Consider the following 51,463-nt stretch of genomic DNA (forward strand, 5'->3'; position numbering starts at 1 on the left):
CGGCGGACGTGCGGGCGGCCGCGGGTGCGGCGCTCGCGGCGGGGTCGGTGCTGACGGGGGTGGCGGTCACAGGAGTGCCTCCGCGACGGGGCCCAGCGCGAGCGCCGGGACGAACGTGAGGGCCGTGACGACGACGGTCACGACCGCGAGCAGGCCCGCGAACAGCGGGCCGTGGGTGGGCAGCGTGCCCGCGGTGACGGGCACGCGGCGCTGCCGCGCGAGCGTGCCGGCGAGCGCGAGCACGAGCACGACCGGCACGAACCGGCCGAGCAGCATGACGACCCCGAGCGTGACGTCCTGGTAGGGGGTCGCGGCGCCGAACCCGGCGAACGCGGACCCGTTGTTGTTGGCGGCCGACGCGTACGCGTAGAGGATCTCGGTGAGGCCGTGCGCACCCGGGTCCTGCACCGACGCGGCGACGCGCGCGGGCACGCCCGCCGTGAGCGCGGCGCCCACCAGCACGAGCGCGGGCATGGTCAGCACCGACAGCGCGACGAGCGTGACCTCGCGCTGCCCGATCTTCTTGCCGAGGTACTCGGGCGTGCGGCCCACCATGAGCCCCGCGAGGAACACCGTGAGGACGGCGAGCACGAGGATGCCGTAGAGCCCCGACCCGACGCCGCCCGGGGCGACCTCGCCCAGCACCATGTTGAGCAGCGCGGTCCCGCCGCCCAGCGCGGTGAGCGAGTCGTGCGACGCGTTGACCGCGCCCGTGGACGTCGCGGTCGTCGAGGCCGCGAACAGCGCGGACGCCGCGGGCCCGAACCGCACCTCCTTGCCCTCCAGCGCGGCCCCGGCCAGCGCGGGCACGGCGCCGTACCCGCGGGTCTCGGCCCACGTCAGCACGGCCGTGGTCGCGGCCCACAGGCCGCCGGTCGTCGCGAGCACCGCCCAGCCCTGGCGCAGGTCGCCGACCATGCGGCCGAACGCGCGCGGCAGGCTGAACGGGACCGCGAGCAGCAGGAACACCTCGAGCAGGTTGGTCCACGGCGCGGGGTTCTCGAACGGGTGCGCGCTGTTGGCGTTGAAGAAGCCGCCGCCGTTGGTGCCCAGCAGCTTGATCGCCTCCTGCGACGCGACCGGCCCCGTGAGGAGGGTCTGCGTGCCGCCGTCGAGCGTCGTGACGGTCTGCGGGCCCGTGAACGTCTGCACGACGCCGCCCAGCAGCAGCGCGACGGCCGCGACCGCGGCCAGCGGCAGCAGCACGCGCACGGTGCCGCGCACGAGGTCCACCCAGAACGACCCGAGCCGGTCGGTGCCCGACCGCGCGAACCCCCGCACGAGCGCGACCGCGACGGCCATGCCGACGGCCGCGGACACGAAGTTCTGCACCGTGAGCCCGGCGGCCTGCGCGAGGTGCCCGAGGGCCTGCTCGCCCGAGTACGACTGCCAGTTCGTGTTGGTGACGAACGAGACCGCGGTGTCCCACGCGGTCGTCGGGGCGAGCCCGGCGCGGCCCAGCGAGAGCGGCAGCCACGCCTGCAGGCGCAGCAGCGCGTACAGCAGCACCACGGACACGAGCGAGAACGCGAGCACCGACCGCGCGTACACCGACCACCGCTGGTCGGCGTCGGGGTCGATGCCGCCCAGCCGGTACAGCGCGCGCTCGACGCGCAGGTGCCGGGGCGAGGTGAACGTGCGCGCCAGGTGCTCGCCGAGCGGCACGTGCACGGCCGCGAGCAGCGCGACCAGCAGGCCGACCTGGAGCCAGGCCGCGACCGCGGCGCTCACCGTCGCTCCGGGTGCAGCAGCGCGCGCAGCAGGTACGCCGCGAGGCCCACGGCCACGACGAGGGCGGCGACGGTCTCGCCGCTCACGGCCGGTCCACCCGGTGCGCGAGCCCGCGCACGAGCGCGGCGAGCAGCCCGAACAGGCCGCCGGTGAGGACGAGCAGGACGAGGTCGGCCACGGGTGCTCCTCGTGGTCACCGCCGCGGGGGCGGGGCGACCGCCGTGGTCACCGCGACGAGCGTGCTCCGCGGCGGGTGTGCCGGGACCGCGTCCTGACGGTTCCCTGACGCCCGCTGACCGGGCCCGTACGTGCGCCCGTACTCGTACCCGGTCCCGGACCCGGGCCGCGCCCCCACGCCGGGGCGCCCGCGCCGGACGACGGCCGAGGGGTCGGTCGGCGTCCGGCGCGGCGGCGGCCCGGGCCCGGGGTCAGGAGGCCGCGCGCAGCGCGTCGCGCAGCTCGGCGCCCGCGCCGTCGCGGCCGAACAGCGGCAGCACGGCCAGCGGCGCCTCGACGTCCACCCGCGTGCCGCCCGCGTGCACCTCGCCCGTGCGGACGTCGGTCCACGACGCACCCGCGGGCAGGTGCACGGTGCGGGACGTCGCGCCGGGGTGCACGACGGGTGCGACGAGCAGGTCGGGGCCGAACAGGTACTGGTCGGTGACCTGCCACGCGTGCGGGTCGTCGGGGAACTCGTGGAACAGGCCGCGCAGCAGCGGCTGCCCGTCCTCGTGCGCGGCGCGCATGAGGCGGCGCACGTACGGGCGCAGCGCCTCGCGCACGCGCAGGTAGCCGGTGAGCACGCGCTCGACGTCGGGCCCGTAGCTCCACAGCTCGTTGGGGCCGCCGGACGCCATGCGCGACGACCCGTCGGCCGCGGTGACGGGACGGCTGGGCTGCCGGTCGCCGTGCATGCGCAGCACGGGGCTGAACGTGCTCATCTGGAACCAGCGCACCAGCAGCTCGTGGAACGCGGGGTCGCGCACGTCGCCGCCGTGGAACCCGCCGATGTCGGTGGTGAACCACGGGATGCCCGCGACGCCCATGTGCACGCCCGCGACGACCTGGCGGCGCAGCGCCTCCCACGAGCACGCGATGTCGCCCGACCACACGAGCGCGCCGTACCGCTGGCTGCCCGCCCACGCGCACCGCACGAGGTTGACGACCTCGGTCTCGCCCGCGGCGCGCAGCCCGTCGTGGAACGTGCGCGAGAACAGCTGCGGGTACACGTTGCTCACCTGCGCGCCCGGGCCCGCGTGGAACCGGTAGTTGTCGAGGTCGTAGCGCCCGTACTCGGGCTCGGCCTCGTCGAGCCAGAAGATCCGCACGCCGTGCTCGTGGTAGCTGCGCCGGCACAGCTCCCACAGCGCCGCGCGGGCGCCCGGGTGGGTGACGTCGACGAACATGCTGGGCCCGCCGAACGCCATCTGGACCTCGAGCCCGCGGTCGGCGCGCACCAGGTGGTTGGCGCGCGACAGGTCGGCGAAGTTCTCGGAGTCGACCGACACCTGCGGCCACACCGAGACCATGAGCTCCATGCCGAGGTCGCGCAGCTCGGCGGTCATCGCGGCCGGGTCCGGCCAGAACTCCTCCTCGAACCGCTCGTCGCCCATGTGCGGCCAGTGGAAGAAGTCGGCCACGACCACGTCGACGGGCAGGTCGCGGCGGTGGTGCTCGCGCGCGACCTCGAGCAGCTCGTCCTGCGACGCGTAGCGCAGCTTGCTCTGCCACAGGCCGAGCGCGTGCTCGGGCATCATCGGCGCGTGGCCGGTCGCGTCGGCGTACGCGGACGCGATCTGCGCGGGGGTGCCGCCCGCGGTGACCCAGTAGTCGAGCTGGCGCGTGCTCTCGGCGACCCACTCGGTGCGGTTGCGCCCGAACGTCGCGCGCCCCACGGCCGGGTTGTGCCAGAGCATTCCGTACCCCGCGCTGGAGACGACGAACGGCACGGACGCCTGCGAGTTGCGGTGGACGAGCTCGAACGTGCTGCCCTTGAGGTCGATGAGGTCCTGCTGGTAGAGCCCCATGCCGGCCAGGTGCTCGTCGGGGTCGGACGTGAAGCTCGCGACGAGCCGGTGGTCGCCGCCGACGTGCGCGCGGAAGTCCCGCGCGCGCAGCTTGAGCGCGCCGCCGGTGCCGTGCTCCTCGAGCAGCACGCGGCCGTCCGCGTCGAGGAACCGCACGCGGCACCACGCGACCTGGTAGCCGACCTGCCAGTCGAGGTGCTGCCCGGCGGTGAGCTCGACGATCAACCGGCCCTGCACGAGGCGGGCGGTGGTGCCGTCGACCTCGATCGCGGGCGGCGGGCCGTCGGGTGCGGGCAGCAGCGCCCAGTCGGTGTCGAGCACGTCGCCCGTGACGGACGCGCGCACGCGCACGGCGTCGGCGCCCCAGGGGTCGACGACGAGCGTCTCGCCGTCGCCGGTCCAGGTGAGCCGACGGCCGTCGGTCCGGAAGTGCTGCACGTGGGTCTCCCGCGGTCGGTGGGTCCGGTCCCGCTCCTGTGGAGAACCGGTTCACCACGCCGAGCACGCTAACCCGCTCGCGGGTGGGGAGGCAACGGGTCGATCGAGGGGCCGGTCACGGATGGTCGCGCGCGGGGCGGCGGGGGCGGGCGGGGTGGTCGGCCGCACGTCGCGCGCCCCGCCGCCCGGTCGCGGTGGTCAGTCGCGCAGACCCCGCCCGGGCGCGGCCGTCGTGGCGCCCGGGTGCAGGACGGCGGGCAGCAGGTCGACCGCACCCGCGGCGGCGCCCGCGAGCTCGTCGAGCGCGCGCTCGACCGCCCGCGCGACCATCGCCCGCCCGGGCAGGTCGACGAGCGTGAGGTCCGGGTGCCCGGCCACGGGCTGCTCGACGGGGGAGAGCGCGACCAGGGAGACGTCGCCCGGCACCGAGCGGCCGCGCCGGTGCAGCTCGGTCACGAGCTCGTCGACCGCCGCGACGTCGAGCACGAGCACCGCCGTCAGCCCGTGCAGGTCCGCGAGCGTCGCGTCCAGCCACGCGGCGACGTCGCCCCGCGCGCACGCGCCGAACCGGCCGCGCACGCCCCGGTCGTCGCACGCGCGGGCGAACCCGGTGCGGAACCGGTGCCGGAACGACAGCTCGTCGGCGTCCGGGTCGGCGGGGTCCTCCGGGCCCGCGAGCACGGCCACCTCGCGGTGCCCCAGGTCCGCGACGTGCCCGAGCATCGTGCGCGCGGCGTCGGCGAAGTCCAGGTCGACCGCGCTCAGGCCGTGCGTCTGCGCCGGCCAGCCGACGAGCACGACCGGCTGCGGCAGCGCCGCGAGCACCGGCAGCCGCGCGTCGTGCAGCCGCACGTCCATGACGACGAGCGCGTCGGCCAGCACGTCGCCCGCGAGCTCGTCGTCGCCCCGGCCCATGAGCAGCACGTCGTACCCGCGCGGCTGCGCCGTGTACATCGCCGCGCGCACGAACCGCATGAACACGTCGACGTCGGCCTCGCGCGAGCCCGGCCGGTACGACGCGAGGAGCCCCAGCACGTTGGTCCGCCCCAGCGCCAGCGCGCGCGCCGCGGGGGACGGTCGGTAGCCCAGCCGCTCGACGCTCGCGAGCACGCGCGCCACCGTCGCGTCCGGGAACCGCTTGCGGCCCGACAGCACGTTCGACACCGTGCTCGGCGCGACGCCCGCGTCGGCCGCGACGTCCCGGATGGTGGCCATGCGGGTCAGGGTATGCGGGTGGGCTGTCGACATGGCCTGTTCGCCGCGAGAGGTGTACCACCTGAGGTGGATGTATAGAGCAATTCGCTATACGGCTGTATGATCCCCTTCATGGATCGCGCGCTCAACCCCTACGCGCCCGGGTCGGGCCTGAGGCCGCCCGCGATGGTCGGGCGGGAAGCGCAGGTGGAGGCGTTCGACACGGTGGTGGCACGCACCGGCAACCACCTGCACAACCGAGGCATGGTGCTCTCGGGGCTGCGCGGCGTGGGCAAGACGGTCCTCCTCAACGAGCTCCGCGCCCACGCCGACTCCCACGGCTGGTTCACCGTGGCGATCGAGGCCGTTCCCGGCGACGCCGGGGCGCGTGCGGTGCGAGGAAAGCTCGCGCGCGAGCTCCTGGTGGCGGCTCGCCGCTACAACCGTCCGGGCGCGCGTGAGCGGCTGAAGGGCGTACTCGGCAGCATCGGGTCGTTCTCGGCGACCATCGGGGTCGCAGGCGTGTCCCTGGGGATCGAGACCACCGAGGGGCGTGCCGATACCGGCCAGGTCGACCTCGACCTCGAGGAGATGGTCGACGACGTCGCGACGGCGCTGCGGCCGGAGGGCAAGGGCTTCGCCATCTTCATCGACGAGATGCAGGACGTCGACGACGAGCTCCTGACGGCGCTGCTCGCCGTGCAGCACGCCGCAGGGCAGCGACAGTGGCCCTTCTACGTCATCGGCGCCGGTCTCCCGAGCCTCCCGTCCACACTCAGCGAGTCGCGTTCCTATGCCGAGCGCTTGTTCGACTACCACGAGATCGGGCCCCTGAGCCGCGACGCCGCCGGTGCTGCGCTGGCCACGCCAGCGGAGAAGGTCGGGGCGAGATACGGTGCGCAGGCGCTCGACCTCCTCGTCGAGGCGGCCGCGGGCTACCCCTACTTCCTCCAGGAGTACGGCAAGGCCATCTGGGACGTCGCTCCGGCGAAGGTGTTCACCGAGGCGGACGCCGAGCGCGCGCTCGAGCTCGGGCGCGCGCAGCTCGACCAGGGCTTCTTCCCGGCGCGGTGGGATCGAGCGACACCCGCCGAGCGCGCGTATCTGCGGGCGATGGCCGAGGACGGTGACGGGGGATCTCGGAGCGGCGAGGTCGCCCGTCGACTCGGCAAGCAGATCGGGAGCCTCGGGCCCACCCGGGCGCAGCTCATCGCGAAGGGTCTGGTGTACGCGCCCGAGCACGGCCGGATCGCCTTCACCGTCCCCGGCATGTCTGACTACATCGGGCGGCAGCGCACCGAGTAGGTCGGGGTGGGCGTGAGCTGGCACGGTGTGCCGAGAGCCACGGTGACGCGGTGCCCCGGCAGGTGGAGCGCCGTCCTGTCCCGGTGGTGCCCGGCCGTGCCGGGCGGGACGATGCGGGCATGGCCACGCAGACGTTCACCACGACCCTGCTCCTCGACGGCAACAACACCGGCGTCGAGGTGCCGCCCGCGGTCGTCGAGGCCCTCAGTGCGGGCAAGCGCGCCCCGGTCGTCGTCACCGTGAACGGGCACACGTACCGCTCGACGCTCGCCGTCATGGGCGGGCGTCACCTGATCCCGTTCTCGGCGGCGCACCGCCGAGAGACCGGCCTCGCGGGCGGCGACCCGATCGAGGTCACGCTCGAGCTCGACACGGCACCGCGGGTCGTCGAGGTGCCGGCCGATCTCGCCGCGGCGCTCGACGCGGCCCCCGGGGCGCGCGCCGCGTTCGACGCGCTCTCCCCGAGCGCCCGCAAGGCGCACGTCACGGCCGTCGAGGGGGCCAAGGCGGCCGAGACCCGCGCGCGGCGCGTGGCCGCGGTCGTCGAGAAGGTGCTCGCCTGAGCCTCGCGGCGCGGGGTCAGTTGCGCGCGCGGACGGCCGCGTCGAGCGCGCTCGTGAGCTCGGCCAGGCGGTGCCGCCCGGCGGGTGCGGGCGGGTAGCGGCGCAGGACCGCGGGCACGGGCGGTGCCGCGAGCCCCGCGAGCGTCGCGACGGCCTCGTCGGCCGCGCGACCGGCGTCGTCACCGGCGGCGACGGCACGGAGCTCCGCGACGCGCGCCACGCACGCCGCCGCACGCAGGATGTGGCCGACCTGCGTCGCGCGCGCGATCGGGTGCAGGTAGGCGGCCGCCGCCGCGTCGCCGCACGCGAGCGCGCCGAGCCGGGCGACCTCGTCGTCGACCGCGGCGGCGGCCCGGTGCGCGGCGACCGCGGCCGTGCGCTGCCGGTTGCTGCGCGCGGCGCCGTCGGTGAACGCGCGGGCGGCGGCGAGCGCCTCGCGGGGCCGCGGGTCGTCGGGGACGGCGGCCTCGAACGCGGGCAGCACCTGCGACGCGCAGTCCGCCGCGTACCGGGCCACGGCCCGCAGGTCGTCGGTGCTGAGCTCGACGTGGTCGGGTGCGGCGGTCACGTCGTCATCCTGCCGTGCCGCCGCGTCGTGCTCTCGGCGGCGCCGCGGCCGAGGCCCGCGTCGCTCTCCGATCGTCCGGCCCGGCTACGCGTCGAGCGCCGTGCTCCTGACGGGCCGGCGGCCCGTGCGCTCGGCGACGGCGGCGACCTCGTCGGACGTGTACGCGCTGCGCGTGCCCGAGATCGACATGCCGGCGGCCGCCGCGAGGGTCTTGAGCGGGTAGGGCTGCGGCGCCACGAACTCGCGGCCGTACGCGACGAGCATCCGCAGCCGGTCCTCGGCCTCGCGCATCTCGGTGCGGGCCCGCTCGATCTCGGCAAGCAGCACGTCCTGGCGCGTGGGTGACCGGTCGCCGTCGGCGACGCGCAGGTACCGCTCGAAGACCTCGCGCTGGCGCACCACCTCCTCGCGCACGGCCTCCAGCGGTGCCCGCGTCAGCTCGTCGGCGTCCGCGGGCGCCGGGGCGGGCACGGGCAGGACGATGTCGATGATGTCGTCGATCGCGTCGCGCTTCTCCATGCGTTCACCGTACGCAACGGGTTGCGATCATCGCAACGAATAGCGACGAGTGAAACACGAAGAGCGTCAGCCGTGACCCACGTCGGATCGGCGAGCAGCGCGGGTTCGTCCTCCGACGGAGGGTGGGAGCCCTGGCCGCCGCGCCGGGTAGGACCTCGGTCCCGGCTCCCGCGTAGCATGACCGCCGTGTCCGGGCCGGGTGACGTCGCGGCGCCACCTGATGGCGCCCGTCGACTGACCCGTGGGCTGGGTGCGGCGATCGCCTCGACGCTCGTCGCGCTGGTGTCGCACGTGACGGCGGGAGGCGCGCTGCCGGGCCCCCTCGGCGTCGTGGTCCCCCTGGTCTTCTCGTTCACCGTGTGCTCGGTGCTGGCCGGCGTACGGATGCGCTGGATGCGGTTGTCCGTGTCCGTCGCCGTGAGCCAGCTGATGTTCCACGTCCTGTTCGTCCTCGGTGCGACCACCCCCGGGACGACGTCGTCGTCCGCCGTCGGCCATGCCGGCCACCACGGCGCAGACGCGGCGGGCCTGCTGGCCGGCACCGCCGAGCCGGTCGCGCACCTCGCCCACGCGTCGGCGGGGATGTGGGTCGCGCACGCCCTGGCGGGCGTGGTGACGGTGCTGGCGCTGCGCCACGGCGAGGTCGTGGCGGCGCGCATCGCGGCCGTGCTGCTGCGGTTCGCGCGTCGGCTGCTCGTGCTGCTCCCGCGGCCCACGTCCGTGGTCGCGCGCCCTGCGGCCGCGGCGATCGTCGTCGCCGACGGTCCCGTCCGTCGTGTGCTCCTGCTCGCGCTGGGAGGCGTCACCCGTCGTGGCCCGCCGCTCGCCGGTCGTCCTGCCCTGACCTAGCCGGCGCGGCTGACGCGCTGGTCCGACGACCTGTCGGGGACACCTGCCCGGTGCGCGACTGCCGCGCCCCGGAGTCCCGTGGCGTGTGCCCGGCACCGCGTGAGGTGTTTCGACGTGACTTCGTCCTTCAGGCGCGCCCTGGGGCGGGCCGTGGCCGTGAGCTCGTTCGCCGGGCTCATGCTCCTCGGCTCGTCCACCGTGGCGTCCGCGCACGACCAGCTGATCGACAGCGACCCCGATGGTGACCAACGCCTCGAGCAGACGCCGGTCGAGATCCGTCTCGAGTTCTCGGCCGAGGTGATGGACGTCGGGGCTGCGGTGGTCGTGGCCGACGCCGCGGGCGAGGACCGGGCGGCCGGGGCCCCCGTCATCGACGGCCGGGTCGTGACGGTCCCGCTGGAGCCGGACCTGCCGGACGGCGGCTACACGGTGCGGTGGCGCGTGGTGTCCTCCGACGGGCACCCCATCGCCGGATCGATCCCCTTCGGTGTGCGGGACGACCCGCCGTCGGCGTCGCCGGCAGCACCGAGCGCGACGTCGTCGACCACCGCCGACCCCCAGGGCCCCCAAGCGGGGGCCGAGGGGTCCACGGCCGCGTCCGGTGACGGGCCGTTGCGGACCGTGCTGGTCGCGGCGGCCGGCGCCGGGATCGCGGCAGGGGTCTACGCGGTGGTCCTCGTCGTCCGCCGTCGGGCACTCACCCGGGCGCGCTGAGCGCGCCCCACCACCTGTCTTCCTTCCGAACGAATGAGAGCTGAGATCGTGATGTCTGTTCGACACACCCTGTCCACCCTTGCCGCGGCCGCCGCGGTGCTCGCCCTGGCCGCGTGCGGGACCGACGCCCAGAGCGCCGACACGAGCCCGACCGCCACCGGTGCGAGCAGCGCCGGTGAGTCGGTCGTCCTCGAGGACGGCTGGGTCAAGTCCGCCGACTCCGGCATGTCCGCGGCGTTCGGCGAGCTGGAGAACACCGGCGACTCCGACGTGACCGTCGTGTCGGTGACCAGCCCGGCCTCGACCGCGATGGAGCTGCACGAGACCGTCGAGAACGAGTCCGGGCAGATGGTGATGCGCGAGAAGGCCGACGGGTTCACCATCCCCGGCGGGACGTCGCTGAGCCTGGAGCCCGGCGGGAACCACCTGATGCTGATGGACCTCGTCGAGCCGCTGCACGCCGGCGACGAAGTCGCGTTCACCCTGACGTTCTCCGACGGCTCCACCTACGAGTTCACCGTCCCGGCCAAGGACTACTCCGGAGCCAACGAGACGTACGAGGGCGGCGAGCACATGGACATGGGCGAGCACGCGGACATGGGCGAGCACATGGACATGGGCGACGAGTGATGGCCCGCGACCGGACGCCTGAGGCCGGTCGCAGCGGACCCAGCCGGCGGCAGTTCCTCCTGGGAGGGGCTGTCGCCGGCGCCGGCGCGGTCGTCGCGGTCGGTGCCGATGCACTGACCCGGCGGTCGGCGAGGTCCGACGACGCGACGACGAGCCCGCCGGAGGTGGGCGAGGCGCTGCACGGCACCGAGACCGTCGACTTCCACGGCACGTACCAGGCCGGGATCGCCACGGCGCCGCCGCAGGCCTACGCCACGCTGGTGGCCCTGGACCTGCACACGCAGACCGACCGGGACGGTCTGCGGCGGATGATGCAGCTGCTCACCGACGACGCGGCCCGCCTCACCCAGGGGGTCGCCGCCCTGGCCGACTCGGAGCCGGAGCTCGCTCTGGTGCCCTCCCGGTTGACCGTGACGTTCGGGTTCGGCCCCGAGCTGGTGCGCCGCGCCGCGACGGTCGACGCCCCGTCGTGGCTGCGCCCGCTGCCCGCCTTCGGGATCGACCGGCTGCAGGACGCGTGGAGCGACGGCGACCTGCTGATCCAGGTCGCCGCCGACGACCGGATGACCGTCGCGCACACCGTGCGGATGCTGCTCAAGGACACCCGCAGCTTCGCCCGGCTGCGCTGGACCCAGCCCGGGTTTCGCCGAGCTCGCGGGTCGCAGGCCTCCGGCACCACGATGCGGAACCTGTTCGGACAGGTCGACGGCACCGTCAACCCCGCACCGGGGACCGCCGACTTCGACGAGCTGGTGTGGATCCGCGACGGCTGGCTGGCCGGCGGCACCGGGGTCGTCGTGCGTCGGATCGCGATGAACCTCGACAAGTGGGACGAGCTCGACCGCAGCGGCCGCGAGCAGTCCGTGGGGCGCTACCTGTCCAACGGGGCGCCGCTGACCGGTGCGCAGGAGCACGACGAACCCGACTTCGAGGCGACCACCGCGATCGGCTTCCCCGTCATCCCGGAGTTCTCGCACGTGCGCCGTGCACGCTCCGAGGACACCCGGCAGCGGATCTTCCGCCGCGCGTACAACTACGACGACGCACCCGTCGGCGAGCAGATCTCGAGCTCCGGGCTGCTGTTCGTCTCCTACCAGGCCGACGTCGACGCCCAGTTCGTCCCGCTGCAGCAACGGCTCGACGAGCTCGACCTGCTGAACGAGTGGACCACGCCGATCGGCTCCGCCGTCTTCGCGATCCCGCCCGGCTGCGCCGAAGGCGGCTTCATCGGAGAGACCTTGCTGACATGACCACGCCCACCGCACCGGGCCGCACGCTGCCCGCGGCCACCACGACGAGCCCACCGCGTGCCCGCAGGCGCTGGCTCGGCCCGCTCCTGCTGCGCCTGCACTTCTACGCCGGGGTGTTCGTCGGGCCGTTCATCGTCGTCGCGGCGATCAGCGGCGGGCTGTACGCCCTGACCCCGCAGATCGAACGGGTCGTCTACGCCCACGAGCTCACCGCAGCGTCACCCGACGCCGCCGCGCTGCCGCTGGCCGACCAGGTCGTCGCGGCCCGCGAGCACGTCGGCCAGGGCGAGACGCTCGTCGCGGTGCGACCCGCTCCCGAGCCGGGCGCCACGACCAGGGTCATGTTCGCCGGCACCGACCTCGGGCCCAGCGAGACCCGTGCGGTGTTCGTCGACCCCGGCACCGCCGAGGTCCGCGGCGAGCTGACGACCTACGGCACGAGCGGGGCGCTCCCGCTGCGTACCTGGATCGACCAGCTGCACCGCAGCCTGCACCTGGGTGACCCCGGCCGGCTCTACAGCGAGCTGGCAGCGTCCTGGCTGGGGATCATCGCCCTGTCCGGTCTGGCGATGTGGGTGGTGCAGTTCCGCCGCACCCGACGCCGCCGGGACATGCTGCGCCCCGGGACGGGCAGGACGCCCTACGCCCGCAGCCGCAGCCGCCACCTCGCCGTCGGCATCTGGGTCATGGCCGGGGCGCTGTTCCTGTCCGCGACCGGCATCACGTGGTCCCAGTACGGCGGCGCCAACGTCACCGACCTGCGTGGCGCGCTCGGATGGTCGACCCCGGCCGTCAGCACGGCGCTGGACGGAGGCGGCGACGGCGCAGGTGACGAGCACGCAGGTCACACCACAGCGGGCACCCCGAGCGTCAGCAGCGGGACGTACGCACCCGGCGCGTTCGACTCGGTCCTCTCCGTGGCGCAGGAGGTCAACGTCAACACCGGCCTGGTGGAGATCCGGCCACCGGCCGAACCCGGCACGGCATGGGTCGTGCAGGAGATCCAGCGGAGCTACCCCACCGAGGTCGACGCCGTCGCGATCGACGGCACGACCATGCAGGTCACCGACCGGGTCGACTTCGCCGAGTTCGGCCTGATCGCCAAGCTCGCACGGTGGGGCATCGACCTGCACATGGGGTCGATGTTCGGTCTGCCCCACCAGATCGTGCTGTTCGTGCTGGCCTCCGGCATCGTCTCGATGGTCGTCTGGGGCTACACGATGTGGTGGCAGCGCCGACCCACCCGCACGCAGCACCGGCCCGGCGCGCCTCCCGCGCGCGGCGTCCTGCGGCAGGTCCCGTGGTGGGGCGCCGTGGCCGTGATCGCGGTCGCCGCGGCCGTCGGGCTGTTCCTGCCGCTGCTCGGGGTCACCCTGGCTGCGTTCCTGCTCGTCGACCTGCTGCTGGCGTGGGTCGCTCGTCGTCGCGACTCGTCGCGACGACGAGCGAGCCCGGCGAGGGCCGACGCCCACGGCGCGTGAGCAGCGCCTGGGCGACCGCGGACAGCGCGGCCACCGCGAGCGGCGGGAGGCGCAGGTCGCGCCGGGCGGGCGTGCCGTCAGCCGGCCACCCACGACGGGTCGGCGAGCAGCGCCCGCAGCTCCTCCACGAGCCGCGCCGTGTGGAAGCCGTCCGCCGCCGCGTGGTGCACCTGCACCGCGAGCGGCAGCAGCACGCGCCCGTCGCGCTCGACGTACCGGCCGAGCGTGACGATCGGCGCGAGGTGCGTGCCCGGCGTCGCCGTGATCGTGAACCCCGTGAACGACGTCCACGGGATGCTCGACACGTCGAACGTGGCGGCCGGCCGCGGGCCCTGCGGGAACAGCTCGCCCGACCCCGCGTGCTCGGCCACCACGGCGGCGGCCGCGTCGTGGAACGCGGCGTAGTCCGGGTCGAACGGCACCCACAGGCTCGCGAACGTCTCGCTGCCGGGGTGCATCACCGTGAACGACGGGTGCACCACGGGCCACACGGCCGGCGCGCCGTCGGACGTGAGCGTCATGCGGAACTCGTCGTGCCGGTTCACCACCGACGCGATCGCCCACACCTGCGTGAGGTACGTGCGGCGCCCCGCCGCGCGGACCGCGGCGACGAACGCGGTGACGTCGACCTCGACCGTCATCGCGTACGTGCACGGCACGGCGCGCAGGTAGTGGGCGAAGTGCTGCCGCCGGGGCCAGGTGTCCAGGTCGATGAGGGCTGGAGCGTCCATGCGGCCCATCGTCGCAGGCCTGGCCCAGGGCCGGTCGCCGCTGCGCGCGTGGGGCGGCGCACAGGTGGCTGCGCGACGATCGGTGAGGACCGGTCGGGACCCGGCGACGGTCGTGAGCCGACCGGCGGGGAGGACGAGGAGGACGGGGAGCATGACGGCAGGAGCAGGGATCGCGGTCGAGCTCGTCGAGGCGCAGCCGGCGGACCTCGACGCGTTCGCGCGCCGCGTGCAGGCGGCGTTCGCGCTCGCGGTCCCGGCGGGAGCGGCGCCCGGCATGGCCGAGCCGATCCCGTCGGACGAGGACCTGCGGGAGTCGTTCGCCGCGCCCGGCGCCGAGGTGCTGCACGTCGTCGTCGGCGGGGAGCGTGTGGGCGGTGCGGTGGTGAGCGTCGACCGGGAGGCGGGGCGCGGCAGCCTCGACTTCTTCTTCGTCGACCCCGAGCACCACGGGCGGGGGGTCGGGCGTGCCGCCTGGCGCGCGATCGAGTGTCGCTACCCGCGCACGCGCGTGTGGGAGACCATGACGCCGCACTTCGAGGTGCGCAACATCCACTTCTACGTCAACGTGTGCGGCTTCCACGCCGTCGAGTTCTTCCACCCGGGTCACCCCGATCCGCACGCGCCGGGCGCGGGGTCGGGGCAGGGCCACGACGACGACCTGATGTTCCGCTTCGAGAAGCGGATGGCCTGACGGCGCCGCGCCCGCTCAGCCCGCCACGTGCGCCGTGAGAAACGTGCGGACGTCGGCCAGCTCGGCCGCGTCGATGCCGTGCGCGAGGCCCGGGTAGGTGCGGGCCGTCAGGGTGCTGTGCGCGGGCAGCCACGCGGCGGTGCGCTCGATCGCGTGCGGCGCGATGACGGTGTCGAGCTCGCCGCGGCCCCAGAAGACCGGGGGGCGCGTGCCGGCCAGCGTGGCGTCGCCGGGTCGCTCGCCGCCCGCGACGAAGCCGCCGAGCACGACGGTCGCGGCGACGCGCGCGGGTCGCGTGCGCAGCAGCTCGGTGGCCATGAGCCCGCCCTGCGAGAACCCGAGCGGCGCGACCGTCGCGTCCGGTCCGAGCTCGGCGTCGACCCACGCCCAGATCGCGTCGGCGGCCGCCGCGACCGGTGCCGGGTCGGGGGAGCCGGGCGTCGTGATCGGGAACCACGCGGCGCCGCCGTGCGGCAGGTCGAGCGGTGCGCGCAGCGCCGCCCACGGCAGGCCCGACGGCAGGTGCGGCGCGAGGCCCGCGAGGTCGTGCTCGTGCGAGCCGAACCCGTGCAGCAGCAGCACGGTCGGGGCGGCCGGGTCCGCGCCCGGCGCGGGGGAGCGGACGGCGCGCAGCGTGCTCACCGGGCCAGCAGCTCGTCGGTCGTCGTGCCCGGGACGGACACCGTGACCTGCGTGCCCCACGGGTCGCGCAGCTGCACCGCGCGGCCGTCGTCGGCGAACGCCAGGCCCGCCGCGCGCAGACGCCCGACGAGCGCGTCGAGGTCCGCGCGACCGGGCACCGTCACGGCGACGTCGCCCAGGCCGAGCGTCGAGGCGCGCGGCCCGGCGCCGCGGCTGTTCCACGTGTTCATCGCGACGTGGTGGTGGTACCCGCCGGCGGACGCGAACAGCGCGCCCGGGTAGCCGCGCGTGGTGGCCTCGAAGCCCAGGGCGTCGAGGTAGAAGGCCTCGGCGGTCGCGATGTCGCCGACCTGCAGGTGCACGTGGCCGACCTTGCCGGCCAGCTCGGGCCCGGCGTCGAGCGCCTCCTGCGTGAGGTGCTCGCGCAGGTAGCCGTTGGGGTCGAGGAACTCGGTGGACATGACGAGCTCGCCGTCGCGGTGCAGCCACAGGCTGCGGTCGCGGTCGGTGTACAGCTCGATGCCGTTGCCCTCGGGGTCGGTGAAGTAGAACGCCTCGGAGACGAGGTGGTCTGACGAGCCGACGAACCGGCTGCGCGGGTCCTGCGCGGCGCGGTAGACGGTCGCGGCGAGGCTCGCGGCGTCGTCGAACAGGAACGCGGTGTGGAACAGCCCGGCCTGGTGCGGGTCGACGGCGGGCAGGCCCGGGGTGTGCACGAGCCGGACCATCGGCGTCGTGCCGCGGCCCAGCACGCGGTGCACCTGCTGCCCGCGCACGCGCTCCTCGAGCGGCTCCATCGCGATCGCGTCGGCGTAGTAGGTGGTCATGGCCTCGAGGTCGCCGACGTGCAGCGTCACGGCGTCCATCGAGGTGGTGGCGGCCAGGACGCGCTCGTCGGCGGGTCCGGCGGACGTCGTGGTGCTCACGGTGACCTCCGAATAGTTGTTGATACAAGTAGAGAGTACGCCGAGAAGGTTGATGCTTCAAGTGGCGAGCGTCACGGCTTCCTGTGAGGGCGGATCGCTGCGCATCGTGTTTAGACTGACTAGTCAGTTCAAAAGATCCGAGGGTGCACCCGTGACCACCACCAGCCTCACCGCACCGGACGCCGCGTCCGACGCCCCCCGCCACGCCGCCGACCCCGCCACCACCGGTGCGCCGGACGTCGCGGCACCCGCCGACGCGCCCCGCGAGGATGCCGGCACCGCCCCCGGGGCACCCCCGCCGCCCGCCGTCCTCGACGCGCGCGCCGCGCACGTCCGCGGCGCCCGCGGCGCCGTCTTCGGCCCGCTCGACGCGACCTCCGCCCAGCCCGTCACCGTCGTGCTCGGCGACCGCGGCTCGGGCCGCACGTCCTTCCTGCTCGCGACGGCCGGGCGCATGCGCCTGACCTCCGGCCGCCTCACCGTCCTGGGTCGCGACACCTCCCGGGCCGCCGCGGCCGTGCGCCGGCGCGCCGGCATCGCGGGCTTCGACGGCATCGACGACCTCGAGCCCGTCGTCCCCGTCGGCGCCGTCGTGCGCGAGCGGCTGTCCTGGGAGAGCCCCTGGTACCGCCGCACGCCGCGCGTCACGGCCGCACGCCTCACCGCGCTGCTCGGCCCCGTGCTCGGCGACGTGCCCGTGCCGGAGCCCGGCCTCCTCGTGCGCGACCTCTCCGAGGCGCAGGACCTGCTCGTGCGCGTCGCGCTCGCGCTGCTCGCCCGCCCCGAGGTGCTCGTCGTCGACGACCTCGACGCCGTCAAGAACCCGCACGAGCGCGCCGTCGTCGCGCGCTGCCTCGAGGCTCTCACCCATCCGGCCCACCCGCAGCACGTGCGCGCCGTCGTCCTCGGCAGCGCCGACCCGCGCGACACCGACCTGCTCACCCCCGACCGCACCGCCGTCGTCACGCTCACCCGCTGAGCGACGACCCGCGAGAACGAGAGACCCATGTCCGTCCTGTCCACCGGCACCGAGCTGCGGCGCTTCCGCCGCGGCGTCCTGCCGAAGATCGCGCTCGCCGTGCTCTTCGTCATCCCCCTCATCTACGGCGCGCTGTACCTCTGGGCGTTCTGGGCGCCCACCGACCACCTCGACCAGCTGCCCGTCGCGCTCGTGGACGAGGACGTCGCCGTCACCCGGACCGACGGCACCGAGCTGCACGCCGGTGCCGACGTCACGCAGCGCCTGCTCGACGGCGGTGACCTCGGCTGGCGGCTCGTCGACGCGAAGACCGCCGCCGACGGCGTCGCCGACGGCAGCTACTACTTCTCCGTGACGATCCCCGCGGGCTTCTCCGCGAGCCTCGCGACCCTGTCCGAGGACGACCCGCAGCCCGGCACGATCGACGTCGTCTACGACGACGCGAACAGCTTCCTCGCCGACACGCTCGGCAAGACCGCGATGGTCCGGGTGCGCGACGCGGTCGCCGAGTCCGTCACGCGCGACGCCGCCGACACCATGCTCGTGGGCGTCTCGACGCTCGCGGACGGCGTGCGCGACGCCGCCGACGCCGCGACGCGCCTCGACGACGGCGCGCAGCAGCTCAACGGCGGCGCGGGCGCCCTCGTGGTCGGCCTCGGTCAGCTCGCCGACGGCTCCGCACGCCTCGGCGACGGCACCGCGCAGGTCAGCAGCGGCACGGCCCAGCTCGCGTCCGGCCTGCAGACCGCGCACGACGGCGCCGGGCGCCTCGTCGACGGCAGCGGTGCCCTCGCCGACGGCCTCGCGTCCGCCGACGCGGGTGCGCAGAAGCTCAGCGGCGGCGCCGGCACGCTGTCCACCGGCCTGGGCGACCTCGCGACCGGTGCGCACGACGCCGCGACCGGTGCCGCGACCCTCGACGGCGGCCTCCAGCGGCTCGCGCCCGGCGCGACGACCCTGCGCGACGGCCTCGCGTCCCTCGACGAGAAGGCGAAGGCGCTGCCCGCGTCCGCGACGGCGCTCGCCGACGGCGCGACGCGCGTCGCCGGCGGCGTCACCGCGCTGCAGCAGCTGCGCACCGCGAATCCCGACATGACGCTCGCGCAGCTCGACGCGGTCCTGCAGTCCAAGGGCTCGAGCATCGACGCGCTCGCGGCCGGTGCCGGTGCCGTCAGCACCGGCGCGGGCCAGCTCTCGGCGTCCGCGACCCCGCTCGCGAGCGGCGTCTCCCAGCTGCACGCGGGGGCCGACCGGCTCGCGTCGGGCCTCGGCGACGCGGCCACCGGCGCGACCACGCTGCACACCGGTCTCGCCCGGCTCGACCAGGGCGCCGCCTCGGCGGCCTCCGGAGCGCGCGACCTCGCGACCGGGGCGCAGAGCCTCGCGACGGGCGTCGCGCAGCTCGACACCGGTGCGCACACGCTCGCCGACGGCACGCAGACCCTCGCGTCGGGCCTCGGCACCGCCGCGGGCAAGGCCGGTCAGCTCGCCGACGGCGCCGCGCAGGTCGCCGACGGCGCCGCGACGCTCCGCACGGGCGCCTCCACGGCGGCGGCCGGCTCCACGACGCTCGCCGACGGCACGCGGACCCTCGCCGAGGGTGCCGGCACGTTCGCCTCGACCCTGCATGACGGGGCGGCGAAGGCCCCGTCGTTCACGCCCGACCGGGTCGAGCGCACGGCCGACGCCGTCGCGACGCCCGTCACGCTCGACGAGACCACGCACCACGAGGTGCAGGGCTTCGGCGAGGGCTTCGCGCCGTTCTTCATCGCCCTCGCGACGTTCGTCGGCGCGCTCATCACGTGGCTGATCCTGCGGCCGCTGCCGCGCCGCCCGCTCGCGTCCGGCGTCTCGGGCCTGCGCACCGTGCTGACCGGCTACCTGCCGGCCGCCGCGGTCGGCGTGGTGCAGGTCGTCGTCATGATGTTCGTGCTGGTGCTCGGCATCGGCATGCAGCCCGTGCACCTGATCGGCATGGCGGCGTTCATCCTGCTCACCACGCTCGCGTTCCTCGCGCTGCAGCAGATGTTCGTGGTGCTGCTCGGCACGGCCGCGGGCCGCGTCGTGGCCCTCGTGCTGCTCATGCTGCAGCTGTCGTCGTCGGGCGGCACGTACCCCGTCGAGACCACGCCCCGGTTCTTCCAGGCGCTGCACCCGTACATGCCGGCCACCTACGTGGTCGACGGCCTGCGCGAGCTCGTCGGCGGCGGCGTCGACCAGCGGCTGTGGGCGGCGGTGCTGGTCATGTCAGCATTGCTGATCGGCTCGCTCGCGGTGAGCGCGTGGTCCGCGCGCCGGCAGAAGGTGTGGACGATCGCCCGGCTCCACCCCGAGCTGAGCGTGTAGCGGACGACGGACCGACGGAGACGAGGAGGCACCGTGGCACGCCGACCCACCCGGCAGGCGATCCTGGACGCGGCGATCACCGTGGCGGCCCGCCGCGGCATCACCGGCGCGTCGATGGACGAGGTCGCGGAGGAGGCGCAGGTCGCCAAGGGCAGCCTCTACTACAACTTCGACTCCAAGGACGCGCTGTTCTCCGAGGTGCTGCGCACCGGGTTCACGCGGCTCGTCGACACGGTGTCCGCGGCGCGGACCGGCCTCACCGGCCGGGCCGCGCTGCGGTCCGTGGCCGTCGCGACCATGACCCTGCTGCAGACCAACCCCGAGCTCGCCAAGCTCATGGCCGCCGAGCTGTTCCGCACCGACCGCACGTGGGGCGACGCGCTCGCACCGATCCGGTCGGACGTCGCGGTGCACTTCCGCGACGTGCTGCGCGAGGTCCGCGCCGAGCAGGGTGCCGACCCCGCGACGGTCACCGGGATCTCGGGGGCCGCGCTGCTGGGCGCGCTCGCCGTCGCGAGCCTCGACTGGTTGCTCTTCCACCCCGACCTGGACGTGCAGGTGGCGGTCGACGAGGTGCTGGTCACCGTCGGGGCGTGAGCGTCCGCGCGGCGCTCGCCGCACCGGATCGCGGTCGCGGGACGCGCGCGCGGGGCAGGTCTGGTGCAATGGGTCGGTGCTGCTGCGGATCGAGTCCCGGCGCGGGTCGATCCCGAAGGCCCGTCACTGGGTCAACGAGCGGACCCGCGACCTCGGGATGTCGCCCGGCACCGTCGCGACCGTCGAGCTGCTGACGAGCGAGCTGGTGACCAACGCGGTGCGGCACGGGTCGGCCGAGGCGATCACGGTGCGGGTCGAGTCGACGCGCACGACGTGCACGGTCGCGGTGACGGACGCGGGCGACGCGCTGCCCGTGGTCCGGTCGAGCGGGCCGCACGTGCCGGGCGGGCACGGCATGCGTCTGGTCGAGCGGCTCGCGGCGCGCTGGGGCGTGCGCCCCGAGCGCGGCGGCGGCAAGACCGTGTGGTTCACGGTGCCGCTCGAGGGCTGACGCGCGACGGCGACGCCCGCGAGGCGGCCGGTCAGACCAGCTCGACCAGCGAGTCCAGGCCCGTGAGCGTGAGCACGTCGCTCACCTGACCGCTCGCGCCGCGCACCCGCACGCGGTCGGGCGCCGCCGCGGCGGCGAGCGACGCGACCAGGCCGATGAAGCCCGAGTCGATGTACTCGGCGCCCGCGACGTCGACCGTGCGGACGCCCTCGGCGGCGAGCCGCCGGCCCGTCTCGGTGCGGGGAGCGCCGACGTGCTCGGCGAGGCCCTCGACCACGAACACGTCGATCTCGCCCGTCGCGACGAGCGTCGTCGGGTCGGCGTCGTCGACGAGCAGCTGGCCGCCCGGGGAGTCGTCCAGGGTCTCGTCGTGCGCAGTCACGGCCTCAGTATGCCGGGCGTGCGCGCCGCCGCACGGCGAGATCAGGCGCGGCGGCCCGGCACGAGCTCGGGGCCCGCCTCGGGCGGGCGCGGGCGGTCCTGCGGGAACGCGCGGACCGCGAGCAGCGCGACGTCGTCGCCGCTCGACGCCGCGAGCGTCGCGACGAGCCGGTCGCAGAACTCGTCGAGCGGCAGGTCCGCCAGCTCCTCGGCCAGCGCGCGCAGCCGCTCGAGCCCCACCTCGAGGCGCTCGGTGCGCCGCTCGACCAGACCGTCGGTGTACAGCAGCACGGTCGACCCGGGCGCGAGCGCCACGGTGTGGTCGTGGCGGGCGTTGTGCGGACGCAGGCCCAGCAGCACGTCGTTGCGCCGACGCAGCAGCTCGGCCCGGCCGTCGGGGTGCAGGAGCAGCGGCGGCAGGTGGCCCGCGTTCGACCAGCGCAGCGTGCGCACGCCGCGCTCCGCCTGCTCGGGGGTCTGCTCGACGCGCGCGACGACCGCGGTGCTCATGGTCGTGATCCCCAGGTCGTGCATCGCCCAGTCGAGCGCCGCGAGCACGCCCGCCGGCGGCCGCGCGATGGCGTGCGCGCCGCCGCGCAGCACGTTGCGGGTCTGCGCCATCGACACCGCGGCGTGCAGGTCGTGCCCTGTGACGTCGCCGATGACGAGGCACGTGCTGCCGTCGCGCACGAGGAACGCGTCGTACCAGTCGCCGCCGATCTGCGTGCCCGTGGTCGCCGGCACGTAGCGCGCCACGAGCTGCAGGTGGTCGGGCTGCGGCAGCGCGGTGAGCAGGCTGCGCTGCAGCTCCTCGGCGAGGTCGCGGCGCACGGCCTGCAGGTGCGCGTTGTCGAGCGCGAGGCCGATCTGCGCCGTGACGTCGCGCAGCGTCGTGACGTCGGCGTCGACGAACTCGCCGCGCTCGGCGCACCGCGCGAGCGTGATGACCCCGCGCGTGTGGCCGCGCCCGCGCAGCGGCAGCACGACGAGCGTCTGCGGGGCGAGCCGCCGCAGCAGGTCCTGCGCCTGGCCCGGGCGGACGATCACCTCGGGGGCGGGGGAGCCCACGCGCAGCACGGGGCGCGACGTCGCGAGCACCTCGGCGATCACGGACGTGCCGGTCAGCGCGGGCACGCGCAGCGCGCGGTAGGCGTCCAGCACCGGCTGCAGGTCGGGGTCGGCGTGCAGCGCGGCGACGTCGTGCAGGCGCGTGCGCCACGACCCGCCGCCCTCGTCCAGCAGGCTCGCGATCGCGAAGTCCGCGAGGCCGGGCACGAGGTGCGGCAGCACGGCCTCGAGGGCCCGCACGGGGTCGGCCGCCTCGGCGAGCTCGGCCGCGACCGCAGCGAGCAGGTCGGAGCGCGCGCGGCCCTCCTCGGCGAGCGCGAGCGCGCGCCGCCGCTCGGTGATCTCGGTGAAGTACGCCGCGACGCCGCCGCGCTCGGCCACCGCGCGGACCTCGTACCAGCCGTCGAGCGGCGCCGGGTAGTAGGCGTCGAACGTGCGGGGCTCGCCCGTGCGCGCGACGGACCGGTAGGCGTCCTCGAAGTCGCTGCCGACGGCCGCGGGGAACAGCTCCCACACGTCGCCGCCCAGCAGCGTGTCGCGCGTCGTGCCGAGGATGAGCTCGGCCTCGGCGTTGACGTACCCGAAGCGCCAGTCCGCGTCGAGCCAGTAGTACCCGACCGACATCTGCTCGAGCACCTCGGTGACCCGCAGCTCGCCCTCGCGCAGGGCCGTCGTGTCGGTCGCGACGCCCACCACGTGCGTCGCCGCGCCGTCGGGGCCGGCCAGCGCGCGGCCGCGCGCCGTGAGCCAGCGGGTCGTGCCGTCGGGACGCCGCACGCGGAACTCGGCCTCGTAGACGCCGCGCGTCGCGATCGCGCGGTCGAGCGCCGCGGTCACCGGCGGCAGGTCGTCGGGGTGCAGGCGTGCGTCGAACGCCTCGATGGTGCCGCCGAACGTGCGCTCGTCGTACCCGAAGACCTCGAGCAGCGTGGCGTCCCACACCAGGCGGCCGGTCGTCAGGTCCCACTCGAACGTGCCGAGGCCCGCAGCCCGCGCCGCGGAGTCGAGCAGGGCGAGCCGTGCCGCGTGCGCGTCGACGGGGCCGTCCGCCCCGCCAGCGCCCTGCGCCGATCCCCGCACGTGCTCTCCCCGCCGCCGACGCATGCCCTCGGTGGAGCGTGCCACGCCCGGGGCGCCGCGTCGACACGACGCGGACCTCGCGCGGGAGCGGCCGCGCACGGCACGATCGGTCCGGGGCCCGGTGTCGGTGCCCGGCCCTACGCTGAGCCGCCCGCCCGTCCTGCTCGCGCCCGCGCACGCCCCCGGAGGACCGATGAGCACGCCGTCCGCAGCCCCCGCCTCCGCCTCCAGCACTGAGCCCGCGGTGCCCGCGCGCGCCGACAGCCACGACGTCATCCGCGTGCACGGCGCGCGCGAGAACAACCTGCAGGACGTGAGCGTCGAGCTGCCCAAGCGACGGCTCACGGTGTTCACGGGCGTCTCGGGCTCGGGCAAGAGCTCGCTCGTGTTCGGCACGGTCGCCGCCGAGTCGCAGCGCCTCATCAACGAGACGTACAGCGCGTTCGTGCAGGGGTTCATGCCGACGCTCGCGCGGCCCGACGTCGACCTGCTCGACGGCCTGACCACCGCGATCATCGTCGACCAGGAGCGCATCGGCGCGAACCCGCGGTCGACGCTCGGCACGGTGACCGACGTGCACGCGATGCTGCGCATCCTGTTCAGCCGGCTCGGGCAGCCGCACGTCGGGTCGGCGCAGGCGTTCTCGTTCAACACCCCGACGGTGCGCGCGAGCGGCGCGATCGCGGTCGAACGCGGCGCGAAGCGCGCCGAGAAGGTGTCGTTCGAGCAGATCGGCGGCATGTGCCCGCGGTGCGAGGGCATGGGGTCGGTCACGGACTTCGACCTCACGGCGCTCTACGACGACAGCAAGTCGCTCGAGGAGGGCGCGCTGACGGTCCCCGGCTACACGATGGACGGCTGGTACGGGCGGATCTTCCGCGGCGCGGGGTTCTTCCCGGCCGACAGGCCGATCCGGGACTTCACCGCCACGCAGCTGCACGCGTTGCTGCACCACGAGCCCGTGCGCATCAAGGTCGACGGCATCAACGTCACCTACGAGGGCCTCATCCCCAAGATCCAGAAGTCGTTCCTGGCCAAGGACGTCGACGCGATGCAGCCGCACGTGCGCGCGTTCGTCGAGCGGGCGGTCACGTTCACGACCTGCCCGGACTGCGACGGCACGCGCCTCAACGAGGGCGCGCGGTCGTCGCGGATCGCGGGCAGGAACATCGCCGACGTGTGCGCGATGCAGATCACCGACCTCGCGCAGTGGGTCCGCGGGCTCGACGAGCCGGCGGTCGCGCCGCTGCTCACGGCGCTGCGGGACGCCCTCGACGCGTTCGTCGAGATCGGCCTGGGCTACCTGTCGCTCGACCGGCCCTCGGGCACGCTGTCGGGCGGCGAGGCGCAGCGCACCAAGATGGTGCGGCACCTGGGCTCGGCGCTCACCGACGTCACGTACGTGTTCGACGAGCCCACGGTCGGGCTGCACCCGCACGACGTCGCCCGCATGAACGACCTGCTGCTGCGCCTGCGGGACAAGGGCAACACCGTGCTCGTCGTCGAGCACAAGCCCGAGGCGATCGCGATCGCCGACCACGTCGTCGACCTCGGCCCCGGTGCCGGCACGGCGGGCGGTCACGTGGTCTACGAGGGCACGGTCGAGGGGTTGCGCACGGCGGACACGCTCACCGGCCGGCACCTGGGCTACCGCGCGACGCTCAAGCCGGAGGTGCGCACGCCCACGGGTGCGCTGGAGATCCGCGACGCGTCGACGCACAACCTGCGGGACGTCGACGTCGACGTGCCCACGGGTGTGCTCGTGGTCGTCACCGGGGTCGCCGGGTCGGGCAAGAGCTCGCTCATCCACGGCGCCCTGGCGAAGCGGGAGGGCGTCGTCACGATCGACCAGACCGCGATCCGCGGCTCGCGGCGCTCCAACCCGGCGACGTACACGGGTCTGCTCGAGCCCGTGCGCAAGGCGTTCGCCAAGGCCAACGGCGTCAAGCCCGCGCTGTTCAGCGCGAACTCCGAGGGCGCGTGCCCGGTGTGCAACGGCGCGGGTGTCATCTACACCGACCTCGCGATGATGGCGGGCGTCGCGACCACGTGCGAGGTGTGCGAGGGGCGCCGCTTCCAGGCGTCGGTGCTGGAGTACCACCTGGGCGGCAAGGACGTCGCCGAGGTGCTCGCGATGCCCGCGGCGGACGCGGCCACGTACTTCGCCGAGGGCGAGTCACGGGTACCGGCGGCCCTCGCGATCGCGCAGCGGCTGGTCGACGTGGGCCTCGGGTACGTGACGCTCGGGCAGCCGCTCACGACGCTCTCGGGCGGCGAGCGGCAGCGCCTGCGCCTCGCGACGCACCTCGGCGAGAAGGGCGGCGTCTACGTGCTCGACGAGCCCACCACCGGCCTGCACCTGGCCGACGTCGCGAACCTGCTGGGGCTGCTCGACCGGCTGGTCGACGCGGGCCGCTCGGTCATCGTGATCGAGCACCACCAGGCCGTCATGGCGCACGCCGACTGGATCATCGACCTCGGGCCCGGCGCGGGGCACGACGGCGGCCGCGTCGTGTTCGAGGGCACGCCGGCCGACCTCGTCACGGCACGCTCGACCCTCACGGGGCAGCACCTCGCGGAGTACGTGGGGGCGCCGGCCTGACGGCCGTCAGAGCCGCTTCTCGAGCAGCACGACGTCGAGCCAGCGGCCCGCGTGCGGGCCGTGCGTCATGAGCCCGAGGCGTTCGCGCGTGCCGACCGTGCGGAAGCCCGCGGCGGCGTGCAGCGCGAGGCTCGCGGCGTTCTGCGGGAACACGCCCGCCTGCACGGTCCACAGGCCGCCGTCTCGCGCCGAGTCGAGCAGCCGGTCGAGCAGCAGCCGCCCGACGCCCCGACCGCGTGCGGCGGGGGCGACGTACACCGAGTGCTCGACGACGCCCGCGTAGACGCACCGCCCGGAGACCGGGGAGACCGCGACCCAGCCCAGGACGTCGTCGCCGTCGAGCGCGACGTACCGGTGGTCGGCCAGGTGCCCGGCGTCGAACTCCTGCCACGTCGGGGGCTGCGCCTGGAACGTCGCGACGCCCGTCGCGATGCCGGCCGCGTACGCGTCCAGGACCCCCGGCGCGTGCTCCTCCCGCATCGCGGCCACGGTGACGCCGGCCGAGGTCGGCCCCGTCGTGCGCGCACCGGTGGTCCCCGCGGTCACGCGTCGGGCCCGTCCAGCAGGTGCGCGCCGAGGTGCGCGGTGAGCGCGCGGACGGCGTCGGGCACGAGCGTGTAGTACGCCCAGACGCCGCGCTTCTCGCGCGTGACGAACCCGGCCTCGGCGAGCACCTTGAGGTGGTGCGACACCGTGGGCTGCGTGAGCCCGACGGGCTCGGTGAGGTCGCACACGCAGGCCTCGCCGCCGTCGTGCGCGGCGATGATCGACAGCAGCCGCAGCCGCGCCGGGTCCGCGAGCGCCTTGAGCGTGCGGGCGGTGCGCTCGGCGTCGGCGGCGTCCATGGTCGGGCCGGGCGCGGGGCTGCAGCACGCGTCGGCGGCGGTCGCGGTCACCGGGATCAGGTCGAGGGGCACGGGGTCATCATGCCGCGGACATCGACGGATGTCGATGTTGACAGTGCGGCGCGGGCGGGCCACGCTCTGAGGCATCGACCGATATCGATACGAGGGAGTGGTGGCCGGTGGACGACATCCGGGAGCAGGTCAGGGCGCGGTACGCGGTGGCGGCGCTGCAGGGCGGCGGCGACGCCGGCTGCTGCGGCGGCGACGCGGTCGGGGGCTGCGGCCCGGCGGGCGTGGTGGTCGACGAGCGGTTCGGGTCGGCGCTCTACGACGCGCAGGACGCCGTCGCGGTCCCGCCGGAGGCGCTCGCGGCGTCGCTCGGCTGCGGCAACCCGCTCGCGGTCGCCGAGCTGCGCGCGGGCGAGCGCGTGCTCGACCTCGGGTCGGGCGGCGGCATCGACGTGCTGCTGTCGGCGCGGCGCGTGGGTCCCACGGGCTTCGCGTACGGCGTCGACATGACCGACGAGATGCTCGACCTCGCGCGCGCCAACGCCGTGCGCGCCGGCGCGGCCAACGTCGAGTTCCTGCGCGGCACCATCGAGGACCTGCCGCTGCCCGACGGCGCGGTCGACGTCGTCATCTCCAACTGCGTCGTCAACCTCTCGCCCGACAAGCCCGCCGTCCTCGCCGAGGCGTTCCGCGTGCTCGTGCCGGGCGGCCGGCTCGGCATCTCCGACGTCGTCGCGGAGGACCACGTCACGCCCGAGCAGCGCGCCGAGCGCGGCTCGTACGTCGGCTGCATCGCCGGTGCGCTCTCGCGCGGCGAGTACCTCGCGGGCCTGGCCGCTGCGGGGTTCGTCGACGCCGAGGTGCGGTTCACGCACCGCGTCGCCGACGGGATGCACGGGGCGATCGTGTGGGCGCGCAAGCCCGTCGGGTGATCCTGCCGTGCCCGCGGGTGCGTGCAGGGCGCGAGGTGGTCAGCGCCGGCAGGTGAGGCGCGACCACGTCCACCACGCCGCCGCCGCCGCGGCGGCGCCCACGGCGACGGCGAGCGCGAGCTGCGGTGTCGTCACGGCGGTGCCGCCGCTCGCGGCCCACAGCGCCGGCGCCGCGAGCGGCATCCAGCCCCCGGCGCCGGCGAGCGCGCCGACCTGCGCGACCACGACGAGGCCGACGGTGCACCCGACCCCGGCGAGCAGCGAGCGTGCCGCGGTCGCGGCGAGCGCCACGGGCGTCGTCACCGCCCCGGTCAGCAGGACGAGCACGCACAGCCTCGCCAGGCCTGCCCACACCGCGCGGTCCGGCGCGCCGTAGCCGAGCGCGAGGCCGAGCGCGAGCAGCCCCGACGTCAGGGCGACGCCCACCAGCGCGACCCAGCATGCGTAGACCGCCAGCTTCGCGAGCGCGATGCGCCCGCGCGTCACGGGGAGCGCGAACAGGCCCACGATCGTGCCGTCCGTGAACTCGCGCGCGAACAGCCACGCCAGCACGGTGCCGCAGCCGAGCATGCCGGCGGCCGCCGTGACCTGGCCGGCGCCCGACAGCAGCCCCGTCCAGTCGAGCGCCGCCGCGGGGCCCGCCTTCGCGATCATCGCCGGGTCGCCGCCGGCCACGGCCGCGGTGATCCCGCCGAGCACGGCGATCGTCCCGCCGACGAGCGCCACCGTGGCGATCAGGCCGACGGGTGAGCGCCGGAGCTTGGTGGCCTCGGCGCGCAGCGCGGCGTTCACCGTGCCGCCGTCCCGACGCCCGCGCGACGGTCGTCGTCGTGGATGCGGTCGAAGAAGGCGCGCTCGACGTCGGGGCCGTCGGTGGCGAGCTCGCCGATGAGCCGGCCGCGGTTCATCAGCAGCGTGCGCCCCGCCGTCCGCGCGACCTCGTCGAGGTGGTGGCTGCTCACCAGGACGGCCGCACCGTCGGCGGCGCGGCGCGTGAGGTGCTCGCGCAGCAGGATCACCGAGGCCGGGTCGAGCGCGTTGCTCGGCTCGTCGAGCACGACGAGGTCGGGTCGGTGCTGCAGGGCCGCGGCCAGCCCGACGCGCTGCCGCGTGCCGAGCGACAGCCGTCGGAAGCGGCGGTCGGCGACCGGCCGGAGCTGCCACTGGTCGAGCGCCTCGTCGACGCAGCCCGGGTCGGCGTGGTGGAGCAGCGCCGCGAGGTGCAGGTTCTCCCGCGTCGTCAGCTCGGGGTAGGCCAGCGGGACCTCCACGAGGGCGCCCACGCGTGCCCACGACCTCGCGGGGGCGGTGGCGAGCGGTGCGCCCAGCACGTGCACGGTCCCGCGGGCCGGGCGCAGCATCCCGAGCGCGAGGCGCATGAGGGTGCTCTTGCCCGCTCCGTTCAGTCCGACGAGCGCCACGATCTCGCCCGCGGCGACGGACATCGTGACGTCGTGGACGCCGTCACCGTGCCCGAACCCGAGGCTCACCCGGTCGAGCCGGAGCGACGTCATCGCCCTGCCATCGCGTCGAGCGCGTGGCCGACGGCCGTGTCGAGCGGCTCCGTGCCGGAGCGCGCCCACTCGAGCAGCGCGGCGCCGAGGCCGGCGACGACCGCCGCGGACACGACCTGGGCCTGAGCCGGGGTGGCACCGCGTGCGTGGAGCGCGTCGGCCAGCGCGGCGATGGTGGGTGCCCCGCTCGTCTGCAGCGCGCCGTGCAGCGACGGCGTCGTGGCCACCAGCCGCAGTCGCGTGCGCAGCGCGTCGGTCAGCTCCGGGTCGAGCGTGCGCCAGGCCGCGCGGACGCCCTCGACGGTCGCCCGGAGCGGTGTCTCGGACGCCGGACGGTGGCGGACGGCGTCGGCGATCAGGGGGTCGAACGGGTCGTCGAGCAGCAGCGAGGCCTTGGTCGGGAAGTGGCGGAACAGCGTGACCTCGCTGACCCCCGCGGCGGCGGCGACCTGCGCCGTGCTCGTCGCGTCGTAGCCGTGGTGCTGGAAGAGGTGCAGTGCTGCGCGTTGCAGCGTCTCGTGCGTGCGGTTCCACCGGCTCACGGCGACAAATGTAAGTCACTTACATCAACGGGTCAACGCGGTCGCCACGGTGGCCGGACGGGCGTGGGGCAGACGTGCGGGCAGGGCCGCGACGCGCGCAGCCGGCGTCGGGGCGCTCGGTGTCAGGCGCCCACCGGCTCCACGCCGAGCTCCGCGAGCAGCGCCCGGACCCGCGCGCGGATCTCGTCACGGATCGGCCGGACCGCCGCGATGCCCTGACCGGCGGGGTCCTCCAGCGTCCAGTCCTCGTAGCGCTTGCCCGGGTAGAACGGGCACGCGTCGCCGCAGCCCATCGTGACCACGACGTCCGAGGCCTGCACCGCCTCGGGCGTGAGGACCTTGGGCTGCTCGGCGCGGATGTCGATCCCGACCTCGAGCATCGCGTCGACCGCGACGGGGTTGATCTGCTCGGCCGGCATCGACCCGGCGGAGCGGACCTCCACGGCACCGCCGGACAGGTGCCGTAGCCAGCCCGCGGCCATCTGCGAGCGGCCCGCGTTGTGCACGCAGACGAACAGGACCCTCGGGCGGGCGGCGTCGGCAGGGGTCTCGGCCATCGGTCGTTCTCCCTCGGGTCGTTCGGTGGTGGCGGTCGGACGCGTGCGTGCGCGCTCCGACGTCGCCACGGGTCGCTGGGCTTCGACTCCCGTCGATATTGATGGATGTCGAAGTAACCGTCAACGTACCGGGCGCGTGTGCCGGTGGAGGCAGGACGACCTCACGGGGTGCCGGTCCCGGACGTCTGCCCGGTCCCGCTTGCCGGCTCGGTGCTCGGCCCAAGGGGCCACCTCCCCGGCCGCGCGCACCGGCCCGACGTCACGTACCGTGGACGGCGGTGTGCCGGGAAGTCTGGTCGGCGAGTCCCGTCGTCGACCCGCCCGGAGCCTGCCGTGAACCCTGACCTCCCTGCCGCCATGCCTGCGGCCGCCCTCCACGAGCCGTTCCTGCACCGCACGACGCCGTGAGCCTCGTGGCCCTCGTGGCCGGCGCCTGGGCGCTGGTCGCGGTCACCCCTGCCCTCGCCCGACTGATCGGCCCGCGCGCCGGGTGGGTCGTCGCCGCCGGGCTCACCGCGCTCGCGGTCGCGCTCGTGCAGCTCCGCACGTCCGCGGGTGACGTCACCGAGTCCGTCGCGTGGATCCCCGCGGTCGACGTCGCGCTGCGCCTGCGGCTCGACGGCCTCGGGTTCCTGTTCGCAATGCTCGTGCTGCTCGTCGGGGCCGTCGTCATGGTCTACAGCACCGGGTACGTGCGGTCGCCGCGGCCCGTGGGCTTCTTCGTGCTCATGACCGCGTTCGCGGCCGCGATGCTCACGCTCGTGCTCGCCGACGACCTCGTCGTGCTGTTCGTCGCCTGGGAGCTCACGACGCTGTGCTCCTACCTGCTGATCCTCGTGTCCGGGCCCACCGCCGGGCCGCCCGCGACGCGCACGCTGCTCGTCACGGCCCTCGGTGGGCTCGCGCTGCTCGGCGCCGTCGCGCTCGTCGTCGTCCGCACCGGCACCACCGAGCTGACCGCCGCGCTCGCGTCCCCCGTGTGGGGCGACGACCCGGCCTTCGCCGGTGCGGTCGCCGTGCTCGTCGTGCTCGCGGCCATGACCAAGTCGGCGCAGCTGCCGTTCCACGCGTGGTTGCCCGACGCGATGGTCGCGCCCGCACCCGTCAGCGCGTACCTGCACGCGGCGGCCATGGTGAAGGCGGGCATCTACCTGCTGCTCGTGCTCGCGCCCGCGGCGTCGGCGTCGCCCCTGTGGTCGGGGACCCTCGTGGTGGTGGGCGTGACGACAGCGGTCATGGGCGCCGTCTTCGCGCTCCAGCGCACCGACCTCAAGGAGCTGCTCGCGTACTCGACCGTCAGCCAGCTCGGGCTGCTCGTGGCGGTGATCGGCGTCGGCACGCCGGGGGCGCTGCTCGCGGCCTGCGTGCACGTCGTCGCGCACGCGCTGTTCAAGTCGGCCGCGTTCATGACCGTCGGCGTGGTCGAGAAGCGCACGGGCACGCGCGACCTGCGCGAGCTGCACGGCCTCGCGCGCGCCATGCCGTGGACCGCCGCGATGCTCGTCCTCGCGGTCGTGAGCATGGCCGGCGTCGCGCCCGCGCTCGGGTTCGTCAGCAAGGAGCTCGTGCTCGACGCGTTCGTCACGGCCGAGCAGGGCGCCGTGCTCGGCTGGGGGGCCGTCGCCGTCGTCACCGTCGGCGCCGCGCTCACCGTCGCGTACAGCCTGCGCATGGTCGTCACGACCCTGCCCGGCCTCGCGCCCACGCCGCCGGTGCGCCGCGCCGACCCCGCGATGACGGCGGCGATCACCGTCACCGCGCTCGGCGGGCTCGCCGTCGGCCTCGTCCCGGGGACGCTCGACGCGCTCGTCGCGCCGGCGGCCGCGGTGGTCGGCGGCATCGACGTCGACCAGGTCCCGTACCTCACGCTCTGGCACGGCGTCACCCCCGCGCTGCTGCTGTCGGTCGCCGCGGTGCTCGGCGGCGTCGGGCTCACGCTCGTGCGCCGCCGCGTCGACGCGCTGCTCGTCGGGCGTCGGCTGTTCCCCGCCGACGGCACCGCCGTGGTGCAGCGCGTGGTCGACGGGATCATCGCCGGTGGTCGTCGCGTCGGCGACCTCACGCGGTCCGACGTCCCGGCGACGCACCTGGCCGTGCCGGTGCTCCTCGTCGGCGCGAGCACCCTGGGCCTGACCCGCCTGTGGTCCGGGCTGCCCGACGTCGGCCCCGTCACCGTGGGCGAGATCGCGCTGCTCGTCGGCGTCGCGGCCGGCGTCGTCGGCGTCGTGCGCGCGCGGCAGCGGCTGACGGCCGTCATCGCCACGGGCGTCGCCGGCTTCGGGGTCGTGCTGTGGTTCGTCGTGCTCGGCGCGTCCGACGTCGCGATGACCCAGCTGCTCGTCGAGATCCTCACGGTCGTCGTCATGGTGCTGGTGCTGCGCCGCATGTCCGGCACGTTCCGACCCGTGCGCGCGCGGCGTCAGGTCGTGACGGCCGTCGTCGCGCTCGCCGCGGGCGCCGCCGCCACGGTCGCGACGGTCACGCTCACCGGGCACCGGCCCCTGTCGGGTGCGGGGGAGTTCTACCTGCGCCGGGCCGAGGACCTCACGGGCGGCACCAACGTCGTCAACACGATCCTGGTCGACTTCCGCGCGCTGGACACGCTCGGCGAGCTCGTCGTGCTCGCCGTCGGAGCCGTCGCGATCACCGCGCTGCTCGACGCGCGTCGCGCGGTCGACCGGCGGTCGGTGCCGCTCGCCCGCACGCCGCTCGTGCCGGCCGCGCCCAACGCCGTGTTCCTCGGCGTGCTCGACCGGTACCTCGTCCCGCTCATGATCGTCGGGTCGGTGCTCCTGCTGCTGCGCGGGCACGACGCCCCCGGCGGCGGGTTCATCGCCGCGCTGCTCGGTGCCGCTGCCCTCGTGCTCGCGTACCTGTCGGCCGCGACCGACGAGGTGCCGCGCGTCGAACGTCCGTACCTGTCGATCGCGGGCTGGGGCGTCGTCGTCGCGGTCGGCACGGGGCTGCTCGGGCTCGCCGAGGGCTCGTTCCTGCGCCCGCTGCACCTCGACGTGCTCGGCCTCAAGGTGACCACCGCGCTCGTCTTCGACGTCGGTGTGTACCTCGCGGTGCTCGGCGTGCTGCTGGCCGCGGTCGTCCGGCTCGGGCTGTCGCCCGCGTCCGACCGCCGCGCCGACGCCCGCCGGGCCCGCACGGCGCGAGACGCCGCCGCACCCGCCACCCGCACCCCGGCCGAGCAGAGCGGAGCCCCCCGATGATCCTCGCCCTGACCGTCGGGCTCCTCGTCGCGGGAGCCGTCCACCTGCTGCTGCAGCGCGACGCGCTGCGCGTCGTGCTCGGCTTCGTGCTGCTCGGCCACGGCGTCAACCTGCTGCTCTTCTCCGCCGGCGGCGTCGGACGCCGCGGCGAGCCGCTCGGGCAGGGGCCTGACCCCGCCGTGACGGCCGACCCCCTGCCGCAGGCGTTCGTGCTGACCGCGATCGTCATCGCGTTCGCCATCACCATCTACCTGCTCGTCCTGGCCGTCACGGGCACCGCGCGCGACGTGGCCGGGCCGGACGACGACGGGAGCCCGACGTGAGCGACCACCTCCTGCCCCTACTGGTCGCCGTCCCGCTGCTCGGCGCGGGCGTCGTCCTGCTGCTGCGTGCCCGCCCGGCGTGGGTCGTGGCCACGACGCTCGCGCTCCTGGTCGCCGACGTGGCCGCGGGCGTCGCGCTCGTCGCGGCAACGCGCGGCGGCGACGTGCTGGCCCACCAGGTCGGCGGCTGGCCCGGCGGCATCGCGATCCCCGTGGTGGTCGACGCGTTCGCCGCGCTCATGCTCACCGTCGCGGGTGTGCTGACGCTCGCGTGCACCGCGTTCGCGGTCGCGTCCGGCACGGGTCGGCTGCCGCTGTTCGGCCCCCTGGTCCTGGTGCTGCTCGCGGGCGTCAACGGCGCGCTGGTCACGGGCGACCTGTTCAACCTGTTCGTGTTCGTCGAGGTCATGCTGCTGCCGTCGTACGGGCTGCTCGTGCTCGCACGGCGTCGCCGCGGCACCGAGCGGTCCGTCGTCGGGTCGCGGCTGTACGTCGCGTTCAACCTGTTCGTCTCGACCGTGTTCCTCGCGGGCGTCGCGCTCGTCTACGGCACGGCCGGCACCGTCAACCTCGCGGAGCTGGCCGGGGCCGCCGCGGAGTCATCGACCGTCGCGGCGGCCGCCGGGCTGTGCCTCGCGGCGCTGTCGATGAAGGCCGCGGTCGTCCCCGTGCACGGGTGGCTCGCACGCACCTACCCGACGACGTCCCCCGCGGTGACCGCCCTGTTCTCCGGCCTGCACACCAAGGTCGCGGTGTACGCGATCTACCGCGTCTACGCCGTCGTGTTCGACGGCGACCAGCGGTGGCTGTGGATCGGCCTCGTGCTGTTCACGGCGACCATGGTCGTCGGCGTCCTGGGCGCAGCCGGCGAGGGGCGCATGCGCGCGATCCTCGCGTTCCACATGGTCAGCCAGATCGGCTACATCCTGCTGGGCGTCGCGCTGTTCACGCACGCCGGCCTCACCGCCGGGATCTTCTACCTGCTGCACCACATGGTCGTGAAGGCGTCGCTGTTCCTGTCCGCCGGCGCGGTCGAGGAGCGGTACGGCACCGACGCGCTCGACGACCTCGCGGGCCGGGTGCGCCGCGAGCCCGTGCTCGCCGCGGCGTTCGGCGTCGCGGCGTTGTCCTTGGCCGGGCTGCCGCCGTTCTCCGGCTTCGTCGCCAAGCTCACGCTGATCCTGGCCGCGGTGCGGGCCGACCAGCTCGTCGTCGTCGCGCTCGCGCTCGTCGTCAGCCTCGTGACGCTGCTGTCGATGCTGAAGATCTGGGGCAAGGTCTTCGCCCCGACCCTCACCGGTGCCGTGGGCCGCGCCGACGACCCCGGCGGGCCGGCGACGGCCGACGGCGACGGGGGCGGAGGTGTCGCGACGCTGACCGCGACGAGCACGCGTCGTGCGCGCACCGCCCTGGCGGCGCCCGCCGTCGCGCTCGCCGGCGTCACGGTCGTGCTGGGCCTCGGTGCCCAAGGGCTGCTCGGCCTCACGGCGACCGCGGCCGACGGCCTGCTCGACACGTCCGGCTACGTCGAGGCGGTGCTGCCGTGATCCTCCGCGCCCTCACCCTCCCGATCCGCGCCGTCGTGTTCCTGCTGTGGTTCGCCGGGCAGGTCGTCCTCTCGTCCGCGGCCGTCCTCGCCGACGTCCTGGTCTCCGGCCGGCGCAGCACGCCCCGCGTGGTCCGGCTCGACCTGGCCGACGCCGGCGACCACCACGTCACGGCGCTCGGCGTCCTCGTGACGCTCACCCCCGGCACGCTCGTGCTCGGCGTCGTCGAGCAGCCCGGCGGCACGCGCTCCGTGCTCGTGCACTCGATGTACCACCGCGACGAGACCACCGCCGTCGCCGACCTGCGCGACCTCGACGACCGGCTCGTGCGCGGCCTGACCCTGGGAGGACGACCGTGATCGTCATCGACATCGCCGTCGCGGGGCTCGCCGTGGCGTTCCTCGTGGCCGCGTGGCGCGTCGTCGCCGGCCCGACGCCCGCCGACCGCGTCGTCGCGGCCGACCTGCTGACGTTCAGCCTCATCGGGCTCGTCGCGCTCGTCGGCACGCGCCTGGCCCGCGCGGGCACGTTCGACCTCGTGATCGTCGCGACCCTCGTGGCGTTCCTCGCGGCCGTCTCGCTGGCCCGTGCGCTGACGGGAGGCCACCGGTGAACGCCGCGGAGCTGGCCGGTCAGGTGCTGGTGCTGCTCGGCGCCGCGGTCTTCGTGGTCGCGGCGCTCGGCCTGCGCCGCTTCCGGGACCCCTACATGCGGATCTCGGCCGTCGCGACGGCTGGCGGCCTCGGCGTCGCGTGCGTCACCGTGGGGGCGGTCCTGCTCGACCCCTCGGTGGCGAGCGCGGCCAAGGTCGCGGTCGCGGTGGTGCTGCAGCTGCTGACCTCGGCGGTCGGCGGCATCGCGATCGCCCGCGCCGCGGTGGGGTCGGGCCACCGGTTCGCGCCGGGCACCGACACGCGCGCGCTCGACGCGCCCGACTCACCTGACGGGGAGGAGTGAGACGTGCTCATGCCGTCACGTGAGGATCACCGGGAGTGGGGTCACCGGGGAGGCGGCGTCGTGCTGCTCGCCGCGTGCGCCGTGACGGCCGCGCTGGCGTGGCTGGCACGGCGCACGCTGCACCTCGGTGACGACGACGAGGACGACGCGGCCGGGGTCGGCGTGGTCGAGCACCTGGTCGCCGTGGTGCCGCCGCTCGGCTGACCGCGGTACGGCCCCGCCCCGGGCGGGCGGGGCCGTACCGCGCGGTCAGGATCGTCGCGCGACGAGCGCGTCGACCGTCCCGGCGACGTGGCCCCACGCTGCGGGGTCGGGCAGGTGCCCGCACTCGAGCGGGACGACGTCCGTCCCCAGCAGGCGCCGCGCGGCGGGTGCGACGTGGGCGGGGGGCAGCAGCCGGTCGTGCACGCCGGCCATGACCACGGGCGGCCGCGACCGCAGGACGTCCGTGAACCGGTCGGCCTGCCGCCCGGGGACGAACCCGGGCCGCACGTGGCGCCCCACCAGCGTGAGCCACTCGACCAGCGCCGGGTCGACCCGCTCCGCGGGCGCCGCCAGGTGCTCGAGCAGCCGGTAGCTGGTCGCGGGCCGGGGCGCGGCACGCCAGCGCGCCGCGGCGGCGAGCAGCCGTAGCGGGAGCCGGGGGCGGCGCAGGCCGCCGGGGCTCACGAGCACGCGGCCGACGACGAGCGGTGACGACGCCGCGAGCGCGGCGGCGGCACCGAGCGCGTGCCCGACGAGCACGACGGGCCGGTCCAGCCGCGTGACGACCTCGTCGAGCCACGCACCGAGCTGGTGCACGCGGGCCCTCTCGACGCGGCGCCCCGAGCTGAGCCCGGGCTCGCCCGGCACGTCGGGCGCGACGACGTGCCCCCGCGCGGCGAGGGCCGTCAGCGCGGGCAGGTGCGCCGCGGCGCACGCGTTGGCCCCGGGCACGAGCACGACCGCGACCGGCACGTCGGGGTCGCCCGCCGTGAGCACGTGGGTCGGGCCGGCGACGGTGTCCCGGTGATCGCGGACGTGCGGCACGGCCCACGCGGAGAGCCGCGCGTCGCACCAGTCGTCGATCCGCCGCCGGGCGTGCGGGTCGTGCAGCGTCCGGTAGATGCTCTCCGTCATGGCGCTCACCCGCCCGGCCGGGCGGTGGGCGTGAGCGTGCGGGCAGGGGAGGTGGGGCGCACGGCGCTCCTCGGGTCGTCCGGACGTCGATGGCGCGTCGCAGCGCCAGCCGACCAGACTTCCCGGCACACCGGTGACCAGTGTAGGTCGGGCGCCCTGCTCCGCGCCCGCGGGCGTCCGGGCCGCGGGGCCCCGCCTGGTGCGTGAGAGGTCGATCCAGCACGCGGCTGGATCGACCTCTCACGGCACGGGGGTGTCAGGCCGTGACGACCTCGAGCGTGACGGGGACGTTGCCGCGCGTCGCGTTCGAGTAGGGGCAGACCTGGTGCGCGGCCTCGACGAGGCGCTCGGCAACGGCCTGGTCGATCCCGCCGAGCTCGACGTGCAGGGTCACCTCGAGGCCGAACCCGCCCTCGCCGTTGGGGCCGATGCCGACCTCGGCCGTGACGGCCGAGTCGGTGAAGGTGACCTTGTCGCGGCGCGCGACGCTCTTGAGCGCGCTGTGGAAGCACGCCGAGTAGCCGGCGGCGAAGAGCTGCTCGGGGTTGGTCGCGCCGCCCGCGCCGCCCATCTCGCGCGGGACGGCGAGGTCGAGGTCGAGGAGGCCGTCCGACGAGCGGGTGTGGCCCTCGCGCCCCTCACCGGTGGCGGTGGCGACGGCGGTGTAGACGACGGACATGGCGGGACCTCCTGGGGAACAGCGAGAGAAAGAACGGTCGTTCTACCTATGGCGTACACTCCACCCTGAGGAGGTCGGGATGTCAAGCACGCACGACGCCGCCTACGGTTCGACCATGACCGCCGACGCCGCCCGCCCGTCCGCGCGGCCCGGCACCCGCTCGGCCGCCCGCGAGCGGCTGCTCGGCACCGCGTCCGCGCTGTTCTACGCCGAGGGCGTGCGCGCCGTCGGCGTCGACCGCGTCGTCACCGAGGCGGCCGTGACCCGCGCGACCTTCTACCGGCACTTCACCGGCAAGGAGGCCCTGGTCGTCGCCTACCTCGACGCGGTCGACGCGGGCGTCCGTGAGCGCGCCGGCGAGCTGCCCGACGCCCCGGACGACGTCGCCGCGTGGCTGCGGCGGCTCACCGCGGAGATCGGCGACGAGCTGTGCCGCCCCGGGTTCCGCGGCTGCGCCTTCATCAACGCCGCCGCCGAGTACCCCGACGCCGCGAGCCCCGTCCGCGTCGCCGTCCGGCGCCACCGGGAGTGGCTGCAGGACGCCGCCACGCGCGCGCTCGCGCGCACGGGCCACCCCGACCCCCGCGCCGCCGGCAGCCGCTGGATGGCGCTGCGCGACGGCGCGATGGTCGGCGCGTACCTCGGTGACGTCGACGACGCGCGCGCGGCCCTGCGCGCCGGCGTCGACGACCTGCTCGCGGGCCGCTGACCCGACGCGGCTCAGGCCGACGGCACCGGCGCGACCTCGGGCGCGGGTGCGTCCGCCGGAGCTGCGGCCGACGCGCGTCCCGCGACCCAGATCGTCGCGGCGCCCGCCGCCGACACCAGCAGGATCCCGGCGACGGCTCGCACGCCCAGCGGGTCGCCCAGCAGCGCGGCCCCCACGAGCGCGCCCGTCACCGGGTCCATCGCGAACAGCGTGCCGACGACGCGCGTCGAGCTCACGCGCACCGCGAGGAAGTCCAGCGAGAACGCGAGAGCGACGCCCAGCAGGCCCGACACGACGAGCACGCCCCACCCGCCGGCCGCGACGCGCGGCACGGCCGGCACCGAGAACGGCAGCAGCGCGAGCGCCCCCACGGCGACCGACAGCGCGAGCCCGTCGAGGCCCGCGGTGTCGTCGCCGACGCGGCCCGCGAGGAACGTGTACGCGCCGAACGCGACGGCCGCGCCCAGGCCGAACCCGACGCCGAGCGCGTCGACGCCACCCACCGGGCCGGCGACCAGCAGCACGCCCACGAGCGCCCCGGCCGGCAGCGCGAGCTCACGCCGCCGCGCGACGCCCGCCGCGGCCACCGTGAGCGGCCCCAGGAACTCGAGCGTCACCGCCAGGCCTAGCGGCAGCCGCTGCACAGCGGCGTAGAACAGCACGTTCATCGCGGCCATCGCGACGCCGTACAGCACGACGCCGCGCCACGCGCGCGGCGAGCGGCCCCGCAGCGACGGCCGCGTCAGCGCGAGCAGCACGACGGCCGCGACCGCCATGCGCAGACCGCTGACGCCGAGCGTCCCGACGGTCGCGAACAGCGACGACGACAACGCCGCCGACACCTGGATGCTCGACGAGCCGACGAGCACGAGGCCCAGCGCGAGCAGCGGGCCCGAGCGCGGGTGGGCAGCACGGAAGGAGGACAGGAAGGTCATGAGAGGTCCCGGGTGATCGAGCCGGACGTCGCCGGCGGGGGTGGTGTCGATCAGCGCGGGCCGTCGAGCCGCGGACGCAGGGCGTCCGCCGGGGGAGGGCCCGCTACCGGGCGCAGGGGCCGCGACGCGCGGCGCACCCGAAGCTGCTCATGGGATCCATGTGCCGGACCATAACCCCTGCGCGGGCCTCGCGGCGTCCCCGTCCCACGGCGACGGGCGGGACCGCTGCGCGCGAGGGGTCCACCCACCCCCGTGCCGGACCGTCGGCGTCACGAGGCGCGGCCCCGGTGCCACGCGGACCACAGCCGCGCGTACGGCTCGCAGCCCGCGAGCAGCTCGTCGTGCGTCCCGGTGGCCACCACGCGCCCCGCGTCGAGCAGCGCGATCCGGTCGGCCCGCGCCGCCTGGTCGAGCCGGTGCACGACCACCAGGGCGGTGCGCCCGGCCAGCACCCGGCGCGCGGCCACGTCGAGCGTGCGTGCCGCGCCCGAGCCCGCCTCGGCCGTCGCCTCGTCGAGCACGACCACGCGTGCGTCGGTCAGCGCGAGCCGCGCGAGCGCGACCTGCTGCGCGCGGTCCGGGGAGAGCGGCAGCCCGCCGGCGCCCACGGCCGTCCGCAGGCCCTCGGGCAGGTCGTCGACCCAGTCGGCGCCGACCAGGGTCAGCGCGTCGCGCAGCCGTGCGTCGTCCGCGTCCGGGCGTGCCAGTCGCAGGTCGTCGGCGAGCGTCCCCGCGAACACGTGGACCTCCTGCGTCACGGCCGCGACCGCGGTGGCGGCCCGCGGCGAGCCCGCCGGGGCGCCGTCGACCAGGACCGTGCCCGCGGTGGGCGCCACCGCGCCGGTCACGAGGCGCGCGAGCGTCGACTTGCCCGCACCCGACGCACCGACCAGCGCGACGACCTCGCCCGCCGCGACGTGCAGGTCCACGGCGTGCAGCACGGGCCGGTCGGGGTCGTACGCGAACGTCACGCCGCGCACGTCGATCGTGCCCGCGTCCGTCGTCGGCGCGTGCGTCCCCGCGACCGTCGTCCCTGCGACCGTCGTCCCCGCGACCGCCGCCCGCGCGTCGGTCGTCCCCGGGGCGGCGTCGGGCGTGTCCCCGGCCGGGCCGTCCGCCGGCAGCACCCCGACGACGCGCGCGAGCGCCGCCTGCGCACGCTGCAGGTCGTCGACCTGCGACAGCAGGATCCCGACGGGGTCGAACAGCCGGTGGACGAGCAGCGCGGCCGTCGTCGCGGCGCCGACGGTCGCCGCGCCGGCACCCACGAGCCAGTACCCCACGACGAGCACCGCACCGAGGCCGACGAGCTCACCGGCGTGCAGCCGGTGCGCGAACGCGAGCTGCACGCGCAGCCCCTCGACGGTGCGGTCGACCGCGCGGAGCGACGCGCGCTCGACCCGCCGCTCGTGCGCGTCGGACGTGCCGAGGGCGCGGATCGTGTCGGCCGCCGTGACCGCCTCGAGCACCTGGTGCGTGCGGTCGGCCGCCGCCGCGCGCTCGGCGCGGAACACCGGGCCCGCGCGGCGCCCGAACGCGCGCACGCCCCAGACCTGCAGCGGCACGGCGGTGAGAACCGCGACGGCGAACCGCCAGTCCAGACCCGCGAGGCCGCCGACCGTCAGGAGGATCGTGGCGCCCGCGCCGCACACCGCGGGCAGCACCTGGGAGACGGCGGTGCGCAGCACGTCGACGTCGCCCGACACGCGTGCCACGAGGTCGCCCGTCCCGGCGCGCTCGACCTGCGCGGGCGGCACGTGCAGGGCCGCGTGCACGGTGCGCTCGCGCAGGTCGGCGAGCGCGTGCTCGAACGTCCGGGCGACGAGCAGCCGGGCCACGGCGGCGAGCGCGGTCGCCCCGACGAGCGCGGCCACGAGTGCCGCCGCGGACCACCACAGGCGCGACGGGGCGGCGTCCGCCGCGACGGCGTCGACCATGCGTCCGATGAGCCACACCGGCACGAGCCCCGCGAACGCGCCGACGAGCAGGACGACCGCCGCGGCGGCGACGCCACCGCGGTGCGTGCGCAGCACCTGCCACGCGTAGCGGCGCGTGGCGGCGGGGTCGGCGACGGGCAGCGCGGCGGCGGGCGGTGCGGTTGCGGCGGTGGGGACGGTGCCGGGGGCGGGGGTGCTCACGCGACCACCTCCCGGTAGGCGGGCACGCGCGCCAGCAGGTCGACGTGGGCGCCGCTGTCGGTGCCGTGCGCGTGCACCACGACGACGCGGTCGCACGCCGCGAGCAGCGTCGCCGACGACGTCACGAGCAGGACCGCTCGGTCGTCGCCGCGGCGCGCGTGCAGCGCGACGAGCTCGCGCGCGACGTGCTGCTCGGTGACCGCGTCGAGCGCGGTCGTCGGCTCGTGCAGCACGAGGACGGCGTGCGGGGTCGCCCAGGCGCGTGCGAGCGCGACGCGCTGCCGCTGCCCGCCCGAGAGCCGTGCCCCGGCGCCGTCGAGCACGGTCGCGAGGCCGTCCGGGAGGTGCTCGAGGACCTCGCCGACCGTGGTCGCGTGCAGCACGTCGGGGTCGGGGGTCGTGCCGGGGGCGCCGGCGGTGAGCACGTCGGCGAGCGGCGCGGTGACCAGCGCGACGTCATGCGGGGGTGCGTGCACGGTGTCGCGCAGCGTCCGCGGGTCGAGCGTGGTGACGTCGGCGGCGAGCACGCGCACGCCGGGCGCGACGCGGGTGCGGCCCGCGAGCGCCTCGACGAGCGCGCGCGTGCGGACCGCGTCGCCGGCGACGCCGACGACCTCGCGCCGTGCGACCCGCAGCGGGGGCAGCGGCGTGCCGTCGGCGGTCGTGGCGCCCGGCGTGACCTCGATCGCGACCGGGTGCGACGGGTCCGGTGCCGCTCCCGCTGCCGCGCCGGGTGCGGGGTGCAGCGGGGCGTCCTCGAGCAGCGCCGCGACCCGCCGGGCCGACGCGCGCCGGGCCGCGAGGTCCACGAGCACCCAGCCGACCGCGTCCATGGGGCGCTGCACGTACTGCGCGAGCCCCACGACCGTGACCATCTGGCCGAGCGTCATGCCGCCGTCGAGCGCGACGAGCCCCGCGGCGAGCGCGACGCCCGCGAGCACGAGCCCGGACAGCAGCGACGAGACGCCCGTGAACGCGACGCGCGCGCGGGCGGCGTGCAGCGCGGCGGCGAGCGCGTCGCGCGAGAGCGCGCGGTAGCGCGCGGCGGCGGCGGGTCGGGCGCCGACGCCGGTGAGCACGCGCAGGCCCGTGAGCATGTCGGCGGCCGCGCCGACGGTGCGTGCGGCGGACTGCTGCGCGGCGCCGGTGCGGGCGTCGAGCGGCCGCGACAGGTGGTGCAGCGCGACGAGCAGCGCGGGCGTCACGACGAGCACGCCGACGCCGAGCGCGGGCGACGCGTGGATCATGGCGACGGCCGCGACCGCGAGCGCGGCGAGCGCGGCGACGAGCTCGCCGACCGCCCAGGAGGTGCCGGCGACCTGTCCGGTGTCGGAGGTGAGGACCGCGTCGACCTCGCCCGCGGCGCGGGGTCGCGCGGTGCCGCGGTGCGCGAGGACACGGCGGACGCCGAGGAGGCGCAGGTCGTGCTCGCCGAGCGTCGTGACGTGCGTCGCGGCGAGCGCGCCGAACCGCCACGACCACGACAGCACGACGAACAACGCGACCAGCGCGCCGAGCAGCAGGCCGAGCGCGCGGCCGTCGCGGGGCAGCACGGCGTGGTCGATGACGGCGCCGACGAGCACGGGCACGAGGGCCTCGGCGACCTCGTGCAGCACGAGGCCGGTGGTCGACACGGCGAGCCGCGTGCGCCGACCGGCCGCGAGCAGCGCGTGACCGGCGACGCGGCGGACGGTCCAGGGCGTCGCGGACGCGGTGGCGGGTGCTGACGAGTCGCGCGTGCGCCTCGGCGGGGCGGAGACGGGGGAGGGCACGGCCCTAAGGTAAGGCGAACCTCATCGCAGCTCGAACCTGGAGGGTGACCGACCATGTCGACGATCGGCCAGGACGTCGCGGACGTCGACCTGACCGAGCTGGTGGCCGGGACGCGGGCGCGGCTGCTCACGGCGCTGCACGCGTCGGCGTCGCCGCGCGCGTGGGCGGCGCACGACCACGAGGACCACGAGCTGATCTGGGGCGTGCGGGGCGTCGTCACGGTGCGCACGGGCGACGAGCACCGGACCGTGCCGCCGAGCGCGGGCCTGTGGATCCCGGCGGGCGTGGCCCACGAGGTGGCGGCCACGGCGGGGGCGCGCTTCTGGACGACGCACGTGGCCCGGCCGGTCGCGCCCGGCCTGCGGGGAGGTGCGCGTGCGGTGGCGGTCACGCCGCTGCTGCGCGAGGTGCTGCTCTACCTGCACAACCGCCTCATGCCGCAGGACGTGCGCGAGCAGGCCGAGACGCTCGCGCTCGCGCTGCTCGACGAGGCGGAGGTGCCGCCCGTGCTGCTGCCGGTGCCGGACGACCCGCGCGCGCGGCGCATCGCGCGGGCGCTCGTGGCCGACCCGGCCGACGACCGCACGCTCGCGCAGTGGTGCGGGCAGGTCGGGTCGAGCGTGCGGCACATGTCGCGGGTGTTCCGCCGCGAGACGGGGATGACGTTCGCCCGGTGGCGCGTGCACGCGCGCGTGCGGGCGGCGACCACGCTGCTGCCGCAGGGGCTGCCGGTCGCGGCGGTCGCCCGCCGGGTGGGCTACCGCTCGCCGAGCGCGTTCGTGCACGCGTTCGGGGAGGTGACGGGGTGCACGCCCGGTGCCTACCTGCGGGCCGTGACCGTGCGGCCGGTCGCGGTGTCCCCGTGGGCGGATGACGACGAGGCGTGGCCGATCGCCGACACGGAACGGGTGATCGGCGACAGCGGCGGCCGCTGACGGGCATCGACGTCGAACTAAGGTGAGCCTCACCTGACTTCGACCCCGCGGCAGTGGCCCCGGGGCACGCGCGGCGCCCCGCGCCGCACCCGAGGAGACCTCATGACCACCACGTCCCGACGCCGCCCCGCGGCGCTCGCCCTCGCCCTCGTCGCCGGCCTCGCGCTCGCGGCCTGCTCGGCCACCGCCGACGGCGCGACCGGCGGCGCCCACGCCGCCACGCGCACCGTCGACTCCGAGTTCGGCGAGGTCGAGCTGCCCACCGACCCGCAGGCCGCCCTCGGCTTCTACACCACGGACGTCGACATCCTGGCGACGCTCGGCATCCCGCTCGCGTCGTCGCAGCCCGTGCGTGACGGCTACACCGGCTTCCCGGCCTTCTTCCCGCAGGACGCGCTCGCGGACGTCGACACGTTCGTCAACTTCCCCGAGTACAGCTACGAGGCCGTCATGGCCGCCGCACCCGACCTGATCCTCAACGGGCTGGGCTACGACGAGGAGGCCGTGCAGCGCCTCGCCGAGATCGCACCCACCTACTCCGTCAACGCGTTCGACGGCGCCGACTGGCGCGACAAGTTCCGGACCACCGCCGCCGCGCTCGGGCGCACCGAGCAGGCCGACGCGTGGTTCGCGCGCTACGACGCGCGCGTCGCCGAGGTCCGCGACCAGCTCGACGCGCGCGGCATCCACCCGCGCGTCGCGGCCATCGGCTGGTGGAACGACCAGCTGCAGCTCTCCTGCTACGGCGTGCCGTGCCTCGTGTTCGCCGACCTCGGGCTCGACGTCGCGCCGCTGGCGCTGCAGGAGGACGCCGCGCTCAGCCTCGAGCAGGTCGACCAGCTCGCCGACGTCGACGTCGCCGTCCGCAGCTACGAGCCCGGCCCCGCCGGCGAGGCCGCCGACGCCGAGACGCTGCAGATGCTCGCGACCAGCCAGGTCTGGTCGTCGCTGCCGTTCGTCGCCGAGGACCGCTACTTCCGCTACGACCTCGAGATGGACTACGGGTCGCCCAGCGGCCACGCGGCGTTCCTCGAGTTCCTCGCCGACAGCCTGCTCGGCTGACGCCGGCACCCGGGACGAGGACGACGATGGCGCTCGACGGCGGTCTGACGCCCCGCATCTGGCGGGCCGAGGTGACGCACGTGCGCCGGCTCACGCCGGGCATGGTGCGCGTGACGCTCGGCGGTCCGGGCATGACGGAGTACGGCACCACGGGGGTGGGGGACGAGTACGTCCGGGTGTTCTTCCCGCACGCCGGGCAGGACGAACCCGTGATGCCGCGGGTGGCGGGACGATCCTGGGAGTTCGACGACCCCGACACGGCCGCGCCCATGCGCACGTACACCGTGCGCGCGTGGCGGCCCGGCGAGGTCGACGTCGACTTCGTCGTGCACGACGGCGGCGTCGCGGCCGCGTGGGCGCTGCGCGCGCGGCCCGGCGACGTTGTCGGGCTCACCACGCCGATCGGCCTGTACGACCCCCCGGACGGCACGACGTGGCAGCTGCTGCTCGCCGACGCCACCGGGCTGCCCGCCGCGCTGCGGCTGCTCGAGCAGGCCCCGCCGGGGGTCCGCACGCGCGCGGTGCTCGAGGTGCCGGACGCCACGCACCACCAGGACGTCGCGCCCGGTGCGCACGCCGACGTCACGTGGGTGCACGGCGGCAACGGCCACGGGCCGAGCGCCCTGGCCGACCTGCTGCCGGACGTGACCCTGCCCGACGGCCCCGGCTACGTGTGGGTGGCCGGCGAGACCCGCGTGCTGCGTGCGGTGCGCCGGCACCTGCGGCACGAGCGGGCGCTGCCCGGCACCGACTACAAGATCGTCGGCTACTGGACCGCGCAGGCCGAGCTGTGGCGCGAGCGGTACGACGCGCTGCCCGCGCCCGTGCGCAGCCGCCTCGCCTCCCTGTGGGACGACGCCGGGCGCGACCCCGAGGAGATCGAGGACGAGTACGACGACCAGCTGGAACGGCTCGGCCTGTGAGCACGACCGTCGACGCGGCCGACGCCCCGCCGGGCACCCCGGGCGCCGCACCGGGACCCGACCAGGCCGAGGCGCGGCCGCCCGGCGCGCACCGCGGCCGGTGGCTGGTCGCGGCCGTCGTCCTGCTCGTGGCTGCGGTCGGGGCGAGCCTCGCGCTCGGCGCCCGGCCGGTCGCCCTGGGCACGGTCGTCGACGCGTTCGTGCGGCCCGACGGGTCCGACGCGCAGTCGGTCGTGCTCGACCTGCGGCTGCCGCGCACCGTCCTCGGGCTGCTCGTCGGCGTGAGCCTCGGCCTGTCCGGCGCGCTGATCCAGGCGCTGACCCGCAACCCGCTCGCCGACCCGGGCATCCTCGGCGTCAACGCCGGCGCCCAGCTCGCCGTCGTGCTCGGCGCCACCGCGGGGGTCGTGACGCTGCGCGGGCAGCTGTGGCTCGCGTTCGCCGGCGCCGCGGCCGCGACCCTCGCGGTGTACGCGATCGGCGCGGCGGGCCGTGGCCGCCCCAGCCCGTTGCGCCTCACGCTCGCGGGCGTCGCGCTGGGCGCCGCGCTGGGCGGCGTCACGTCCGGGCTCACGCTGGTGTCCGAGCGGACCTACGACACGATGCGCGTGTGGGGCGTCGGGTCGCTCGCCGCACGCGACCTGGGGGTGGCCGCGACCATCGCGCCGTTCGTGGCCGTCGGCGTGCTCGTCGCGCTCGCCGTGGCCCGCTCGCTCAACGCGGTCGCGCTCGGCGACGACACCGCCGCGACGCTCGGCGCGCGGCTCGGGGCGACCCGCGTCGCCGTGGTCGTCGCCGTCACGCTGCTCGCGGGCGCCGCGACCGCCGCCGCCGGGCCCGTCGGCTTCGTCGGGCTCATGGTGCCGCACGTCGCGCGGTGGCTCACCGGGCCCGACCAGCGCTGGGTGCTGACGCTGACGATGCTGCTCGCGCCCGTCCTCGTGCTCGTGTCCGACGTGACCGGGCGGCTCGTCATGCGACCCGCGGAGCTGCCGGTCGGCATCGTCACGGCGTTCGTCGGGGCGCCCGTGCTCGTGGCGCTCGTGCGCCGCCACCGGGCGAGCGGGCTGTGAGCGCGGCGCACGTCCGGGCAGTGCCGCCCGCCGTGCCCGGCGCCGCCGGACGGGCCGACGTCGCGGCCCCGCTCGACCGCGGGCGGCGCGAGCTGGTGCTGCGCCGCGGCCGCGTGAGCGTCGTCGTCGCGCGCCGCAGCGTCGTCGCCGTCACCGTGCTGGTCGTCCTCACGCTGGTGGTCGCGGTGCTCACGCTGGCCACGGGTGACTTCCCCGTCGCCCCGGCCGACGTGCTGCGCGCCCTGACCGGGCGGGCCGAGGGCAGGACCGCGACGGTCGTGCTCGGGTGGCGCCTGCCCCGCGTGGTCCTCGGGGTCGTGCTCGGTGCGGCGCTCGGCGTCGCCGGCGCCATGTTCCAGTCGCTCAGCCGCAACCCGCTCGGCAGCCCCGACATCATCGGCTTCAGCAACGGCGCCTACGCCGGTGCGGTCCTCGTGCTGCTCTCCGGGGGCACCGGCTACCTGACGGTCGCCGCGGGCGCGGTCGGCGGCGGCCTCGTCACGGCGCTCGTCGTGTACCTGCTCGCGTGGCGGCGCGGCGTGCAGGGCTTCCGTCTCATCGTCGTGGGCATCGGGGTCAGCGCCGTCATCTCGTCCGTCACGACGTGGCTCGTGCTGCAGGCCGAGGTGCGGCTCGCGGTCGCGGCGACCGTGTGGGGCGCCGGCACGCTCAACGGCGTCGGGTGGGACCAGGTCCGGCCCGCCGCGGGCCTCGGTGCCGTCCTGCTGCTCGGCGTCGTCGCCGTGTCCCGCGGCATGCACGCGCTCGAGCTCGGCGACGACGCGGGCGCCGCGCTGGGCGTCGGCGTCGAACGCACGCGGCTCGCGGTCGTCGTCGTCGGCGTCGCGCTCACCGCGGTCGCGACGGCGCTGACCGGCCCGATCGCGTTCGTCGCGCTCGCGGCGCCCCAGCTCGCGCGCCGCGTGCTGCGCGCCCCCGGCACGACGCTCGTCGGGTCGGCCGCCATGGGCGCGTTCCTGCTGGTCGCGTGCGACCTGGTCGCGCAGCGCGCGTTCGCGCCGCAGCAGCTGCCCGTGGGGGTCGTCACGGTCAGCCTCGGCGGGGCCTACCTGGTGTGGCTCCTTGTCCACGAAGCGAGGTCACGATGACGCAGCACCCCCCGGCACCCCTCAGCGCGCGCGGGCTGACGCTCGCGTACGACCGTCGCACGGTCGCGACCGACCTGTCCGTGGACGTGGGTCCCGGGTCGTTCACGGTGGTGGTCGGGCCCAACGCGTGCGGCAAGTCCACGCTGCTGCGCGCGCTGTCCCGCCTCCTGGCACCCGCCGCGGGGCAGGTCCTGCTCGACGGGCGCGACATCGCGCGGTACCGCACCAAGGAGGTCGCGCGTCGCGTCGGGCTGCTGCCGCAGACGTCGCAGGCGCCCGACGGGATCACGGTCGCCGACCTCGTGGGCCGTGGCCGGTTCCCGCACCAGGGGCTGCTGTCGCAGTGGTCCGCGGACGACGAGCGCGCGGTGCGCGCCGCGCTCGCGGCGACCGGCACCACCGACCTGTCGGGGCGCCTGGTCGACGAGCTGTCCGGCGGTCAGCGGCAGCGGGTCTGGGTGGCGATGGTGCTCGCGCAGCAGACCGACCTGCTGCTGCTCGACGAGCCGACGACGTTCCTCGACGTCGCGCACCAGGTCGATCTCATGGACCTGTTCGCGGCGCTGCACGCCGCCGGGCGCACGGTGGTCGCGGTGCTGCACGACCTCAACCAGGCCGCGCGCTACGCGACCCACCTGGTGGCGATGCGCGGTGGCGAGGTCGTCGCGCAGGGCGCTCCCGGCGACGTCGTCACGGCGGACCTCGTGCGCGACGTGTTCGGGCTCGACTGCGTGGTCGTCGAGGACCCGGTGTCGGGCGGGCCGCTGGTCGTGCCGCGCGGGCGGGCCTGGCCGGCACCCGCGCCCGGGCCGGTGCCCCCACGCGAGCCGGTCACGGTCGTCGGGGGCTGAACGGCGCGGCGCGCGGCACGCCGCGGCTCGGCGACGGCGTCGGCCTTCGCGGCGAGGTCGGCCTGGGCTCAGCCGCGCAGCTCGACGCCGATCTGCACGGCGTCGAGCTCGGCGAGCGCGCGGTCGAGCGTCGAGGACGGGTACGTGCCGAGGTCGCGCAGGTGCAGCAGCTCGGCGCGCTGCGCACCCAGCAGCGTGACCATGAGCCGCTGGTCGGACGCGCGCTGCGCGGCGTGCTGCTCGTCGTCCGCCTCGACGGCCGCGTCGATGGCCGCGAGCCTGCGGCGCGCGCGCTCGACGGTCGCGCTCGGGTACGGCGTGCCGTCGGGCTGCGCGAGCCCCGGGTCGTCGAGCCGCTGCACGGCGGCCCGCCGCAGCTCGGTGCGCAGCGCGGTGAGCTGCTCGGCGTCGTCGTCGTCCCGGGCCGTGAGGCCGAGGCGTCGCGTGAGCCACGGCAGGGTGCCGCCCTGGACCAGCAGCGTCCCGGCGGCCACGACGAACGCGACGAGCACGAGCAGCGAGCGCTGCGGCGTGTCGGACGGCAGCGACTGCGCGGCCGCCAGCGTCACGGCGCCGCGCATGCCGGCCCACACGAGCACGACGCCCTCGCGCGGGCCGAACCGCTCGGCCGTGAGGTAGTCGATGTCGGCGATCTTGCGGCGCACGCGCCGTCCCACGGCCTCGGCGCGGTCGGCCGGGTCGGGCAGGGCGGCCGCCGCGACGCGTCCGCCCGCGCGGAAGCCGGCGCGGAACCGTCGGCGACGACGGCCGGTCGAGCGGGGCGCCTGCGGCATGCGGCCCTCGTCGAGACGTTCCTGGGCGGACTCGAGCCAGTCCCGCAGCGCGGGCGTCCGCCGGGCGCGGCGCGCGAGCTCCCACACCGACCACGCGACGAACAGCGAGCGCACCGCGATGACGATGGTCGCGGTGAGGACGCCGAGCAGCAGCGCCGTCCACAGGCTGCCGTGCGCCTGGCGGACGTCGAGCACGAGCCCGAACACCTCGAGCCCCATGACGAGGAACACCGCGCCCTCGAGCAGCAGCTCGATCGTGCGCCACACCGCGTTCTCGGTGACGCGGTCGCGCGCCCGCAGCGCGCGGGGCGCGGCGTGCCCCGTGACGAGCCCCGCGGTCACGGCCGCGACCAGGCCGGACGCGCCCAGGTGCTCGGCGGGCAGGTACGCGACGAACGGCACGACGAACGAGATCGCGACGTTCGACGTGGTCTGCGTGACGTGCCCGCGCGCCCACACGTGCAGGCGCCCCACGACGTACCCGACGACGACGGCCACGACGACCGCGAACACGAAGTCGCCCGCGACGCCCCACAGCGACACCGTGCCCGCGGTCGCGACGATCGCCGAGCGCAGCAGCACCAGGGCGGACGCGTCGTTGAGGAGCGACTCGCCCTCGAGGACCGTGACGATGCGCGGCGACACCCCCGCCTTGCGGACGATCGACGTGGCCACCGCGTCGGTGGGGCTGACGATCGCACCCACCGCGATGGCCGTCGCGAGCCCGAGGTCGGGCAGCAGCGCGTCGAGCGTGAACCCGACCGCGACGGTCGAGACCAGCACCAGCACGACCGAGAACGCGGAGATCGTGCGCAGGTCGCGCCGGAAGTCCATGGTCGGCACGTTGGTGGCCGACGAGTACAGCAGCGGTGGCAGCACGACCCCGAGCACCCACTCGGGCTGGATCTCGATCTCGGGCACGAACGGCAGGAAGCTCACCGCCACGCCCACCAGCACGAGCAGCAGGGGAGCGGCGACGCCCACCCGGGGGGCGAACGTCGTCACCAGCACGATCACGAGCACGGCGAGCACACCGGCGGCCACCAGGTCCATGCGTCACCTCACGGTCGGCGCGGCAGGGTCGTAGCCGAACCTACGCCCCCGAGCACGTCCACCCCCGCGGCATCCACCCCCCGCCCACCCCCCGCGCATCCCC

At 75.8% G+C, this 51,463-nt stretch carries 51 protein-coding genes; 28 read left to right on the forward strand and 23 right to left on the reverse strand.

Going from position 1 to position 51,463, the window contains the following annotated elements:
* Positions 1-66: 66 nt before the first annotated feature.
* From kdpA to CS2_RS06960, 4 genes are all read right to left on the reverse strand, one after another.
* A complete protein-coding gene (gene kdpA, locus CS2_RS06950) occupies positions 67-1,731 on the reverse strand; it encodes a potassium-transporting ATPase subunit KdpA (protein ID WP_070319401.1) in 1,665 nt (554 codons plus the stop codon).
* Positions 1,728-1,817 (reverse strand): K(+)-transporting ATPase subunit F, encoded by a 90-nt coding sequence (gene kdpF, locus CS2_RS19035; protein WP_160309413.1) that lies wholly within the window; start codon positions 1,815-1,817, stop codon positions 1,728-1,730. Before kdpF ends, kdpA begins: the two co-directional genes overlap by 4 nt.
* 342 nt (positions 1,818-2,159) lie before the next feature.
* Entirely contained in the window at positions 2,160-4,196 is a 2,037-nt protein-coding gene (locus CS2_RS06955; protein WP_070319402.1) for a glycoside hydrolase family 31 protein, read from the reverse strand.
* A 198-nt stretch (positions 4,197-4,394) separates the two neighbouring features.
* Complete coding sequence (locus CS2_RS06960; RefSeq protein WP_070319403.1) at positions 4,395-5,411, reverse strand: LacI family DNA-binding transcriptional regulator; 1,017 nt, start codon at positions 5,409-5,411, stop codon at positions 4,395-4,397.
* 111 nt (positions 5,412-5,522) lie between these two features.
* Here CS2_RS06960 and CS2_RS06965 point away from each other — a divergent pair, with 111 nt between their 5' ends.
* Both CS2_RS06965 and CS2_RS06970 read left to right on the forward strand, forming a co-directional pair.
* On the forward strand, positions 5,523-6,695 hold the full coding sequence (locus CS2_RS06965) for an ATP-binding protein (protein WP_070319439.1): 1,173 nt from the start codon (positions 5,523-5,525) through the stop codon (positions 6,693-6,695).
* Positions 6,696-6,814: 119 nt separating this feature from the next.
* The gene (locus CS2_RS06970; protein WP_070319404.1) at positions 6,815-7,258 is read left to right on the forward strand and encodes a YdeI/OmpD-associated family protein; all 444 of its coding nucleotides are present in this window, start codon (positions 6,815-6,817) and stop codon (positions 7,256-7,258) included.
* 16 nt (positions 7,259-7,274) lie between these two features.
* Here CS2_RS06970 and CS2_RS06975 read toward each other — a convergent pair whose 3' ends face one another.
* Both CS2_RS06975 and CS2_RS06980 read right to left on the reverse strand, forming a co-directional pair.
* Positions 7,275-7,826 (reverse strand): putative immunity protein, encoded by a 552-nt coding sequence (locus CS2_RS06975; protein WP_070319405.1) that lies wholly within the window; start codon positions 7,824-7,826, stop codon positions 7,275-7,277.
* A gap of 84 nt (positions 7,827-7,910) precedes the next feature.
* Positions 7,911-8,345 carry a hypothetical protein gene (locus tag CS2_RS06980; protein ID WP_070319406.1) on the reverse strand — a complete coding sequence of 145 codons (435 nt, stop codon included), beginning with the start codon at positions 8,343-8,345 and terminating at the stop codon, positions 7,911-7,913.
* 186 nt (positions 8,346-8,531) lie between these two features.
* Between CS2_RS06980 and CS2_RS06985 the strand changes: the two genes are divergently transcribed.
* From CS2_RS06985 to CS2_RS07005, 5 genes are all read left to right on the forward strand, one after another.
* The gene (locus CS2_RS06985; protein ID WP_134851417.1) at positions 8,532-9,194 is read left to right on the forward strand and encodes a hypothetical protein; all 663 of its coding nucleotides are present in this window, start codon (positions 8,532-8,534) and stop codon (positions 9,192-9,194) included.
* 114 nt (positions 9,195-9,308) lie between these two features.
* The gene (locus tag CS2_RS06990; RefSeq protein ID WP_233421093.1) at positions 9,309-9,908 is read left to right on the forward strand and encodes a copper resistance CopC family protein; all 600 of its coding nucleotides are present in this window, start codon (positions 9,309-9,311) and stop codon (positions 9,906-9,908) included.
* Between the two features lie 33 nt (positions 9,909-9,941).
* Positions 9,942-10,538 (forward strand): copper chaperone PCu(A)C, encoded by a 597-nt coding sequence (locus tag CS2_RS06995; RefSeq protein ID WP_233421094.1) that lies wholly within the window; start codon positions 9,942-9,944, stop codon positions 10,536-10,538.
* Positions 10,538-11,788 carry a Dyp-type peroxidase gene (locus tag CS2_RS07000; RefSeq protein WP_070319408.1) on the forward strand — a complete coding sequence of 417 codons (1,251 nt, stop codon included), beginning with the start codon at positions 10,538-10,540 and terminating at the stop codon, positions 11,786-11,788. The genes CS2_RS06995 and CS2_RS07000 overlap by 1 nt, the downstream gene beginning before the upstream one ends.
* Positions 11,785-13,269 carry a PepSY-associated TM helix domain-containing protein gene (locus tag CS2_RS07005; RefSeq protein WP_070319409.1) on the forward strand — a complete coding sequence of 495 codons (1,485 nt, stop codon included), beginning with the start codon at positions 11,785-11,787 and terminating at the stop codon, positions 13,267-13,269. Before CS2_RS07000 ends, CS2_RS07005 begins: the two co-directional genes overlap by 4 nt.
* Before the next feature lie 77 nt (positions 13,270-13,346).
* Here the strand turns inward: CS2_RS07005 and CS2_RS07010 are convergent, their stop codons facing one another.
* Positions 13,347-14,000 carry a CatA-like O-acetyltransferase gene (locus CS2_RS07010; RefSeq protein ID WP_070319410.1) on the reverse strand — a complete coding sequence of 218 codons (654 nt, stop codon included), beginning with the start codon at positions 13,998-14,000 and terminating at the stop codon, positions 13,347-13,349.
* Positions 14,001-14,151: 151 nt separating this feature from the next.
* Between CS2_RS07010 and CS2_RS07015 the strand changes: the two genes are divergently transcribed.
* Entirely contained in the window at positions 14,152-14,691 is a 540-nt protein-coding gene (locus CS2_RS07015; RefSeq protein ID WP_070319411.1) for a GNAT family N-acetyltransferase, read from the forward strand.
* Between the two features lie 15 nt (positions 14,692-14,706).
* On the opposite strand, the gene CS2_RS07020 is transcribed toward CS2_RS07015, so the two are convergent.
* Both CS2_RS07020 and CS2_RS07025 read right to left on the reverse strand, forming a co-directional pair.
* Complete coding sequence (locus tag CS2_RS07020; protein ID WP_070319412.1) at positions 14,707-15,333, reverse strand: alpha/beta hydrolase; 627 nt, start codon at positions 15,331-15,333, stop codon at positions 14,707-14,709.
* Positions 15,330-16,259: a VOC family protein gene (locus CS2_RS07025; RefSeq protein ID WP_082739939.1), complete on the reverse strand. Its 930-nt coding sequence runs from the start codon at positions 16,257-16,259 to the stop codon at positions 15,330-15,332. Before CS2_RS07025 ends, CS2_RS07020 begins: the two co-directional genes overlap by 4 nt.
* Positions 16,260-16,410: 151 nt before the next feature.
* Between CS2_RS07025 and CS2_RS07030 the strand changes: the two genes are divergently transcribed.
* The 4 genes from CS2_RS07030 (at position 16,411) to CS2_RS07045 (ending at position 20,632) form a co-directional block, all read left to right on the forward strand.
* Entirely contained in the window at positions 16,411-17,238 is an 828-nt protein-coding gene (locus CS2_RS07030; protein WP_082739940.1) for an ATP-binding cassette domain-containing protein, read from the forward strand.
* A gap of 27 nt (positions 17,239-17,265) precedes the next feature.
* Positions 17,266-19,584: a YhgE/Pip domain-containing protein gene (locus tag CS2_RS07035; RefSeq protein WP_070319414.1), complete on the forward strand. Its 2,319-nt coding sequence runs from the start codon at positions 17,266-17,268 to the stop codon at positions 19,582-19,584.
* 33 nt (positions 19,585-19,617) lie between these two features.
* The gene (locus CS2_RS07040; RefSeq protein ID WP_062104188.1) at positions 19,618-20,181 is read left to right on the forward strand and encodes a TetR/AcrR family transcriptional regulator; all 564 of its coding nucleotides are present in this window, start codon (positions 19,618-19,620) and stop codon (positions 20,179-20,181) included.
* Positions 20,182-20,257: 76 nt separating this feature from the next.
* The gene (locus CS2_RS07045; protein ID WP_070319415.1) at positions 20,258-20,632 is read left to right on the forward strand and encodes an ATP-binding protein; all 375 of its coding nucleotides are present in this window, start codon (positions 20,258-20,260) and stop codon (positions 20,630-20,632) included.
* Between the two features lie 31 nt (positions 20,633-20,663).
* Here CS2_RS07045 and CS2_RS07050 read toward each other — a convergent pair whose 3' ends face one another.
* The gene (locus CS2_RS07050; protein WP_070319416.1) at positions 20,664-21,014 is read right to left on the reverse strand and encodes an STAS domain-containing protein; all 351 of its coding nucleotides are present in this window, start codon (positions 21,012-21,014) and stop codon (positions 20,664-20,666) included.
* Between the two features lie 41 nt (positions 21,015-21,055).
* On the reverse strand, positions 21,056-23,161 hold the full coding sequence (locus tag CS2_RS07055; RefSeq protein WP_169798631.1) for a SpoIIE family protein phosphatase: 2,106 nt from the start codon (positions 23,159-23,161) through the stop codon (positions 21,056-21,058).
* Positions 23,162-23,354: 193 nt separating this feature from the next.
* Here CS2_RS07055 and CS2_RS07060 point away from each other — a divergent pair, with 193 nt between their 5' ends.
* Positions 23,355-25,763 carry an ATP-binding cassette domain-containing protein gene (locus CS2_RS07060; protein WP_082739941.1) on the forward strand — a complete coding sequence of 803 codons (2,409 nt, stop codon included), beginning with the start codon at positions 23,355-23,357 and terminating at the stop codon, positions 25,761-25,763.
* 6 nt (positions 25,764-25,769) lie between these two features.
* Here CS2_RS07060 and CS2_RS07065 read toward each other — a convergent pair whose 3' ends face one another.
* On the reverse strand, positions 25,770-26,243 hold the full coding sequence (locus CS2_RS07065) for a GNAT family N-acetyltransferase (protein WP_070319442.1): 474 nt from the start codon (positions 26,241-26,243) through the stop codon (positions 25,770-25,772).
* A gap of 62 nt (positions 26,244-26,305) precedes the next feature.
* Entirely contained in the window at positions 26,306-26,680 is a 375-nt protein-coding gene (locus tag CS2_RS07070) for an ArsR/SmtB family transcription factor (protein WP_070319419.1), read from the reverse strand.
* Between the two features lie 107 nt (positions 26,681-26,787).
* Here CS2_RS07070 and arsM point away from each other — a divergent pair, with 107 nt between their 5' ends.
* The gene (arsM, locus tag CS2_RS07075) at positions 26,788-27,549 is read left to right on the forward strand and encodes an arsenite methyltransferase (protein WP_070319420.1); all 762 of its coding nucleotides are present in this window, start codon (positions 26,788-26,790) and stop codon (positions 27,547-27,549) included.
* A 39-nt stretch (positions 27,550-27,588) separates the two neighbouring features.
* Here the strand turns inward: arsM and CS2_RS07080 are convergent, their stop codons facing one another.
* From CS2_RS07080 to CS2_RS07095, 4 genes are all read right to left on the reverse strand, one after another.
* Complete coding sequence (locus CS2_RS07080) at positions 27,589-28,341, reverse strand: ABC transporter permease (RefSeq protein WP_070319421.1); 753 nt, start codon at positions 28,339-28,341, stop codon at positions 27,589-27,591.
* Positions 28,338-29,063, reverse strand: coding sequence for an ABC transporter ATP-binding protein (locus CS2_RS07085; protein WP_070319422.1), 726 nt, complete (start codon positions 29,061-29,063; stop codon positions 28,338-28,340). Before CS2_RS07085 ends, CS2_RS07080 begins: the two co-directional genes overlap by 4 nt.
* The gene (locus CS2_RS07090) at positions 29,060-29,605 is read right to left on the reverse strand and encodes a TetR/AcrR family transcriptional regulator (RefSeq protein WP_070319423.1); all 546 of its coding nucleotides are present in this window, start codon (positions 29,603-29,605) and stop codon (positions 29,060-29,062) included. Before CS2_RS07090 ends, CS2_RS07085 begins: the two co-directional genes overlap by 4 nt.
* A 122-nt stretch (positions 29,606-29,727) precedes the next feature.
* A complete protein-coding gene (locus tag CS2_RS07095) occupies positions 29,728-30,162 on the reverse strand; it encodes an arsenate reductase ArsC (protein WP_070319424.1) in 435 nt (144 codons plus the stop codon).
* Positions 30,163-30,566: 404 nt separating this feature from the next.
* On the opposite strand from CS2_RS07095, the gene mbhE reads away from it, so the two are divergent.
* From mbhE to CS2_RS18785, 7 genes are read left to right on the forward strand one after another with little or no spacing between them, the layout of a single operon-like run.
* Positions 30,567-33,380, forward strand: a complete 2,814-nt coding sequence (mbhE, locus tag CS2_RS07100) for a hydrogen gas-evolving membrane-bound hydrogenase subunit E (RefSeq protein ID WP_070319425.1) — start codon at positions 30,567-30,569, stop codon at positions 33,378-33,380.
* Positions 33,377-33,703: a sodium:proton antiporter gene (locus CS2_RS07105; protein ID WP_070319426.1), complete on the forward strand. Its 327-nt coding sequence runs from the start codon at positions 33,377-33,379 to the stop codon at positions 33,701-33,703. The genes mbhE and CS2_RS07105 overlap by 4 nt, the downstream gene beginning before the upstream one ends.
* Positions 33,700-35,250, forward strand: a complete 1,551-nt coding sequence (locus CS2_RS07110) for a monovalent cation/H+ antiporter subunit D family protein (protein WP_070319427.1) — start codon at positions 33,700-33,702, stop codon at positions 35,248-35,250. The genes CS2_RS07105 and CS2_RS07110 overlap by 4 nt, the downstream gene beginning before the upstream one ends.
* Positions 35,247-35,609: a Na+/H+ antiporter subunit E gene (locus CS2_RS07115; RefSeq protein WP_070319428.1), complete on the forward strand. Its 363-nt coding sequence runs from the start codon at positions 35,247-35,249 to the stop codon at positions 35,607-35,609. Before CS2_RS07110 ends, CS2_RS07115 begins: the two co-directional genes overlap by 4 nt.
* Positions 35,606-35,863: an MrpF/PhaF family protein gene (locus tag CS2_RS07120; RefSeq protein WP_062100983.1), complete on the forward strand. Its 258-nt coding sequence runs from the start codon at positions 35,606-35,608 to the stop codon at positions 35,861-35,863. Before CS2_RS07115 ends, CS2_RS07120 begins: the two co-directional genes overlap by 4 nt.
* Positions 35,860-36,207 (forward strand): cation:proton antiporter, encoded by a 348-nt coding sequence (locus CS2_RS07125; protein WP_070319429.1) that lies wholly within the window; start codon positions 35,860-35,862, stop codon positions 36,205-36,207. The genes CS2_RS07120 and CS2_RS07125 overlap by 4 nt, the downstream gene beginning before the upstream one ends.
* A 60-nt stretch (positions 36,208-36,267) precedes the next feature.
* Entirely contained in the window at positions 36,268-36,411 is a 144-nt protein-coding gene (locus tag CS2_RS18785) for a hypothetical protein (protein WP_156442032.1), read from the forward strand.
* Between the two features lie 45 nt (positions 36,412-36,456).
* On the opposite strand, the gene CS2_RS07130 is transcribed toward CS2_RS18785, so the two are convergent.
* On the reverse strand, positions 36,457-37,326 hold the full coding sequence (locus tag CS2_RS07130; protein WP_070319430.1) for an alpha/beta hydrolase: 870 nt from the start codon (positions 37,324-37,326) through the stop codon (positions 36,457-36,459).
* Positions 37,327-37,582: 256 nt separating this feature from the next.
* Complete coding sequence (locus CS2_RS07135; RefSeq protein ID WP_070319431.1) at positions 37,583-38,005, reverse strand: organic hydroperoxide resistance protein; 423 nt, start codon at positions 38,003-38,005, stop codon at positions 37,583-37,585.
* Positions 38,006-38,120: 115 nt separating this feature from the next.
* On the opposite strand from CS2_RS07135, the gene CS2_RS07140 reads away from it, so the two are divergent.
* Positions 38,121-38,714, forward strand: a complete 594-nt coding sequence (locus CS2_RS07140) for a TetR/AcrR family transcriptional regulator (protein WP_070319443.1) — start codon at positions 38,121-38,123, stop codon at positions 38,712-38,714.
* A gap of 11 nt (positions 38,715-38,725) precedes the next feature.
* Here CS2_RS07140 and CS2_RS07145 read toward each other — a convergent pair whose 3' ends face one another.
* From CS2_RS07145 to CS2_RS07155, 3 genes are all read right to left on the reverse strand, one after another.
* Positions 38,726-39,649 (reverse strand): EamA family transporter, encoded by a 924-nt coding sequence (locus CS2_RS07145; RefSeq protein ID WP_070319432.1) that lies wholly within the window; start codon positions 39,647-39,649, stop codon positions 38,726-38,728.
* A gap of 269 nt (positions 39,650-39,918) precedes the next feature.
* Positions 39,919-41,787 carry an ABC transporter ATP-binding protein gene (locus tag CS2_RS07150; RefSeq protein WP_070319433.1) on the reverse strand — a complete coding sequence of 623 codons (1,869 nt, stop codon included), beginning with the start codon at positions 41,785-41,787 and terminating at the stop codon, positions 39,919-39,921.
* A complete protein-coding gene (locus tag CS2_RS07155) occupies positions 41,784-43,559 on the reverse strand; it encodes an ABC transporter transmembrane domain-containing protein (protein ID WP_070319434.1) in 1,776 nt (591 codons plus the stop codon). The genes CS2_RS07150 and CS2_RS07155 overlap by 4 nt, the downstream gene beginning before the upstream one ends.
* A gap of 54 nt (positions 43,560-43,613) precedes the next feature.
* On the opposite strand from CS2_RS07155, the gene CS2_RS07160 reads away from it, so the two are divergent.
* The 6 genes from CS2_RS07160 (at position 43,614) to CS2_RS07185 (ending at position 49,513) form a co-directional block, all read left to right on the forward strand.
* Positions 43,614-44,495, forward strand: a complete 882-nt coding sequence (locus tag CS2_RS07160; RefSeq protein ID WP_082739944.1) for a helix-turn-helix domain-containing protein — start codon at positions 43,614-43,616, stop codon at positions 44,493-44,495.
* A gap of 102 nt (positions 44,496-44,597) precedes the next feature.
* Positions 44,598-45,557, forward strand: coding sequence for an ABC transporter substrate-binding protein (locus CS2_RS07165; RefSeq protein WP_070319435.1), 960 nt, complete (start codon positions 44,598-44,600; stop codon positions 45,555-45,557).
* A gap of 26 nt (positions 45,558-45,583) precedes the next feature.
* The gene (locus CS2_RS07170; protein WP_046529395.1) at positions 45,584-46,480 is read left to right on the forward strand and encodes a siderophore-interacting protein; all 897 of its coding nucleotides are present in this window, start codon (positions 45,584-45,586) and stop codon (positions 46,478-46,480) included.
* Positions 46,477-47,553: an iron chelate uptake ABC transporter family permease subunit gene (locus CS2_RS07175; protein ID WP_070319436.1), complete on the forward strand. Its 1,077-nt coding sequence runs from the start codon at positions 46,477-46,479 to the stop codon at positions 47,551-47,553. The genes CS2_RS07170 and CS2_RS07175 overlap by 4 nt, the downstream gene beginning before the upstream one ends.
* The gene (locus CS2_RS07180) at positions 47,550-48,662 is read left to right on the forward strand and encodes a FecCD family ABC transporter permease (protein WP_233421095.1); all 1,113 of its coding nucleotides are present in this window, start codon (positions 47,550-47,552) and stop codon (positions 48,660-48,662) included. The genes CS2_RS07175 and CS2_RS07180 overlap by 4 nt, the downstream gene beginning before the upstream one ends.
* The gene (locus CS2_RS07185; RefSeq protein WP_070319437.1) at positions 48,659-49,513 is read left to right on the forward strand and encodes an ABC transporter ATP-binding protein; all 855 of its coding nucleotides are present in this window, start codon (positions 48,659-48,661) and stop codon (positions 49,511-49,513) included. Before CS2_RS07180 ends, CS2_RS07185 begins: the two co-directional genes overlap by 4 nt.
* Before the next feature lie 68 nt (positions 49,514-49,581).
* On the opposite strand, the gene CS2_RS07190 is transcribed toward CS2_RS07185, so the two are convergent.
* Entirely contained in the window at positions 49,582-51,360 is a 1,779-nt protein-coding gene (locus CS2_RS07190) for a cation:proton antiporter (protein ID WP_070319438.1), read from the reverse strand.
* Between the last annotated feature and the right edge of the window lie 103 nt (positions 51,361-51,463).

It is taken from the genome of Cellulomonas iranensis NBRC 101100 = JCM 18110 (assembly GCF_001552375.1).
Taxonomy (GTDB): Bacteria; Actinomycetota; Actinomycetes; order Actinomycetales; family Cellulomonadaceae; genus Cellulomonas; species Cellulomonas iranensis.

Bases quoted from the DNA above. Each gene is read 5' to 3' on its own strand.
- CS2_RS07015 (WP_070319411.1), top strand. From the start codon at position 14,152: ATGACGGCAGGAGCAGGGATCGCGGTCGAGCTCGTCGAGGCGCAGCCG.
- CS2_RS07095 (WP_070319424.1), bottom strand. From the start codon at position 30,162: ATGGCCGAGACCCCTGCCGACGCCGCCCGCCCGAGGGTCCTGTTCGTC.
- CS2_RS06960 (WP_070319403.1), bottom strand. From the start codon at position 5,411: ATGGCCACCATCCGGGACGTCGCGGCCGACGCGGGCGTCGCGCCGAGC.
- CS2_RS07035 (WP_070319414.1), top strand. From the start codon at position 17,266: ATGTCCGTCCTGTCCACCGGCACCGAGCTGCGGCGCTTCCGCCGCGGC.
- CS2_RS07130 (WP_070319430.1), bottom strand. From the start codon at position 37,326: ATGACGGAGAGCATCTACCGGACGCTGCACGACCCGCACGCCCGGCGG.
- CS2_RS07010 (WP_070319410.1), bottom strand. From the start codon at position 14,000: ATGGACGCTCCAGCCCTCATCGACCTGGACACCTGGCCCCGGCGGCAG.
- CS2_RS06970 (WP_070319404.1), top strand. From the start codon at position 6,815: ATGGCCACGCAGACGTTCACCACGACCCTGCTCCTCGACGGCAACAAC.
- CS2_RS07065 (WP_070319442.1), bottom strand. From the start codon at position 26,243: ATGCGGGAGGAGCACGCGCCGGGGGTCCTGGACGCGTACGCGGCCGGC.
- CS2_RS07005 (WP_070319409.1), top strand. From the start codon at position 11,785: ATGACCACGCCCACCGCACCGGGCCGCACGCTGCCCGCGGCCACCACG.
- CS2_RS07135 (WP_070319431.1), bottom strand. From the start codon at position 38,005: ATGTCCGTCGTCTACACCGCCGTCGCCACCGCCACCGGTGAGGGGCGC.
- CS2_RS07185 (WP_070319437.1), top strand. From the start codon at position 48,659: ATGACGCAGCACCCCCCGGCACCCCTCAGCGCGCGCGGGCTGACGCTC.
- CS2_RS06965 (WP_070319439.1), top strand. From the start codon at position 5,523: ATGGATCGCGCGCTCAACCCCTACGCGCCCGGGTCGGGCCTGAGGCCG.
- CS2_RS07000 (WP_070319408.1), top strand. From the start codon at position 10,538: ATGGCCCGCGACCGGACGCCTGAGGCCGGTCGCAGCGGACCCAGCCGG.
- CS2_RS07105 (WP_070319426.1), top strand. From the start codon at position 33,377: ATGATCCTCGCCCTGACCGTCGGGCTCCTCGTCGCGGGAGCCGTCCAC.
- CS2_RS07165 (WP_070319435.1), top strand. From the start codon at position 44,598: ATGACCACCACGTCCCGACGCCGCCCCGCGGCGCTCGCCCTCGCCCTC.
- CS2_RS07145 (WP_070319432.1), bottom strand. From the start codon at position 39,649: ATGACCTTCCTGTCCTCCTTCCGTGCTGCCCACCCGCGCTCGGGCCCG.
- CS2_RS07085 (WP_070319422.1), bottom strand. From the start codon at position 29,063: ATGACGTCGCTCCGGCTCGACCGGGTGAGCCTCGGGTTCGGGCACGGT.
- CS2_RS07140 (WP_070319443.1), top strand. From the start codon at position 38,121: ATGACCGCCGACGCCGCCCGCCCGTCCGCGCGGCCCGGCACCCGCTCG.
- CS2_RS07190 (WP_070319438.1), bottom strand. From the start codon at position 51,360: ATGGACCTGGTGGCCGCCGGTGTGCTCGCCGTGCTCGTGATCGTGCTG.
- CS2_RS06995 (WP_233421094.1), top strand. From the start codon at position 9,942: ATGAGAGCTGAGATCGTGATGTCTGTTCGACACACCCTGTCCACCCTT.
- CS2_RS07060 (WP_082739941.1), top strand. From the start codon at position 23,355: ATGAGCACGCCGTCCGCAGCCCCCGCCTCCGCCTCCAGCACTGAGCCC.
- CS2_RS07160 (WP_082739944.1), top strand. From the start codon at position 43,614: ATGTCGACGATCGGCCAGGACGTCGCGGACGTCGACCTGACCGAGCTG.
- CS2_RS06980 (WP_070319406.1), bottom strand. From the start codon at position 8,345: ATGGAGAAGCGCGACGCGATCGACGACATCATCGACATCGTCCTGCCC.
- CS2_RS07170 (WP_046529395.1), top strand. From the start codon at position 45,584: ATGGCGCTCGACGGCGGTCTGACGCCCCGCATCTGGCGGGCCGAGGTG.